The organism is Pseudomonas sp. BF-R-01, assembly GCF_019946615.1.
Lineage (GTDB): Bacteria > Pseudomonadota > Gammaproteobacteria > Pseudomonadales > Pseudomonadaceae > Aquipseudomonas > Aquipseudomonas migulae.
The window spans coordinates 1-56,785 of the sequence record NZ_JAGYFX010000026.1 but is presented as its reverse complement, the minus strand read 5'-3'; the positions used below and the strand labels follow the sequence as shown (position 1 = coordinate 56,785).

Genomic DNA, 56,785 nt, shown 5'->3' with positions numbered 1-56,785 from the left:
GATCGGCACCAGGATCGCATCGCCGGTTGCCACCAGCTTCAACTGATCCCCTGTTTGTGCGAACAGTTCGGCACGGGCAAACACCTGCTTCTTGCCAGACTTCACCACCTGGCCGCGCGCAATGAACACTTCACCGACGGCGGGTGCAAGGCAATTCACCGAAAAATGCGATGCCAGGACATTGCCAGCGACCGTTCCGGCCGCAAACCCACAGGCGGTATCGAGCAGCGCGCCAATCAGGCCGGCATGCAGAAAACCTGCGTATTGCGCCATATCCGCCTCGCGAAAAGCCATGGTCAGTTCCACCTCGCCCGGCTCGGTGCGAGTGACCTCGAAACCGGCCCAGCGGTTGAAGGCGGACGTTGAGTTGATCTTTTTGAGTGCATCAAGCATGGCGAATCCCTCCGGTTGAGGCATCAACATGCGCCGGGTTCTGGGGGATGTCATGGTGGATAAAGAAGGGTGATGGGCGGGTGGCTTGGTGGTGAATATTCTGGCCTTATCGCTAGCAGGCTAGCTCCCACATTGGATCTCCAGTGTTCATGAGACCACTGTGGGAGCTAGCCTGCTGGCGATAAACGAAAACACGGTCCCACTGGACGCCCACCGCCCGCCAAGTCAGCATGAGCACCTCGAATCGGGAACCGACCCATGCGACGACTACCTTCCCTTGCAGCCCTCAAAACCTTCGAATGCGCCGCTCGCCACGCCCACTTCGGCCGGGCCGCCGCAGAGCTGTGCGTCACCGACAGCGCCGTCAGCCATCAGATCCGCCAGCTCGAAGAGCAACTGGGCGTGTCGCTGTTCATCCGCGAAGGCCGGCAAATCCGTCCGACCATGGCCGCCGGGCGCCTGATGCAAAGCCTGCAGCAAGCCTTCGAACTGATTGGTGAAGCCTGCGATGAACTGCGCGATCCGTCGTCGCTGGCGGTGTTGCGCCTGGCGGTGACGGCCGAGCTGGCGCAAAAGTGGTTGATGCGTCGCCTCACGGATTTCTACGCGCGCTATCCGCACATCACCTTGCACCTCTACGAACAACCAATCGATGCCACCGCGCCGGGGGAAGACATCGATCTGGCCATCACCTACGGCACCGGCCCGGTGGACAGCAGCGCGTACTTCGTTCGGCCATTGCCGGCATTGCAGTTCTTCCCGGTGTGCAGCCCCGGCCTGTTCAACCAGGGCGCCCTGAAAACCCCGAAGGACCTGGCGCGCCACTGCCTGCTGCACGACGATCAGGACGGCAAGACCTGGACCGCCTGGCTCACCAGTCATGCCGGCGATCTACGCCCCGACCGACAGTTGTATTTCGCCCATGCCGGCCTCGCGCTGGAAGCCGCGGCCCAAGGACAGGGCGTGGCCATGGGCGATAACCTCACGGCGCAGGAAGACTTGCTCAGCGGTCGACTGGTCCGGCCGTTTACCTCAAGCATGACTGCGCTGGGCCAATACGCGCTGGTGTGTGAACGAGTGCGCCTGGAGCGTCCGGCTGTGGCGCAGATGCTTGAATGGTTCAACGATCAGCTGATCGATTGATGAGTTGAATTCAACTATTCCGAAATAATCATCGTTGGTGAGGAGGGCGCCGACGACCTTAGCCTGTGGTCATTCCAATCCCCGTCAACGAGGTTTGACCATGGCACGTTCGCTCGACACCACCCCAAAACAAGACGGCTTCCGCCTGCCCGGCGAATTCGAAACCAAGGCCGGTTGCTGGCTCGGCTGGCCGGAGCGCACCGATGTCTGGCGCAACGGGGCCAAGCCGGCGCAGAAAGTCTGGGTGCAGATCGTCACCGCCATCTCTCAAAGTGAACCGGTCACCGTGTGTGCCTCCGCCGCGCAATTCGCCACGGCGCGCCGTCAGTTGCCGCCGCAAGTTCGCGTGGTGGAAATGACCTGCAACGACACCTGGTTCCGGGACAGCGGTCCGTGCTTTGTGGTGAATGACGCCAGCGGCGAAGTACGCGGCGTCGACTTCGAATTCAACGCGTACGGCGGCCTCGATGGCGGCTTGTATTACCCGTGGGACAAGGACGACCAGATCGCCAGCAAGATCCTCGAAATCGAACGTTTCGACCGCTACCGCGCACCGCTGATCGCCGAACTCGGCGGCATCCAGAGTGACGGCCAGGGCAGCATCCTCACCACCGAACAATGCCTGCTCAACCGCAATCGCAACCAGCACCTGGGCAAGGAAGAAGTCACCCGGCGGCTGACGGACTACCTCGGCGCCGAGCAAGTCATCTGGCTGCCGCGCGGTTGCAAGTTCGACGAAACCGACGGTCACGTCGACGACCTCGCGTGCTTCGTGCGTCCCGGTGAAGTGGTGCTGCAATGGACCGACAACCGCGATGACCCGCAATGGGAAATCTATCAGGAAGCCTACGACGTCCTTCGCAGCACCCGTGACAGCCGTGGCCGCGAGTTGATCGTACACAAACTGCCACAACCCGACGTGCTGGAATGGACTGCAGAAGAAGCCGAAGGTCTGGACCAGCAAGACAGCACCCACGCCCGTCAGGCCGGCACCAAAATCTGCGCGTCGTATATCAACTACTACGCCGGCAACACCTCGATCGTGGTGCCGTTGTTTGGTGATCGTAACGATCAGGTGGCACTGGCGACACTGGCTGAGCTGTTCCCGCAGCACAAGATCGTCGGCATCGAAAACTCCAGGGAAATCCTGCTCGGCGGCGGTAACGTCGCGTGCATCACCATGCCTCAATACGCTGGTAAAGGAGTGTGATCATGGGCCTGCACAAACTGACTCAAGCGTTATTGCTGGTGCTTGCACCCTTGTGTGTGCAGGCTGCCGACAGCGCCAGACCGGTGGTGAACCTGTACATCTGGGGCGAATACCTGGCCCCGGATACCCTGACCAATTTCGAGAAAAAGACCGGCATCCATGTGATCGCCGATCATTTTGATTCCCTGGAAACCGTCGAGACCAAACTGCTCACCGGTCGCAGTGGTTATGACCTGGTGCTGACGGCGGGGCAGCATTTGTCCAGAGCGATCCAGAGCGGTGCCATTCAAACCTTGAACCTGCAACGGTTGCCCCACTTTGCCGGCGTCGGTGAAGAGTTCCGCCAGCACATGGCGGTGTTCGATCCGGGCAATCGTTACGCCGGGATTTATGCCTGGGGCACGACCGGTGTGGGTTATCAGGAAGAGGCCGTCAAAAAGCGCCTGCCGGAGGCGCCAACGGACAGTTGGGCAATGCTGTTCGATCCGGCGGTGGTCTCGAAATTTTCCGATTGCGGCGTGAGTTTGCTCAACGATCCCAACGAGGTGTTCGCCGCGGTGATGAAGTACATGGGGCTGGACATCAACCGCCAGAACCTCGATGACCTGAAGCTGGCCGAGCAGCAACTGACGAAGATCCGGCCGTACATCCGTTACTTCGACAATGACCTGAACATCAGCGACCTGGCCAATGGCAACACCTGCGTGGCGATGTCGTGGAATGGCAACGTGGCCATTGCGGCGGGCCAGGCAGAAGCCGCGAAAAAACCGTTCACGTTGACCTACCGGATACCGAAGGAGGGCACGTTGATCTGGTTCGACGCCATGGTCATTCCCAAGGATGCGCCGCATCCCGAGGCCGGGCTGGCGTTGATGGATTACCTCATGACGCCGCAAGTGATTGCGCCAATCACCGACACCATTCACTACGCCAATGCGATCACGGCGGCGGATGACTTGATCGCCCCGGCGATTCGTAATGATCCGGGGACGTATCCGTCGGCGCAGGTGCGGGCTTCGTTGTATAGCAAGAATGACAATGGCAAGGCGTTCAACCGGGCGTTGATTCGGGCGTTCAGTCGGTTGAAATCGGGGTTGTGACTGGATTTGAGTGATGTGTTGAATGGGCTGGCGCCATCGCGAGCAGGCTCGCTCCCACAGGGGATCTCCAGCGTTCACAAAATCCCTGTAGGAGCGAGGCCGGCTTGGCGGCAAAGAACGATAATGCGGACTATTTGGCTGGCACCCGCCACAAATACCAGGACGCTACCGTCCGGTAAGGGCTCCACTTCAAGCCGATCTCGACCATCTGTTTGCGCGTCGGCTGCACCTCCAGGCCCTTCAACCGCCGATAGCCCTCACGCACCCCAAAGTCATCCGCCGGCAGGATGTCCGGGCGCTCCAGGCTGTAGATCAGCAGCATCTCCACGGTCCAGCGCCCAACGCCGCGCAGGGTAATCAACTGCTCGATCAACGCCTCATCGTCCATGGCCAGCGCCGTTGCATAGTCCGGCACCACGCCGTCCAGCGCTGCTTGAGCGATGCCCTGAATGGTCGCGATTTTGCCGGCGGAAAAGCCGCAACTGCGCAGTTGATCAAACCCGCTCCCCAGAATCTGTTCGGGCCGCGGAAACGAGGCCGAAGGAAACAACGCCAGCAGCCGCCCGACAATCGCATCACCGGCCCTGGCGTGCAGTTGCTGATAGGCAATTGCCCGCACCAGCGACTCATACGGGTCGCGAGCCGCATGAGGCTGATGCAGGCAAGGGCCGATGGTCGCGATATGGCGCGCCCAATCGTCGTCAATGGACGCCAGAAAACGGGTCGCGGGCTGATAGGGATCGGGCATGAGGATCAAGTGTTTCCGCCGGATTTCAGCAGGGCGTTCACTTCCCCGTACGTGAAGGCCTTGAGCTGGCTGCTGTCGAGTTTGCCGGTCTCCAGAAACCCCTTGGCCAGTCCGGCCATGGCGCCGTACAGAAACTCGGCGATTGCGGAACCCGCGCTCAAACGCCGCACACCCAGCGCTTTCAACGTCTCTGGGGCGGGTAACCCCGGCAACGCGAGTACGTTCACCGGCAGCGTGGTGCCACGGCACAGCGCGGCAATCTCGTACTCCGCCGAAACACCTGCCGCGAACAGTCCGTCCGCCCCGGCCGCTTGATACAGCGCGGCGCGTTTGAGTGTTTCCGCTACGCGGTCTTCGGCCGGCACCAAGGCCTTGAGGTACACGTCGGTGCGGGCGTTGATGAACAACTTCACCTGACGACGCTCCGCAACCTGGCGTGCGATGGAAATCTTGTGCGCCAGCAGCTCGGGCGGCGAAGCACCGTCCTCGATGTTGATTCCGACAGCGCCAGCGGCGAGCACCGCCTCAACCACTTCGGCGACCCGTGCCACGTCATCGGAATAGCCGGCTTCGATGTCCACGGTCAACGGCAGCGAAATCACGCGGGCAATGGCCTCGACGCTCGATACCAGGCGTTCGAGCGGCAGGGTGTTGCCGTCTGCGTAACCGTGCGCCCAGGCGACGGCGGCGCTGCTGGTGGCTACGGCTTTGCAGCCCAGTTGTTCAACGATGCGGGCCCCGGCGGCATCGGCAACGTTGGTGAGAATCAGCAGGCCGTCCTGATGCAGCCTGTGGAATGAGTGGTCGAGCGTATCCATCGATTTCCTTCCTTATGAAAACACCGATTGATCAGAATGCGAGTTGATGGGTGATCTGCACCGCCGCTTTTTCCAGCCTGAGCAGAAACGCCTTGCGCGGTTGTCCTCCACCATAGCCCGTCAGCGAGCCATCTGCACCGATCACCCGGTGGCAGGGCAAGACAATCGAAAGGCGGTTGTGCCCGTTGGCCAGGCCCACGGCGCGACTGGCGCCGGGCTTGCCCAGCCGCGCGGCGATGGTGCCGTAGGTGCTGGTCTGTCCGTAAGGGATTTTCGCCAGTTCGGCCCAGACTTGCCGCGAGAATTCGCTACCGGGCAAGTGCAGGGGCACCTTGAATTCGGTCAGTTTGCCGGCGAAATAGTGCGCCAGCTCGTCTTCGATTTGCTGAAGGTGGGCGTTGTGACCGGGCGCCACCGCGTAGCCATAACGGTTCTGCAACGCCTCGACTTCGCGGGTCAGCGCCGGCCGATCCAGAAACTCCAGCAGCACCAGCCCACGCCGTTCGGCCATGGCGATCATCGGCCCCAGCGGGGTGGTCAGGCGTGTGAACAACAGTGGTTCGCTGTGGGCCGCGCGGCCGGGCGTGATGTGAAAGGATTTTTGAAACGCATCGCGAAATCCACTCAGCGATTCGTATCCCGAATCGAACGCCGCGCTGTCAATGGAATCGCCTTGTCTGATCCCGCCCAGCGCCATGCCGAGGCGCCGGGTACGCAACCATGCATGAAAGGTCATGCCGAAATGCTGTTTGAACCAGCGGCGCAGTTTCAGCGGCTCAATGCCCTCGGCCAGCAGTTGCACATCGGTCCAGCGCCGTTCGGGGTCGGCGTCCACCGACTTGAGCAGCCTTTGCACCCAGTCCGGGGCAATGGCGGCAGCGTCCAGCGGTTTGCATCGCAGGCAGGCTCGATAACCGGCGGACAGGCACTCATCCGCATGGGCAAAGAACTCGACATTCTCCGGTTTTGGCTTGCGCGCCGTGCAGCTGGGGCGGCAAAAGATCCCGGTGGTTTTGACCGCGGTAAAAAACACTCCCTCGTACGCGGTGTCGCGTTCGAGCATGGCGCGGACCATCTCGGCGTGGGGAGGGAGCAAAGTGTCTTGTAAGTTCATGGCATGAGCATAAGACGCGGCGCTCGGCACCTCCACCGGAAAATCGACAGGGAATTCCAGTGAGCAGTCGGGCTCTACGTGTTATCGATTTCGGATTTGTTCTTCTGACGGTCGGTTAGCACCTGGGTAACGATGATTCCCCATATGACCGCTAATAAAAGATTGAACGTGATGAGCCTGAACACTGCAAAAAAAGCTCCGTATATCGCCATGGTCAGGATAGCCATACGTATGAGTGTCCAGTGAATGGGCTCTGATCTGATCGATGACAGTCTGAAAATGACAGGGCCAAAAAGTAAGGCCGAATACACTAACAAGCCGCTTAATCCCCCGACCATCAACATATAAAATGGCCAGTTGTGCACGTAGGCCACTTGTTTGGCTTCCGAAACGTTGTCAGAGGTCTCCCAGCGCATTTCGTGTTTGACTCCCAATCCATTGCCCATTATCGGGTGAGGCACAAACATTTTCCAGGCGATTTTATATTCATCCATGCGTGCAGAGATATTGAAGTCTTTTGTTGTTTTATTGTCTGAAAATACTTCCGGTTGAATGGGGCGATAGTTGTCGGGTGCGGGCGGTGCTTCAAATGTGCTGGTGTCGTTCGGTGTTGTCTCTGTCGATATGTTTTGTTCGAGGGTGGAAAGTGCTGTTGTCGAAATAAGTGCATCGGGCGAGACAATAGTGTCAACAGGCGTGATGTTGAGTGCTGAGGTTGGCAGGGCGATCAATTGGCTCATTCGGCCAATCCAGATATCCTGAATGCCCGTAGAGTAAATGAATATCAAGCCCGCCGCGCCGAGCGCCGTGAGGGTTGTAATAAATTTCGGCAGCACCTCTTTGCGGTAAACGATGAGGTAAACCAGGAATATAAACATCGCCAGTAACGAGCTCAGTAACATGCTTCTGGTAAACGTGATAAGTATTGCGATCATGCAGGACAGGGCCATCAGCAAACCTGTCGTCGCTGCGGCCTTTGGCTGCGCCAATGAGGCCAGGGTTACACCGATGACGAGCCCGACAGGCAGGAGGGCGTCCGTGGCCTGTGCGATCGACATGGTTATTCTGTCGCGCATGGGGCCAATGGCATCGGCGTATTCACTTGCAACGGCTTCCGGGATTCTGAGCGCCTGGTCATCGACCGAAAGAAGCCAATAAGGCCGCCATAAGTCGTTGTGAAAATAATAAAAAATAATAAAACCCGCGAGCATGAATATTGACGTTGCGATTGAAATTCCAATCCAGCGAATCCGGTTGCCGTCCTTGCCTATCAATACCGCGACAGGTAAAAAATTCAACATGAAAAGAAAAGGAATAATTCCTCTGGTCCAGTCCCTGAGCGGGATGTTGTTGTTCAGCGCAACTGTCAGATTTATCGTTATTGCAGTCGAGACTGCCAGTATTGTAAGTCCCCAAAGTTTTAAGTGAGGGCGAGCGGCGGGGGAGCGCAGGCACTCAATAAAAGTGCCTGTCGTAATGACAACCAAAAGAACTGCAAATGAAAATTCTTGTAAGCCAACTGTGGCGGGGGCCGGAGGTAACGCAAGTGCCAGCGGGAATAGTGTCAGCATTCCTAGCCATGGCGAAAAAACCGCTATGATGATAGCGGAGGCCATGCCGGCAGTAGCCATAAAAAGAATAGTGTCGTTTTCTTGTGTCAGGCCAATAGCAGTCAGCGCTGCAATAATGATTGCAGCGCTATTTTTAATGCGGATCATAGTGTTCAATACCATGAGTCACTCTCCCTCAGGAGAGCGTCTTTAGGATGGCTTGAAGCGGTTGGATATGACCAAGTCGCTCCTGTCCATGATTCAACTTGCAACGAGCCAGTCGATGCGATTAATTCAGCCGGTCAGCACAATTGAATTGCACATTCATACGTGCTGTCAGCCCTGTGCTTATGAATCGGACATTGACCAACGACTGGGCAGGCGTCTCTGTTATCCGGCACGCTGAATAAATCATGAGGTGTCCTTTCAGGCATTCTTGGGAGCCCGGGAATCAGGGCGCGGGCAGAAGAAGATACCGACACACTCAGTTGCTGAATGTAGGAAAGTTCCTGAAATGGGTACTCCGCTTTCCCTGTATCAAGCGCCAGCATCTGAAGCTGCGGAGCAGGCATCAAAACCCTGGGCAGGTGGTAAGCGGAGGAGGAGCGAGGCGAGGGGGGAGACACTACTATCGCGGCCCGGCGACGCCCAGGATTAAGGGCGTCGCGGTTTTCAATGCCGTGGACTCGAAAAACGGTGACCTGACCGCTTTTTTACAAAGCCACCTCTTCCTTGATAGAGGACTGGCTTTTGCGGCGATCGGCAAGTATCTGGGCAAATATGAGTCCCCAGATAACGGAAATCAAAAGATTGAAGGTGATGAGCCGGAAGACAGCGAAGAAAGCACCATAGACAGTCATGGTCAGTACGGCCGCACGGATAATGGTCCAGTGCGTCGACTCAGACTTGACCCAGGACAACCTGAAAAACAGCGGCCCGATCAGGACGACCGAATAAACAAGGAAGCCAGCGATGCCGCCGACCATCAAAATATAAAAAACCCAGTTGTGCACATAAGCAACCCATTTGGTTTGCCGCTCATTCTCAACGGTCTCCCACTGCATTTCGTGCTTGATACCCAGGCCGTTGCCTAATACGGGATGGCTGACAAACATGTTCCAGGCAATTTTGTACTCTACCAGCCTGGACGAAACGTTAAAGTCCAGTTTTTCTTTCAAGACAGGGTCTTTACTGTAGAACTCCTTCAGGTTGCCAGTTTTTATTTCTGTCAGTTGGTTCATTCGCCCAATCCATATGTCTTGCATGCCAGTGGCGAAGATGAAGACCACGCCAGCTACGCCTAACGCTGCTCCAATTTTCACGACTTTAAGCCGCATTTCCTTGCGGAACATGAATATAAAAGCGGTAAACACAAATGCGATGAGCAGCGAACTCATCAACATGCTTCGGGTGAAGGTGATCAGTACGGCGAACAGGCAGGTCAAGGCCATCAAAAAACCGATTGCGACGACACTTTTGCGGCGAGCCAGGGTCGCCAGGACGACGCCCAACACGACCCCGACGGGCAACAAGGCATCCGTTGCCTGCGCCACCACCATTGTCACCCTGTCGCGCATCGGGCCAAGGGCGTCGGAATATTGCAGGGCAGCAGTTTCGGACATTCTGACGACCTTGTCGTCTACCATCACAAGCCAGTAGGGCAGCCAGATGTCGTAGTAAAAATAGTAAAAAATAATATAACCGGAGAACAGGAATATGAGTGTGGCAATGGACCCGCCGAGCCAACGTATCCTGCTCTCATCGTTGCCTACGAGTATCGCGACAGACAAAAAGTTATAAATGAAGAGAAACGGAATTGCGCCGCGCACCCAGTCGACCAACGGCACGCCGTTTTTTACCGCGACGAACAGGTTGACTGCCAATACAAACAATCCGATAAGTAATGCCAGGCCGAAATACTTGAGTGCCGCCTTGTTCGCGGATCGTGAAAGTTTTACCAGTACTCCCACAAAGATGACGCCCATTAGCAGGGCGAACGAAAGTTCGGTGATTCCGATGGTGGCAGGTGCCGGGGGCAGAGAGAACAGCAGGGGGAATAACGCGAGCATTCCCAGCCAGGGCGAAAACGCCGCCAGGATGATGAGTGAGCAAATACCGGCGACACCCAGATAAAAAACAAAACCGTGTTCTTGTATCAGACAAATAGCGGTAAGCGCTGCAAGTGCAATTGTTGCGCTATTTTTATTAAAAATCATGTTTATTACCTTGATTACTTCCGTGTTAGTAAGGGGGGGCACCTTGAGCGAGGGCCTCAGCAACTGACCTTTTCAGTTCGGCCTGGTTCCATCGACTCAAAGCGAGAGCCCGTCAAAACGATAATGCAGCTGGTTAACCTGGCATTGACAAAGTTCCGGAATTGCGCTGTTGGCGGCCAAGTTGCCGTTAAATCACCCGCCGACAGGCTAGACTCGGTGGGGGCTGGCGCTATGACCATAGGTCGGATCAATTCTGAAATATTTTGAAGTGAGCATTCTAGTCAGTGTGCTGATGTAACGCGAGGGGTGTCATGGCTATTCGGGACGGGAGGTCAGACTCGCAGTCCTTGTTCGGCTTTGGAAGTGCTCGGTTTGAAGCCGTGACGAAGGACGTTACCGGGAGCTTGAATGCCTGGATGCGCGATGGACCTGAAATGAATGAATCCGTTTTTCGAGTGTTCGCTGTCGGCCTGGAGCAGACAAATCAGCAGGCGTGAAACACTTCAACCACGGCGTGCCATCAGCAACACCGAAGCCGCCGCCGACAACAACCCCGCACAGCAGCGATTGAAAATCTGCTTGCCCCGAGGTTTCGCAAACCAGCGACGCATGTGCAGGCCCATGTAGGCGTAGGCGCCGATGGCGATCCATTCCAGGATCAGGAACAGCGCACCCAGCACTGCGAATTGCGGCGTCACGGCCTGGTTCGGGTCGACAAACTGCGGTAGGAATGCAGTGAAAATCAGGATCGCCTTCGGGTTGCCGGCTGCCACCAGGAACTCCTGTCGCGCCAATGTCAGCATCCCCGCCGGCGCGCCAGTCACAACGTTTTCAGCCCCCGGATCCGCGCGCCACAATTGCCAAGCGAGGTAGAACAGGTACGCCGCGCCGACAATCTTGATCCCGTAGAACAACAATTCCGACGTTTGCAACACCACCGCCAGACCCGCCGAGGCGAGGGCGATCATCCCGGCGAATGCCAGCAGTCGACCGATCCCGGCCACACACGCGGTGCGGTAACCGTAACGCGTCGAATTGCTGACCGACAGCAGGTTGTTCGGACCCGGTGCCATGTTCAGGGCGAAGCAGGCCGGGAGAAAAAGGGACAAGGTGGCGAGGTCCATGATCGGCTCCAGAAGCGAGAGCGATATTTTTATCACAGGTGCCGTGCGGCCCAACCCATACAGTGGCGAACGGCACGTCCCGTACAATCGCTTACTTCGCGAACTTCTTCGCCCCCGCCACACATAGAATCACCGCCACGGTCACCGCCAGCATGCCGATGCTGACCTGCTCGTGAAGCAAGGTCGCCGCCAGCGCCAGGCCAAAAAACGGCTGCAAGAGTTGAAGCTGTCCGACCGCGGCAATCCCGCCCTGAGCCAGCCCGCGATACCAGAAAACGAAGCCGATCAGCATGCTGAACAGCGACACGTAACCCAGGCTGAACCAGGCCGGTGTGCTGATCCCGGAGAACGATGCGGGGGCGAGCCACCAGGTCAACAGCGCCATCACCGGCAGCGACAGCACCAGCGCCCAGCAAATCACCTGCCAGCCGCCCAGTGTTCTGGACAGTTTCGCCCCTTCGGCATAACCCAGACCGCACGCGAGGATGGCCAGCAGCATCAGGATGTCGCCTTCAGGTGAGGCGGTCAGGCCTTGTGAGGCAGCAAATCCCACCACCAGCAGGCTGCCCAGCACCGAGAAAAACCAGAATACCGGCCGCGGCCGCTCACCACCGCGGATCACGCCGAACACGGCGGTCGCGAGCGGCAGCAAGCCGACGAAGACGATGGAGTGCGCCGACGTCACGTATTGCAACGCCAGCGCCGTCAACAGTGGAAAGCCGACCACCACGCCCATGGCCACGATGAACAGCGGCAGCAGTTGGCTCTTTGCAGGGCGCTTTTCCTTGAACAGCCACAGCATGCATAGCGCCAGTACGCCGGCGATGGTTGCACGGGCGACGGTCAGGAAAACCGGGTCGAATTCCAGCACTGCCACTCGCGTGGCCGGCAGCGAGCCGCTGAAGATCACTACGCCGATCAACCCGTTGATCCACCCGCTGGTGGTCTTTTCCCGGGGCTCGATATGCAGGTTCGATACGCGTTCCATTGAGGTCACACTCGATGATTGTTTTCGCGGCGGGTTGCCTTGAGCGCATCGTATGGCTGACTATAAAGACAATCAAAAAATTGTCATGGATACATCTCGAGATGCCGCGCTCCCGATACAAGTCGCTGGTTGATTCCTTTGCCACTGATATCCGTTGCGGACGTTTGCCGCCGGGCACTCGCTTGCCCACGCACCGCCAGTTGGCCGAGTCAGAAGGGCTGGCCCTGGTCACGGCCAGCCGGGTGTATGCAGAGCTTGAGGCGATGGGGCTGGTGAGTGGGGAAACCGGGCGGGGCACGTTCGTTCGGGAAACGTCGTTGCCGCCCGGCCATGGCGTTGATCAACCCGAAGTGGCCGCGGGCGTGATGGACCTGAATTTCAACTACCCCTCATTGCCCGGCCAGGCCGATCTGTTGCGCAACGCCTTGCGTCAGCTCGCGTTGTCCGGCGATCTGGAATCCCATCTGCGCTACCAGCCGCATGGCGGGCGCCTGCATGAGCGCGCGTCGGTCGCCAGCCATTTGCGCACGCGAGGGCTGAGCGTAGAGGCCGGGCAGGTATTGATCGTCAGCGGTGCCCAGCATGGTTTGGCGGTGACGATGATGGCGCTGCTGAAACCGGGCGATGTGATCGCGGCAGACGCGTTGACCTACTCGGGTTTCAAAGTGCTGGCGCAAGCGTTGCACCTTGAAATCGTGCCCATTCCCGTCACCGAGACCGGACCCGATCTCGATGCACTCGACACACTCTGTCGGCGTCGTTCGGTGCGGGCCGTCTACACCATGCCGACCCTGCACAACCCGCTGGGCTGGGTGATGGACGCGGCGTGGCGGAACCAGCTCGTATCGATAGCGCGCGCCCACGACCTGCTGATCATCGAGGACGCCGCCTACGCGTTTCTCGCTACTGACCCGCCACCACCAGTGTTCCAATTGGCGCCGGAAAGGACGGTCTACGTTTCAGGGTTTTCGAAGAACGTCGCCACCGGCTTGCGTGTCGGCTTCGTTGCTGCGCCGGCTGAAAAGGTCCCGGCACTGGAACGCGTGATCCGGGCGACCACCTGGAATACGCCTGGCGTGATGACCGCGATTGCCTGCGCATGGCTCGACGATGGAACCGTCAGCAAACTCGAGGCGCAAAAGCGCGCGGACGCACAGGCCCGGCAAGCCCTGGCTGCGGAGCTTCTGAAAGGGCTGCCGTGCATCACTCATCCTTCTTCCTACTTTTTGTGGCTGCCTCTGGCGGAGGACGCCAGGGCGGACCAGATCGCCGTGGAATTGATACAAGAGCACGTGGCTGTTTCCACCGCCGAACCCTTTTCCGTCGCTGCCAACGTGCCCCATGCGATCCGATTGGCGCTGGGGTCGGTGGACATGGATTCTCTTCGGGCAGCGTTGATCAAGGTGAAGCGGGTGGTGGGCGCTTATTCCTAGAACGGTTGGGCAGTTTTCTTCAATACGCGGACCAGCCCGCGTCTTACCGTGAGGCCTGGTTCAACTGAATTGAAGAAGGTATGCAATGAGTCTGATTATTTCGATGGCGGCGTTTGCCCTGGTGGCCTCGATTACGCCGGGGCCGGTCAACATTGTGGCGTTGAGTTCCGGCGCGCAGTTCGGTTTTCGCGCCAGTCAGCGCCACGTGGCCGGCGCAACGCTGGGTTTTGTGTTGCTGCTGGTGTTGATGGGGTTGGGGCTGCATGAAGTGTTGCAGGCATGGCCGGCGCTGACGCGGGTGGTGCAACTGGCCGGCGTGGCGTTTCTGTTGTTCATGGCGTGGAAACTGGCGGCGGACAACGGGCAACTCGACGCGAAGGAGTCGGGGCGGGCGCCGTCGATGGTGTACGGCGCGGTCATGCAGTGGCTCAACCCGAAAGCCTGGCTGGCCTGCGTGGCCGGCATGGGCGCGTTTGTCGCCGATGGCGAGGCGCGGCTGGTCTGGCAGTTTGCCGCGGTGTATCTGGTGATCTGTTACCTGTCCGTCGGTTGCTGGGCGTACGCCGGGACTTTTCTGCGCGGCTATCTGAACAACCCGGCGGGGATGCGCGTGTTCAACCGGATCATGGCGCTGTTGCTGGCGATGAGTGCGATTTACCTGTTGCTGCCCTGATCGATCATTCAGCCGCGATACTGCCCCGGTGTCGCCGCCAGATGCTGTTTGAACGCCCGCTGAAAATGCGCCTGATCGGCAAACCCGGCTTCCAGCGCCACGTCGGCGATCAGCTTGCCGCTGCGCAGTCGATCCTGGGCAAACTGGATGCGTCGGTTGACCAGAAACGCGTGGGGCGTCATGCCGTAATGCTGTTTGAAGGCGCGGATCAGGTAGGACGGCGACAGTTGCGCAGCGTCGCAAATGTCTTCGAGCTTGAGCATTTGCGTGCAGTTGTCGCGGATGTAGTCAGCCGCGCGCTCCAGTTTGAAATTGGGCTCGCGCAGCGGTTGATCGCCGGGGTTGAGGCGTTGCTGCACGTCGGTAAAAAACTCGACCGCCGCGCTGTGTTTGCTCAGCACGTCCTGCTCGCTGTCGACCAGTGTTTCGAACAACGCCTTCAGGCCGGCAAACAGGCTGGCGTCAGACGTATGAGTGATGGAAAACCGCCGAAACGCCAAGTCGCTGCCGAACCCGAGCTGATGCTGCAAGTCGGTGAGCCACGGCGTATCGACGTACAACATCAAGTACGACCACGGCTGGTCATTGATTGGATTACAGGCGTGGACGTCACCGGGATTCATCAGCACCACGGTGCCGGCGCTGACCTCAAACTCCGATTGTTCATGGATATAGGTACTGCGCCCGGCGGTAATCGCGCCGATGGAAAAGTGCTCATGGGCATGCCGGGTGTAACAGACCTCGCGCCCATCGGCGATGGAGCGGGCTTCAATGAAGGGCAGGGCATCGTCGCGCCAGAAGCGGGGGGCCTTGTCAGCGTCTTTGCCAGCGGTGGGCTTCATCGTCGGTGTCCTCGGCAGGTCAGCACCGGAGTGTATTAGCTCTCGCCGTCAAAGGCTCGTTGCAGTGCAGCGATATCGAGTTTTTTCATTTGCAGCATCGCCTCCATGGCGCGCTGTGATTTTGCCGTGTCGGGGTCTTTCATCATGTTCATCAGGGCGATTGGCACGATTTGCCACGACAGGCCGAATTTGTCCTTGAGCCAGCCGCATTGCTGGGCCTGAGGGACGCCCCCCGCGCTGAGGGCGCCCCAGAAGTGATCGACTTCCTCCTGGGTCTGGCAGTTGACCTGAAACGAGATTGCCTCGCTGAACTTGAACATTGGGCCACCGTTGAGGCCGGTGAAACTCTGTCCGTCGAGCTCGAAGCTGACCGTCATGACCGAGCCTTCAGGGCGGCCATGCAAATCGAAACCGGCGTGGCCATAGTAGGTCGTGGCGGTGATTTTTGAATGATCGAACACCGAGCAGTAAAACTTCGCGGCTTCCTCCGCCTGATCGTCGAACCACAGGCAGGGCGTGAGCTTCTGAACGCGTTGCATGGCGGTAATCCTCTCCACGGTTCACTCGTGCTGAACTTTCAGCGTAGTCAGCCGGGAGGGGCCCGGAAGTACCGCAGATCGACAAGTTACCGATCAGAAATCCCAGCGGGTGGTCAGTTGCACGTTGCGAGGCTCGCCGTAGAACCCGGTTCCAAAGTTACCGAGCCCGGTGTAATAGGTCTGGTCGAAGAGGTTCTTCACGTTCAGCGTGGTGCTCAGGTGATCGTTGAAGCGGTAACGCGCCATGACGTCCACCAGGGCATAGCTTTGCTGGGTGATTGTCGAAGACTGGCCGAAGTTGACCGGGTCGTTGGGGTTGGGCTGGAACACATTGCCGAAGAACTCGCTTTGCCAGTTCACGCCGCCGCCGACGGTGAGTTTTTCCAGTGCCCCTGACAGCCGGTAGGTACTGAACACCCGAACCACTTGTTCCGGCGCGGTGGTTTGCAGGATCGAGCCGTAGACGTAATCGCCCTTGGCGTCGCGGGTGTGGTTGTAGCTGTAGCCGGCCGACAGATTCCAGCCCTCCATCACTTCACCCGCCACTTCGACTTCAAAGCCCTTGGTCGTAGCGCCTTGCACCGGGCGGTACACCGATTCGGTGTCGACACCGCTGACGTACTCGGCAACGTTGTCTTGCTCGATGCGGAACACCGCGAAGCTGGCATTCAGGCGCCCGTCAAGGAATTCGGCCTTGAGCCCGGCCTCGTAGCTGTCGCCTTCCACCGGGTCGAGCAGTTTGCGCTCGGCATCCTTGCTCATCTGCGGCTGATAAATGCTGGTGTAGCTGGTGTACACCGACCAGGTATCGTCGAGGTCGTAGACCAGCCCGGCATATGGGGTGACCACGCCGGTCTGGCGATAGCTGTCGTGCACATCCTTGGTGGTCGGGTCGCTGTAGTCCAGCTCATCGCTGGCAGTGAAGCGGCTGACCCGGGCGCCGAGGATCACCGCCAGGTCGTCGGTTGGCTTGAGCCGGGTGGCCAGGTAGGCACCGGTCTGACGCTGGTCGATGTCGTTGTCGCCGACCCTGGCAATGTCCGGTTTCGCGAACTCGCCGCGCCAGTCGAAGATGCTGCCGTCGAGGGGCGGGTAGACCGAACCGTGCACCGGGATGTCCTGGCGGGTGTGCATCGACATGAAACCGGCGATCAGCTCATGCTCGCGACCCAGCAGGTTGAACGGGCCGGTGAAATTGACGTCGAGGTTGTCCTGCAACTGGTCGCCCTTGAACCGGCCCATGTACATGAACATGCCGTTGCCGGTGAGCGGGTCCGGATTGCCGCCGCTGGCCGAGGCGAGGAAGGTGTCGTGCTGGCGATGTTTGCGGTCGTAGCTGACCTTCAGCTTCCAGTCATTCACCAGTTGCTGTTCCACCGAGGCGAAGATCGTCTGGTTGGTGAAATCGCGCCGGCTCCAGTCGGTAGCCGGGTTGAACGAACGGGAAAAACGGGTGCGCGAACCGTCGCTGTTGTACATCGGGAAACCGGTCCAGCTGGCGCCACGGGAGCGGGTATTTTGCTGGTCGATACCGACGGTCACGAGAGTGCCCGGCGTCAGGTCGGCTTCGAGGATGCCGTAGGCGATGTCGCGGGTGTTGCGGTAGTTGTCCAGGTACGCGCTGCGGTCTTGATATGCCCCGACGAAACGCCCGCGCACGTTGCCGCTCTCCGTCAGTGGGCCAGCAATGTCGCCAGTGCTGCGATAGTTGTCCCAGGAGCCGACGGCGCCGGTGATCGAGGCCTTGAATGCTTTGGTCGGGCGCTTGCGGATCAGGTTGACGGTGGCCGATGGGTCCCCTGAACCGGTCATCAGCCCGGTGGCGCCCTTGATGATCTCGACGCGATCGAAGGTCGCCATGTCGGTGCTGGTGGTGCCGTAATCGTAAACGCCGTCGTAGTCGGTGTTGACACCGTCGTACTGGAAGTTGGTGATCGGCAGGCCACGGCTGGAAAACTCCCAACGCTCGCTGTCGTAGTTCTGCACACTGACGCCGGGTACGCGGCGCAGGGCGTCGGCGATGCTGGTGGAGCCCTGGTCGTCCAGTTGCTGGCGGGTGATGACCGACACCGACTGCGGGGTTTCACGCAAGGACAGCGACAGCCCGGTAGCTGAAGAGGTCGATCCGAGGGTGTAGGCGTGGCTGTCTTCGGTGATGGCGCCGAGCGCCTGGCCGGAAACGTTGGTGGTGCCCAGTTCCAGCGGCCCATCCGCTGCGGGGGCAACCTGCAGGACATAGCCGCGGTCGCCCTGCGGCTGGGCTTGCAAGCCACTGCCTTGCAACAGTCGCTGCAAGCCCTGTTGCACGGTGAATTCGCCTTCAAGCCCCGGGCTGTATTTATCACTCGCCAGATCGTTGCGGCCGGCGAGGAATATCCCCGCCTGTTCGGCGAAACGGTTGAGTGCGCTGACCAACGAGCCGGCAGCGACCGTGTAATAACGCTTCTGGCGGGTGGACTGTTCACTGGTGCCGGTTGTTCCGGCGTGGGCGAAGGTCGGGGCAAGACTCAGCAGCGCGACCGGAAGGGCCAGTGCCAACGGACGCAAGGCAAAACGAGTGCGAGCGAAGGAGTCGAGCAAAAGGGTGTTCCCTGGAATCAGATCGAGCGGCAATTGAAGTGCTTCACAGGGTTAACCGAACGAAAAACCAAAAAGGGAACTGTGGCGTTGAAATGTTTTTGGTTCACGCTTTTGGCGCGACGTTGACCCACCAGTCCATGGTTTTTTCGACGCGTATCGGTAGCGCCGCTTCCAGCAGGCGCAAGGCTTGATCGGTGTCCTTGAGCGGAAACGAGCCCATCACCGGCAAACCGGCGATGGCCGGGTCGCACGCCAGATGCCCCGGTCGGTAGCGGCTCAATTCTTCGATCAACTGCCCCAGCGGCAGGTTGTCCGCCAGCAACAGACCACGGCGCCAGGCTTCGCGGCCCGCCGCTGCTTCGGTGGAAGGCGGCGTGTGGTTTTGCGTGAACGCCAATTGTCGTCCGGCCTCGACCACCTGCACCTGGCCCGCCGTGGTTCGAACTTCGACCGCGCCTTCATAGACGTTCAGCAATGTCCGCTGTTGTTCCTGGCGCACGCTGAAACGAGTGCCGAGCGCGCGCATCCGGCCTTCGGTGGTTTGCACCAGAAAGGCTCGGCTGCTGTCCTTGGCGGTATCAATCAACACTTCCCCGGCATTCAACAGCAGCAAGCGTTGCGTGGTGTCGAAACGCACATTCAGCGCGCTGAGGGCGTTGAGCCAGATGCGGCTGCCGTCACTGAGGAGGCTTTCCCGGGTTTCGCCGGTGCCCGTAGAAAGATCGGCGGTCCATCGGCCCAGAGCGTCCGGCAGCGAAGATTCCCGCCAGGCGTTCCAGCCCAGTAGCCCGCCCGATGCGAGAATGAGCAGGCTCTTGACTGTCTGCCGACGGCTGATCGGCGAGCGCGCGGTATTACGCAGCACAAGACCGGCGGCCTGCGGGTGATCATCTTGCAGCGCGGCAAAGCGTTGGCCAACACGCTCGACATAACGCCAGGCCGCCTGATGATCGCCACTTTGCGCCAGCCAAGCTTGCCAGCGCTGACGTTCCTGATCGCCGACATGCTGATCGTTGAGTTGCACATACCATTGCGCCGCTTGTTCGAGGCTGGCATGGCTGATCGAGTTGGAAGTGGCGGCGGGCATGGCGCTACTCGATCAACAGGCCATCGAGTTCGGCCTCAAGCATCGCGCAGTGCATCAGCGCCTGTGCCAGGTACTTTTTCACCATGCGTTCGCACACACCGATTTCTTCGGCGATGGCGCGGTAGGGTAGGCCATGCAACTGGGCCAGGATGAACGCGTCGCGCACATTCTTTGGCAGGCGCAGCAGCATGGCGTCCACTTCATACAAGGTCTCGACGATGATTGCCTGTTGCTCCGGCGACGGTTGAACCGCCTGCGGGCGTGCAGCCAGCGTTTCCAGCCACGCCTGTTCCAGCTGTCGACGGCGCCAGTGATCGATGCACAAGCCACGGGCAATGGTCGCCAGGTAGGAGCGCTCGCGACTTTCGCAATCGAACACTTGAGGGCGCTTGAGCACGCGGATAAAGGTGTCATGGGCCAGGTCGGCAGCATCGAACGCATTGCTCAAGCGCCGGCGCAGCAGCTCATGCAGCCAGCGGTGATGCGTGACGTAGAGGTTCTGAACGCTGGAAGAATCGGCGACCATCATCGTGAACAGATATCCATGGGCGACAGGCGCCGTTGGTGCAAATAAGAATTGGTCGCGATTAAAACAAAAGGTTTGGCTGCGTGCAAATGATATTGGTTTGCTTTTAGGGTGTATGGACAGGCAGAAGGCCTTGGTGAAGTCAAATTGACTCTTGCCGTAGTCGTATTGACTGTTATGGCTTCAGGTCAAATTGACTGCCTTCGTCGCAGCGTGTTGATTTTTATAGCTTAAAAAACTGGCACGAAACCTGAAGTAACAAACGTACAACTGGTCTGATTCGGGAGTACGGAAATATGTTCGCTTACTTCAGCAATCCTCAGAATGTCTTGCACCTGTCTAGCAACATGTTGGGCGCGGGCCTGGCGCTGTTGCTGGCAGGCATCTACGGCGCTTATCTCTACGCCGGACACCTGCCGATCGTGGTGTTGGTCGCGATGCATGCCATGACCATCATCGGGCCTACCTTGATCAAGATTGGCTATGTCATGCGCCTGCTGGCCCAGCATCGGATGGGCAAAGGCTTGGTTGCCGCAGCGGTTTGAGGCATCAGACCGGCATTTTGTTTGTACCGAGGCTCTAGCCTCGTCCCAGACCACCCTGTTCGGCGATCCAGCGAGTGGCCAGGTCGATAAAGGCGCGCAACTTCGGTTGAGTCTGGGTTCTGCTGGGGAAATACAGGTACAGCGCCGAACTCAGTGGCACGAACGGTTGCAGCACCCGCTCCAGTCGGCCGTCCGCCAACTCATCGGCGATTTCCAGATCGCAGGCATACGCCAGGCCCGAACCGCTACGGGCGGCCGCCACCAGCAACCTTCGGTCATTGACGATCACGCCGCCCTCGACACCCACCGTAAAATCGCGCCCCTCGCGGCGAAACTCCCAGCGGTGTGCGCTTCCCGAGGTCGAAAAGCGAAAGCCGATGCATTGATGATGGGTCAGGTCCTCAGGGCTGGCCGGTTTGCCTGCCTTGGCGAAGTACTCCGGCGCACCCACCACCGACCATTGCAGATCCGGCGTGAGGCGCACCGCGACCATGTCTTTTTCGATGGACTCGCCCAGGCGGATCCCGGCATCGAAACCGCCAGCCATCAGGTCCACCGTCGCGTCATCGAGGGAGATGTCGAGGGTGACTTGCGGATAAGCCTCGCGAAACAGCGGAATCAGCGGCTCCATCAACAAGGCCCCCGACAGCCTCGGTGCAGTGAGGCGCAGCGTGCCCATGGGCTGATCGCGAAAGCCGCTGAGCACCGCCAGCGCTTCATCGATTTCACTGGCCGCAGGCCGCAACCGCGCAAACAGGCTGGCCCCGGCTTCAGTCAACGCCACCCGGCGCGTGGTGCGCTGGAACAGCAACACGCCCGTACGCCGCTCGAGCAATTTGATCGCGTGGCTGACAGCCGTGGGGGTGACCGCCAACCGCGTCGCGGCGAGGGTGAAACTCTTGTGCTCGGCCACCGCCAGAAACTCGGTCAAGCCATCGAAAGGATCGTGATTCATCGCGGTGCCATTATGAAAGAGCGTTTCATAGTGCTTGTAACACGAGGGCATTTTTCCGGGCAATCTTCCTGCGTACCTTGTGCCTACCCCCACTGCACACAAGGAACACGCTCATGACCACCTCCAATAACTTCAAACGTATCTGGCTCATCACAGGCGCTTCTCGCGGTATCGGCGCAAAAATCGCCGCCGCTGCGCTGGGCAACGGTGACGCGGTGGTTGCCACCGCCCGCGATGCCAACAGCATCACCCAGCGTTTTGGCGATCAACCCGGTTTGCTGGCCGTCACCCTCGACGTCACTGACGAAGCGCAAAGCGTTGCGGTCGCAAAAGCCGCCATCGAGCACTTCGGACGCATCGACGTGCTGGTCAACAACGCCGGTTTCGGTTTGCTCGGCGCAGTAGAAGAAGCCACTGCCGATGAAGTACGCCGCGTGTACGAAACCAATGTCTTCGGTTTGTTGAACGTCACTCGTGCCGTCCTGCCGCACATGCGCGCCGCTCGCAGCGGGCATGTGATCAACCTGTCATCGGTTGGGGGGTACAGATCCGGGGCGGGATTCGGTGTTTACTGCTCGACCAAATTCGCCGTCGAAGGCTTGAGTGAAGCGCTGCATGCCGAGCTGGAGCCGCTGGGCGTCAAGGTCACCATCGTTGAACCGGGCTATTTCCGCACGGAGTTTCTCGAAGGCAATTCGCTGGTCGAATCGCCGTCCTCGATTGCCGACTACGACGGCACTGCGGGCGAAGTACGCAAGATTGCCAAGGCCGTGACCCTGAATCAGCCTGGTGATCCGGACAAACTGGCCCAGGTCATGATCACTCTGGTGGAAGCGCAAAAAGCACCGCTGCGCCTGCCGCTGGGCAGTGACTGCGTCGCGGCGATCGAAGCCAAGAACGCCTATGTCGCCGGTGAGTTGCAGGCCTGGCGCGAAGTGTCGGTGTCCACCGATTTCTAAGCCCCGACGCAACCTGTAGGAGCCGGCTTGCTGGCGAAGCTGAAGTGGCCATACTGCCGCCTTCGCCAGCAAGCCGGCTCCTACAGGTTTGAGGTGGTTTTGAGAGTACCGGTGGTCGATGAACCGGTCTCGCCCGGCAATTTGCGCTTAGCTATAGGGATAACCCAAACAGCGCTACCTGTAGGAGCGAAGCTTGCTCGCGAAGGGGCCGTGTCATTTGACATGGAAGTCGTCTGATACACCGCCTTCGCGAGCAAGCTTCGCTCCTACATGGGCCGTGAGTCTGAGGAATTCGCCATGCTGACCCTCAACATCAATGGCAAGGATCAGGCACTGGATGTCCCTGCGGACATGCCGCTGCTTTGGGTCCTGCGCGATGTCGCGCACCTGACCGGCACCAAATTCGGTTGCGGCATGGCCCAGTGCGGCGCTTGCACCGTGCATGTCGACGGGGCGCCGCTGCGCTCCTGCATCACGCCCGCCACGGCAGTGGCCCATGGGCAAAAAATCCTCACCATTGAAGGCCTGTCCACCGACGGTTCGCACCCGGTACAACAAGCCTGGGCCGAACTCGATGTGGTCCAGTGCGGCTACTGCCAGTCCGGGCAGATCATGTCGGCGGCGGCGCTGCTGGCGAAGATCCCCAAGCCCACCGACAGCGACATCGACCAGGCGCTCTCCGGCAACATCTGCCGCTGCGGCACCTACCCGAGGATTCGTGCCGCGGTCAAACGCGCCGCCGACATCGGTTGACGGGAGTCATGCGCCATGAACAGCATCAATCCGTTATCGCGCCGAGGTTTTCTCAAGGGCAGCGCAGTGCTGGGCGGTGGGCTGGTGATCGCCTTTATCATCCCCGGCGCCCACCGTTTTGCCATGGGTGCCGAGAATCAGGGCAAGGTCTTTGCACCGAATGCATTTTTACGAATCGGTAACGACAACAGCGTCACCGTGCTGCTCGGCCATTCTGAAATGGGCCAGGGCATCTGGACCGGCCTGACCATGCTGATCGCCGAAGAGCTGGACGCCGACTGGTCGAAAATCCGCGTCGAACACGCCCCGGCGTCGGCCGCCGACTATGGTCTGCCCGGGTTTGGTGGGATGCAAATCACTGGCGGTTCGACCTCGACCTGGATGGAGTTCGATCGTTACCGTCAGGCGGGCGCGGCGGCGCGGTTGATGCTGATCGAAGCCGCCGCCAAGCGCTTCAATGTCGCGCCTTCGGAAATTCGCACCGAGTCGGGTGTGGTCATTGCCGGCGACCACCGCGCCACGTACGGCGAACTGGCCGATGACGCGGGCAAGCTGCTGGCACCGGACCCGGCGTCGATCAAGTTCAAGGAGGCGAAAGACTGGAAGGTCATCGGCAAACCGACCAAACGCCTGGACACACCGGAGAAAATCACCGGGCGAGCCAAATTCGGGATGGACGTGCAGTTCGACGGACTCATGACCGCGATGGTTGCCCGTGCGCCGGTGTTCGGTGGCAGCGTCAAATCCTTTGAAGGCGCGCAAGCGCTGGAGATCCCGGGCGTGCACAAAGTGGTGCAGGTGCCGACGGGCGTCGCGGTGATTGCCGATCATTACTGGGCGGCGAAACTGGGGCGCGATGCGCTGAAGGTCGATTGGGATCTGGGGCCGAACACCGGGCTCGACAGCCAACATCTGCTGGAGAGCTTTCGCAAACTCGCCGCCACGCCAGGCACGTCGGCCAGCAAGGCCGGGGATGCACAGGGCGCTTTGCGCAAGGCAGCGAAGGCGATTGACGTCGAGTACAGCGTGCCGTACCTGGCTCATGCACCGATGGAACCGCTCAATTGCACGGTGAAAATCACCCAGGACAAATGCGAAATCTGGACCGGTACGCAGTTCCAGACGCTGGATCAGATGATCGCGGGAAAAATCACCGGGCTCAAACCCGAGCAGGTCGAGATTCATACCGAGTTCTTGGGCGGCGGTTTCGGCCGGCGGGCCAACCCGACTTCGGACTTTGTCGCTGAGGCGGTGGAGGTCGCGAAGGCGGCGGGCGGTCCGGTGAAAACGGTCTGGTCGCGTGAGGACGACATTCGTGGCGGCTATTACCGCTCGGCGTTCCTGCATCAGGCGCGTATCGGCCTGGATGCCAGTGGAATGCCGATGGCGTGGAAGCACGTGATGGTCGGGCAGTCGATCATGGACGGCACAGCGTTTGCGGCCACCATGGTCAAGGACGGTATCGACAAAACGTCGGTCGAAGGCGTTGTCGACAGCCCTTACATCGAGGGCTTGGCCGATCATCAAGTGGAACTGCATTCGCCGAAAACCGGCATCACCGTGTTGTGGTTGCGTTCGGTCGGGCACACCCACACGGCGTTCGTGATGGAGTCGCTGATCGATGAGCTGGCCGAAGCGGCAGGCAAGGACCCGGTGGAGTACCGGCGAACCTTGCTCAAAGACCATGCGCGGCATCTTGGTGTGTTGAACCTGGCGGTCGAGAAGGCCAATTGGACAGCGCCATTGCCGGATGGGCATGCACTGGGTGTCGCGGTGCATGAGTCGTTCGGCAGCTACGTTGCGCAGGTTGCGGAGGTGTCCCAGGACAACCTGAAGATCCGCGTGCACCGGGTGGTGTGCGCGGTGGACTGCGGCATTGCGGTCAACCCGATGAGCATCGCGGCGCAAATGGAGTCGGCCATCACCTTCGGCCTCGGCTTTACCCTGCACAGCAAACTGACCTTCAAGAATGGGCAGGTGGTGCAGTCCAATTACCACGACTATCAGGTACTGCGCCTGAACGAAATGCCGCTGGTTGAAGTGCATATCGTGCCCAGCACCGACAAACCCGGCGGCATCGGTGAGGCTGGCGTGCCGCCCACGGCGCCAGCGGTGGCCAACGCAGTGTTTGCCCTGACCGGGCAACGGTTGCGCGAACTGCCCTTGCAACTGTCGGGGGTGTGAGATGAGGCGACATCTGATTCTGGGCGCAGTGGTGCTGATCCTCCTGACGATCTACGCCACGGACCTGTTCTCAGAGGATAGGGAAGCGTTGAAGGCTTTCGATACCGTGCAGAAGGTGTTTCAGAACCCGCGCTGCCAGAACTGCCATATCCCGGGTGATTCACCGTTGCAGTTCGATGCCGGAACGCCCCACGCGATGAACGTCGTACGCGGCATGGACGGCAAGGGCGCGGCCGGTTTGCCGTGCGCCACCTGCCACGCCGACAGCAATCCGCCGGCCAGTTACGGCCCGCATGCGCCGCCGGGTGCACCGCACTGGAGCCTGCCGCCTGCGGCGCACAAAATGGCCTGGATCGGGCTGCCGGCCGACAAATTGTGCGCAATGATCAAGGACCGCTCCAGTAATGGCGACCGGGATTTCGCCGCGCTGATCAAGCATGTCAGCGACGACAAACTGGTGCTGTGGGGCTGGAATCCGGGTGAAGGGCGAGCGCCGGTGCCGGTGCCGCACGATATCTTCGTCACTCAATTCAAGCGCTGGGCCGAGGCCGGAGGGCCTTGTCCGGTGGTGGGCAGTTGACCGACGGTCCGTTAACCGGGAGTCAAACCGGGTATGGACCACTCTAAAGAACATACCCGCCAATGGAGTGAGTCATGCTGAACCCAGGCAAACCGGTAAAACACGGCGCTAACGCAGACCCGTTGCTGTCGCCCCAGCAAGCGCGTCAATTGCTGCGTGATCAGGCCCGTAAAGCCGAGCAGGAAGTGATTGGTGTGCAGATGGCGAGCATGGATGAGTTGACGCTGCTGTCCAACCGTCACGGCTTCACGACACTGGCCCAACTGGGGCTGGACGCCTGTCAGCAACTGGAAAAGCCGGCCACGCTGCTGTTTTTCGATCTCGATAATTTCAAGCACATCAACTATTTGTACGGTCGCGCCGAAGGTGATGACGCGCTGAAAACCTTTGCCGACGTGCTGCGCATCGCCTTTCGCGAAAACGATGTGATTGGCCGGCTCGGCGACGACGAGTTTGTGGCCTTGTTGACCGGTTCAAGCGCCGTCGAGCTGAGTGCGATCAAGGCGCGACTCGAAGAAATCCTCGACGAGCGCAATGCCACGATGCGTCGCGGTTATGACATTCGTTTCAGCATTGGTCAGGTTGAGTACGACATTAATCTGCATCACTCGATCGATGAACTGCTGATTGAAGCGGAGAGGGCGTTGCATCGGTAGGCTGGAATTTCGGTGGTGTATGAGCGGGCCTCATCGCGAGCGGGCTCGCTCCCACAGTGGATCTTCGCAGAATACAAAACCTGCATCCGGCACAAATCCTTGTGGGAGCGAGACCGGCTTGCCGGCGATGAGGCCCTCAAAATCACCCATATCTTCACTTGGCAAACAGCTGCCCGATATCCTTGAACGCTTTGAACTCCAGCGCGTTACCGCAAGGATCGAACAAAAACATCGTCGCCTGTTCACCAACCAACCCCTGAAACCGAATGCCCGGTTCGATCACGAATCGTGTTTCAAGCGCCTTCAGCCGTTCAGCCAAACCCTCCCACTCATCCATCCCCAGCACCATGCCAAAATGCGGCACCGGTACGTTATGCCCGTCCACGGCGTTTGTATGCGCCGCTTCCTGTGAGGCGTTTTTGGGCGCCAGGTGAATCACCAACTGGTGGCCGAAGAAGTTGAAGTCGACCCAATGGTCGCTGGACCGGCCTTCCTCCAGGCCGAAGACGTCACGGTAAAAAGTCCGGGCTGCCGCGAGGTCATATACCGGGATTGCCAAGTGAAAAGGGGAGAGTTGCATCGCTGTGCCTCGCAGATTGACGGTGGTTGAGGTGGAGTTTAGCGCTGTTCTTTTCGATTGAAAGACGATAGTTTTTGCATCGAGCTCAAATTATTTCGATCAATCGAGACCGTCATGCTGCGTGAACTGAAAACCTTCATCGCTGTTACACGCTACGGCACATTCGCCGCCGCCGGCATGCACATCGGCCTGACGCAGTCGGCAGTCAGCGCGCAGATGCGCAATCTGGAACAGGCGTTGGGCATTCGTTTGTTCGATCGCACCGGGCGTCAGGCGATTCTCAATGCGGCAGGGCAACGGGCGTTGCCGATGGCCCGGGAGATGCTGGAAACCTTCAGTCGCATGGCGGTCAGCGATGACGTCAGCGAATACCGCGGCGAGTTGAAGATCGGCGCAGTGGCCACGGCCCAGACCGGGTTGCTGCCCCAGGCGTTATTGCGCTTACGCCAGCAAGCGCCGTTGCTGGAACCGAAACTGGTGCCGGGCGTTTCGCTCAATTTGCTGAGCCAGGTCGATACCGGGGAGGTTGATCTGGCCATCCTGATCAAGCCGCCGTTCGAGTTGCCCAAGGAGTTGTCGGCGCAGGTCATTCGCAAGGAACCGTTTGTGCTGATTGTGCCGCCGGAGCTTGAGGGTGATGACCCGTTGCAGATCCTCGCGAGCCATCCCCATGTGCGCTACGACCGCAATTCCTTCGGTGGACGCCTGGTGACGCGGTTCCTGCGTGAGCAGCAGATTGATGTGCAGGTGGCTTTGGAACTGGATGAACTGGAAGCCATCGTCAAAATGGTTGAATGCGGATTGGGTGTGTCGTTGCTTCCTGAGGCCGGGTTGTGGCTTGAGTATGGCGCGAAGGTGCGGATCATCCGGTTGGGCGAATTGACGTTCTACCGCGAGATTGTGCTGTTGCAGCGCTACAGCCAACGTTTGCAGCCAATCCAGCAGCTATTTGCCGACTGCTTGAGCCAATAGATGATCCCTGTAGGAGCTGGCTTGCCAGCGATGGCGATGTCCGTCTCACTATAAATGTTGGCTGTACGACCGCTATCGCTGGCAAGCCAGCTCCTACAAGGGATCGCGGTGGGGTCTGGAATTTCGGGCACAAAAAAACCCGCCTGTAGAGGCGGGTTTTTTCGTTACCGTCGAAGATTACTCTTCGAGGCTGCCCATGGCCGTGGTGTTGAAACCACCGTCCACGTACATGATTTCACCGCTGATGCCGGACGCCAGGTCCGAGCACAGGAAGGCGCCGGCGTTGCCGACTTCTTCGATGGTGACGTTGCGACGCAGCGGGGTTTGCGCTTCGTTGGCGGCCAGCATCTTGCGGAAGTTCTTGATGCCGGAAGCGGCGAGGGTGCGGATCGGGCCAGCCGATACGCAGTTGACGCGAGTGCCGTCCGGGCCCAGGGAGCCGGCCAGGTAACGTACGCCAGCTTCCAGCGAAGCCTTGGCCATGCCCATTACGTTGTAGTTAGGCATGGTGCGCTCGGCACCCAGGTACGACAGGGTCAGCAGGCTGCCATTGCGGCCTTTCATCATTTCGCGGCCAGCTTTGGCCAGGGCCACGAAGCTGTAGGCGCTGATGTCGTGAGCAATGCGGAAACCTTCACGGGTGGTGGCTTCGGTGAAGTCGCCGTCCAGTTGGTCGCCCGGGGCGAAGCCAACGGAGTGCACGATGCAATCCAGGCCATCCCACTTCTTGCCCAGCTCAACGAAAACCTTGGCGATTTCTTCATCGCTGGCCACGTCGCACGGGAAGCACAGGTCCGGGTTGGAACCCCAGCTTTGTGCGAACTCTTCGACACGACCCTTGAGTTTGTCGTTCTGATAAGTGAAGGCAAGCTCAGCGCCCTCGCGATGCATGGCGGCAGCGATGCCGGATGCGATGGACAGCTTGCTGGCGACACCGACGATCAGTACGCGCTTACCGGCGAGAAAACCCATGTGTTGCTCCTCTCTTTCAGGTTATTGCGCAGTGGCTGGTGCCAGAAAAGCGGCTTCCAGCAACTGCTGTGTATACGGATGTTGGGGGGCGGCAAAGATACTTTGCGCGTCTCCCTGTTCGACCACTTGGCCATGCTTGACCACCATCAGCTGGTGGCTCAGCGCTTTGACGACAGCCAGGTCATGGCTGATAAACAGATACGTCAGGTTGTACTTGGTTTGCAGTGAACGCAAAAGCTCCACCACTTGGCGCTGCACTGTCCGGTCGAGGGCCGAAGTCGGCTCGTCCAGCAGAATCAGCGCCGGTTTTAGCACTAATGCCCGGGCAATGGCGATTCTCTGCCGCTGCCCGCCGGAAAATTCGTGGGGGTAGCGGTGCCGGGTTTCCGGATCCAGACCTACCTCCCTGAGTGCCGCAATAATCGCTTGTTCCTGTTCCGCCTCGGTGCCCATCTTGTGAATCCGCAGGCCTTCGCCAACGATCTGGCTCACGCACATCCGCGGGCTCAGGCTGCCGAACGGGTCCTGAAACACCACCTGCATCTCCCGACGCAGCGGCCGAACCTGTTGTTGCGTCAGGCAGTCTAGCTGCTTGCCTTCAAAACGGATCGCACCTTTGCTGCCAATCAACCGCAAAATCGCCAAACCGAGTGTCGACTTGCCGGAACCGCTTTCTCCCACGATCCCCAGGGTCTGTCCCTGAGGCAGGCTGAAATTGATCCCGTCCACCGCTTTGATGTGATCGACGGTCTTTTTCAGCAAGCCTTTCTTGATCGGGAACCAGACTTTCAGGTCCTCGACGGCAAGCAATGGCGGGCCAATTACGTTGGTCGCCGGTTTGCCGCTGGGCTCCGCTGCCAGCAGTTCCCGAGTGTACGGATGCTGCGGCGCGCGGAACAACTCTTCGCACGATGCCTGTTCGACGATGCAACCGCGCTGCATGACACATACGCGATGCGCAATTCTTCGCACAAGGTTCAAATCGTGACTGATCAGTAACAATGCCATGCCCAGACGGGTCTGCAATTCCTTGAGCAATTCGAGGATTTTCAGCTGGACGGTCACGTCCAGCGCGGTGGTCGGTTCGTCTGCGATCAGCAGCTCCGGCTCGTTGGCCAGGGCCATGGCGATCATCACTCGCTGGCGCTGGCCGCCGGACAATTCGTGGGGCAGGGCTTTCAGGCGCTTCTCGGGCTCCGGAATGCCGACCATTTCCAGCAGTTCCAGCGTGCGTTTGGTCGCGACTTTGCCGATCAAACCTTTGTGGATGCTGAGAACTTCGTTGATCTGCTTCTCGATCGAGTGCAGCGGATTGAGCGAAGTCATCGGCTCCTGAAAGATCATCGCGATCCGGTTGCCACGGATGTGGCGGATGGTTTTCTCTTTCAGGCTCAGCAGGTCTTGCCCGGAGTACTCGATGGTGCCGGACGGATGCCGGGCGAGCGGGTAGGGCAGCAGGCGCAGGATCGAGTGCGCGGTCACCGATTTGCCGGAACCGCTTTCACCCACCAACGCCAGGGTCTCGCCGCGCTTGATGTCGAAGCTGACACCTTCGACCACCCGCTGGCAGCGCTCGCCAACGACGAATTCGACGGCCAGGTCGCGCACTTCGATCAGATTGTCCTGATTCATTTCACTTCCTCGGGTCGAAGGCATCGCGAGCGGACTCGCCGATGAACACCAGCAGACTCAACATCAACGCCAGCACTGCAAACGCGCTCATGCCCAGCCACGGCGCTTGCAGGTTGGATTTGCCCTGGGCCACCAGCTCACCGAGCGACGGCGCGCCCGGCGGCAAGCCGAAACCCAGGAAGTCCAGCGCCGTCAGCGTGCCGATGGCGCCGGTCAGGATGAACGGCATGAAGGTCATGGTCGAAACCATCGCGTTGGGCAAGATGTGGCGGAACATGATCGCACCATTCTGCATCCCCAGCGCCCGGGCCGCGCGCACGTATTCGAGGTTGCGTCCGCGCAGGAACTCGGCGCGAACCACGTCCACCAGGCTCATCCACGAAAACAGCAGCATGATCCCCAGCAGCCACCAGAAGTTCGGCTGGACGAAGCTGGCGAGAATGATCAGCAGATACAGCACCGGCAACCCGGACCAGATCTCCAGGAACCGTTGCCCGGCCAGGTCGACCCAGCCGCCATAGAAACCCTGCAAGGCACCGGCAATCACGCCGATGATCGAGCTGAGAATGGTCAATGTCAGCGCGAACAGCACCGAAATCCGGAAGCCGTAAATCACCCGCGCCAACACATCGCGGCCCTGATCGTCCGTGCCCAGCAGGTTGTCGGTCGACGGCGGCGCCGGTGCCGGGACTTTCAGGTCGTAGTTGATGCTTTGGTAGCTGTAGGGAATCGGCGCCCACAACACCCACGCATCCTTGGCCTTGAGCAGTTCGCGGATATACGGGCTCTTGTAGTTGGCTTCCAGCGGGAATTCGCCGCCGAACGTAGTCTCCGGGTAACGCTTGAGCGCCGGGAAGTACCAGCTGTTGTCGTAATGCACCACCAAGGGTTTGTCGTTGGCGATCAGCTCGGCACCGAGGCTCAGGCCGAACAGCACGAGAAACAGCCACAGCGACCACCAGCCGCGCTTGTTGGCCTTGAACAGTTCGAAACGCCGGCGATTGAGAGGGGACAGGTTCATCTCAATGCTCCCGGCTTTCGAAGTCGATACGCGGATCGACAAAGGTGTACGTCAGATCGCCGATCAGTTTCACCACCAATCCCAGCAGGGTGAAGATGAACAACGTGCCGAAGACCACCGGGTAATCACGGTTGATCGCGGCTTCGAAACTCATCAGCCCCAGTCCGTCGAGGGAGAAAATCACCTCCACCAGCAACGAACCGGTGAAGAAAATCCCGATGAACGCCGACGGGAAACCGGCAATCACCAGCAGCATGGCGTTGCGGAACACGTGGCCGTAGAGCACACGGTGATTGGTCAGGCCCTTGGCCTTGGCGGTGACCACGTACTGCTTGTTGATTTCATCGAGGAAGCTGTTTTTGGTCAGCAGGGTCATGGTCGCGAAGTTACCGATCACCAGCGCCGTCACCGGCAATGCCAGGTGCCAGAAGTAATCGAGAATCTTGCCGCCCATGCTCAGTTCATCGAAGTTGTTCGAGGTCAGTCCCCGAAGCGGGAACCAGTCGAAATAGCTGCCGCCGGCGAACACCACAATCAACAGAATGGCGAACAGGAACGCCGGGATCGCGTAACCGACGATGATCGCCGAACTGGTCCAGACGTCGAAGTGACTGCCATGTCGCGTGGCCTTGGCGATCCCCAGCGGGATCGACACCAGGTACATGATCAGCGTGCTCCACAGCCCGAGGGAGATCGACACCGGCATCTTTTCCTTGATCAGGTCGATGACCTTGGCGTCGCGAAAGAAACTGTCGCCGAAATCCAGGGTGGCGTAGTTCTTGACCATGATCCACAAACGTTCCGGCGCCGATTTGTCGAAGCCATACATGTGCTCGATTTCTTTCACCAGCGCGGGGTCCAGACCCTGGGCGCCACGATAGGCCGAGCCGGCCACCGACACCTCTGCACCACCGCCGGCAATGCGGCTGGTGGCGCCTTCGAAACCTTCGAGCTTGGCGATCATCTGCTCCACCGGCCCGCCGGGGGCGGCCTGGATGATCACGAAGTTGATCAGCAAAATGCCGAGCAGCGTCGGGATGATCAGCAGCAGTCGCCGAAAAATATACGCCAGCATCTATTACTCCGTGCCCGCAGGGTCGGCTTGCAGTTTGGTTTCGACTTCTATCGCCGGTGTCACGTTGGGCTTGATCCACCAGGTGGCCGTACCGATGTCGTACTTGGGTGAGATTTTCGGGTGGCCGATATGGTTCCAGTAAGCCACGCGCCAGGTCTTGATGTGCCAGTTGGGGATCACGTAATAACCCCATTGCAGCACGCGGTCCAGTGCACGGGCGTGAGCCACCAGGCTTTTGCGAGAATCGGCGTTGATCAGTTGCTCGACCAGTTGGTCCACCACCGGGTCTTTCAGGCCCATGGAGTTGCGGCTGCCGGGTTTGTCGGCGGCGGCAGACATCCAGAATTCGCGCTGTTCGTTACCCGGCGAGTTGGATTGCGGGAAGCTGCCGACAATCATGTCGAAGTCCCGCGAACGCACGCGATTGATGTACTGCGAGACGTCGACCCGGCGAATCACCAGGTCGATCCCCAGGTCGCTGAGATTGCGCTTGAACGGCAGCAGCACCCGTTCGAACTCGGTCTGGGCCAGCAGGAACTCGATGTTCACCGGTTTACCGTTGGCGTCGACCATCTTGTCGTCGACGATCCGCCAGCCGGCTTCCTGCAACAGCTGGTAAGCCTTGCGCTGCTGCGTGCGGATCATGCCGCTGGCGTCGGTCACCGGGTTCTGGAAGGCCTCGGTGAATACCTGTTCGGGGATCTTGCCGCGGAACGGGTCGAGAATGGCCAACTGATCGGCATCCGGCAAACCGGTGGCGGCCATTTCCGAGTTTTCAAAGAAACTGCGGGTACGCACGTAGGCGCCGTTGAACAGTTGCTTGTTGGTCCATTCAAAGTCCAGCAACAGCGTCAGCGCCTGGCGCACGCGCACGTCCTGGAACACCGGGCGGCGCAGGTTGAAGACAAAGCCCTGCATGCCGGTCGGGTTGCCGTTGGGGATCTGTTCCTTGTTCAACCGACCTTCGGCAACCGCCGGAATGTTGTAGGCGTTGGCCCAGTTCTTCGCGCTCATTTCCAGCCAGTAATCGAACTGTCCGGCCTTGAGTGCTTCCAGGGCCACGGTGTTGTCGCGGTAGTAATCGGTGGTCATCACGTCGAAGTTGTAGAAACCTCGGTTGGCCGGCAGGTCCTTGCCCCAGTAATCCTTGACCCGCTCGTAGCGAATCGAGCGCCCGGCCTTCACCTCGCTGACCTTGTACGGGCCGCTGCCCAACGGCATTTCCAGGTTGCCCTTGTTGAAATCCCGGGTCGCCCACCAGTGTTTGGGCAGTACCGGCAACTGGCCGAGGATCAACGGCAGTTCGCGGTTGTTGGTGTGCTTGAACTTGAACAGCACGGTCAGCGGGTCTTCGGCGACTGCTTCAGCGACGTCGCTGTAGTAACCGCGGTACATCGGTGCGCCGTCCTTGATCAGCGTTTCGAAGCTGAACACCACGTCTTCGGCACGGATCGGATGACCGTCGTGGAAGCGCGCTTCAGGGCGCAGGTAGAAACGCACCCAGCTGTTGTCCGGGGCTTTCTCGATCTTGCCGGCAACCAATCCATATTCGGTGAACGGTTCATCGAGTCCCTGTTTGGCCAGGGTGTCGTAGATCAGCTCGATGTCGCCGGCCGACACGCCTTTGCTGATGAACGGGTTGAGGCTGTCGAAGCCGCCGAAACCGGCCTGACGGAAGACCCCGCCCTTGGGCGCGTCCGGATTCACGTAGTCGAAATGTTTGAAGTCGGCCGGGTATTTTGGCGGCTCGTTGTACAAGGTCAGGGCGTGTTGCGGCGCGGCGCAGGCCAGCCCGGCGAACAACAGGCCGCTGGCCTGCAGGAGCAGGGCGCGTACGGGTTTCATCGATCTTTCTCCGAAGATTTCAGCCACCACGCGCTCAGGCCCAGCGTATAGGGCGGCGTGGTGACGAAGGCGAACCGGTTGCGGTAGGCCAGGCGGTGATAATTGAGGTACCAGTTGGGAATGATGTAGTGCTGCCATAACAACACGCGGTCCAGGGCTTTGCCGGCGGCAACCTGTTCATCGCGGGTCTGGGCGGCGAGCAGTTGCTCGAGTAAATGGTCAACCACCGGGTTGGCGATGCCCGCGTAATTTTTGCTGCCCTTGACCCCGACCTGGCTGGAATGGAAATACTGCCATTGCTCCAGACCGGGGCTGAGGGTCTGGTTCAGGGTCATCAGAATCATGTCGAAATCGAACTGGTCGAGACGCTGTTTGTACTGGGCGCGGTCCACCGTGCGCAGCCGTGCGTCGATGCCGATACTGGCGAGGTTCTCGACATAAGGCTGGAGGATGCGTTCCAGGTTCGGGTTGACCAGCAGGATCTCAAGCGAGAGCGGCTGGCCCTTGGCGTTTTCGACCCGTTGACCGTTGAGCTTCCAGCCGGCCTCGGCGAGCAGGCTCAGGGCCTGGCGCATGGTGTCCCGCGGAATGCCGCGCCCTTGGGTCTGCGGCAGGCTGAACGGCTCGGTGAGCAGTTTGGCGGGCAATTGCTCGCGGTACGGCTTGAGCATCAACCACTCATGACCGACCGGCAGACCGGTGGCCGAGAATTCGCTGTTGGGGTAGTAACTCATGGCGCGTTTGTAAGCACCGCTGAACAGCGTGCGATTGGTCCACTCGAAATCGAACATCAGCCCCAGCGCTTCGCGCACCTTCGCGTCGGAGAAGGCCGGACGCCGGGTGTTCATGAACAGGCCCTGGCTCTGGGTCGGGATCTGGTGCGGGATCTGCGCCTTGATGACATCGCCTCGTCGCACGGCCGGGAAGTTGTAACCGTTAACCCAGTTCTTCGCCTGATGCTCGATGTAGATGTCGAACTCGCCGGCCTTGAAGGCCTCGAACGCGACGTCGCTGTCGCGGTAGAACTCGACTTCCATGCGGTCGACGTTGTACTTGCCACGATTGACCGGCAGGTCCTTGCCCCAGTAATCCTTGACCCGTTCAAACACAATCTGGCGCCCGGGCGTGACCGAGGTCATGCGATAAGGGCCACTGCCCAGCGGCGGCTCGAAGGTGGTGGCCTTGAAGTCGCGACCTTTCCAGTAATGCTGCGGCAGCACCGGCAACTCGCCCAGGCGCAAGATCAGCAGTGGATTGCCAGCGCGCTTGAAGACGAAGCGGATGCGCTGTGGGTTGAGCACGTCGACCCGCAATACTTCCTGGAGATTGGTGCGGTATTGCGGATGGCCTTCCTTGAGCAGCAATCGATAAGAGAACGCGACGTCATACGCGGTGATCGGCGTGCCATCGTGAAAGCGGGCTTCGGGGCGCAGGTTGAACACCACCCAGCTGCGGTCTTCGCTGTATTCCACCGATTGGGCGATCAGGCCATAACTGGAGGTGGGTTCGTCGCCGGACGGCGCGTATTGGCCGGTGCCGACCATCAGCGGCTCGTTGAGCTCGTTGATGCCGTACTGCAGGAAATTCGCGGTGGAAACCGGGCTTGAGCCCTTGAAGGTGTACGGGTTGAGCGTATCGAAGGTGCCAAACGCCATCACCCGCAACGTACCGCCCTTGGGCGCTTGCGGGTTGACCCAGTCGAAATGGGTAAATCTGGCCGGGTACTTGAGCGTGCCGAACTGCGCATAACCATGGCTTTCGCTGATCGTCGCACTTGCGGAGGAGCTCAAGGCCAGGCTGATGAGGAGCAGGAGGAGGGGACGCTTCAAGTCAGAGATCCGATCCAGGCGGCTTGGGCTTTGTGGGCCGTACAGTAACAGCTTGTATGGACAGGAAAAAGACGGGGATTTAACGACCCCTTAATTGCCGGGGCAGATCCCTTGTGGAGGCTTGGAAACCTATTTGATCGCTCGTCGTACACAAACCCTGTAGGAGCCAGCTTGCTGGCGATGGTCGTTAACGATAACGCGTGAAATCTGGTTAAACACGGCGCACTTGAGCCCATCGCCAGCAAGCTGGCTCCTACAGGGTTTGTGTGAACCTGTTTTTGGTATTTGGGCAAAAAAAAGCCCCTGATTTCAGGGGTTTTTTTTAGTGCGGCGAAGCAACCGTCAACATCTGGCCCGGCTTCAGCGCCTGGCCGACACGCGGGTTCCATCGCTTGAGGTGCTGCATTTCAACGTTGAAACGCTTGGCCACGATGTACAGCGAGTCACCTTGCTGGACCTTGTATTGGGTTTGCGGTTTCTTGGTGTCCGTCTTGCCATTCGTCTTGGTGTTGGCGGCCACTACGGTGTTGACGCGTCCGGAGCTGCGCTTGGTCTTGTCTTGCATCACCAGCGTCTGGCCAACCTTGAGGTCCTTGCCGGTCAGCTTGTTCCAGCGTTGCAGGTCTTTTACGTCGACCTTGTTGGCCTTGGCGATGGTGCCGAGGTTGTCGCCACGTTTCACGCGGTAGGCGCGTTTGAGGCTGGCGATCTGGGTATCGTCTGCGCCTTCGAACACCGGTTTGAGCGACTTCTTGCTGATCAGCTCTTCGGGACGCATGGTCGACAGGCTGGCGGTCAGCAGTTGCGCCTTGGACGTCGGCACCAGCAAATGCTGAGGGCCGTCCAGAGTGGTGGTGCGCTGCTTGAAGGCCGGGTTGAGCTGGAACAACTCGTCTTCGTCGATATTGGCCACCGCTGCAACCTTGGACAGGTCCATGCGCTGGTTGATTTCGACGGCCTGGAAATACGGTTCGTTGGCGATCGGGTTGAGGTTCACGCCGTAGGCTTCGGGTGCCAGGACCACTTGCGACAGGGCCAGCAACTTCGGCACATAGGCCTGGGTTTCCGACGGCAGCGGCAGGTTCCAGTAATCGGTAGGCAGGCCAAGTCTTTCATTACGTTCGATGGCCCGGCTGACCGTACCTTCACCCGCGTTGTAAGCCGCGAGGGCCAGCAGCCAGTCGCCGTTGAACATGTCGTGCAGACGGGTCAGGTAATCCATCGCGGCGGTGGTCGACGCGGTAATGTCGCGACGGCCATCGTAGAAACGGGTCTGGCGCAGGTTGAAGTAACGCCCGGTGGAGGGAATGAATTGCCACAGGCCAACCGCGTCGGCCCGGGAATAGGCCATTGGGTTGTAGGCGCTTTCAATCACTGGCAGGAGTGCCAGTTCCAGCGGCATGTTGCGTTCTTCAAGGCGTTCGACGATGTAGTGAATGTAGAGACTGCCGCGTTCGCCGGCGTTTTCGAGGAAGGAAGGGTTGCTGGCGAACCACAGGCGCTGTTGCTCGATACGCGGGTTGACGCCCAGGCCTTCCTGCAACTGGAAGCCCTGGCGCATACGCTCCCAGACGTCCTGTGGAATTTGCGGGCTAGGCTTTTCGCTGAGCCAGATGGGCTTCTGTTTGGCTCGCGCTGCGATGTTCGGGGTATGTGCCGCGTCGGTCTGCGGCACATGGCTGGAACAGCCCGCCAGAGTGGCGGACACAGCCACCGCTATGGCTTGAGCCAAGCGGGTCAATGCGTCTGAATTGATGGCTTTACGAATAGATGACGACATTGGCTGGAAGTAAGTTCCGGGCAAAAATGTCGGGCGATTCTAGAAAGTGCACCCCTTGCGGTCAACCATTCAGATTTTTCGCACCAACGGCAAGCCCTCTCAGAACTTATCCTTCCAAGCGCGCAGAGCAGCAAAAACCGCACTCGGAGCCCGGTTATCGGTGCCATTCCGTTCGTCCACTTTTTCTTTAACAGATGTTTCGTCGACACGTAAAAACGGGTTGGTCTGCTTTTCCAGTGCGATCGACGAAGGCAGCGTGATGATGCCTGCTGCACGTTGTTCGGTGACTTTTGCCAGCCGTTCGGCCGTGTGCGGATTACCCGGTTCGACCGCTGCGGCGAAGCGCAGGTTGCTCAGGGTGTATTCATGCGTGCAATACACCTGCGTATCCTCGGGAAGGGATGCGAGGCGTGTCAGCGAGGTGTGCATTTGCTCGGGCGTGCCTTCGAACAACCGCCCGCAACCGGCGGCGAACAGGGTGTCGCCACAAAAAAGCAGGCCCTGATGATAAAAAGCGATGTGTCCCAGGGTGTGACCGGGTACTTCGATGACTTCAAAGTCGCAGCCGAGCACGTTGATACGGTCGTTGTCCTTGAGCGCAACATCCCGCGCCGGAATGGTTTCACTGGCCGGGCCGTAGACCTTCGCGTCCGTCGCTTTTTTCAACTGTTCGACGCCGCCGACATGGTCGTGATGGTGGTGAGTGATCAAAATATCACTCAGTGCCCAACCCGGATTCGCCGCGAGCCAGGCCTGGACCGGCGCGGCATCGCCGGGATCGACCACCGCACAGCGTCGCGTGTCGGGGTCTTGCAACAACCAGATGTAGTTGTCGGTGAAGGCGGGCAGGGCACTGATCTGTATCATCGTCGGATTCGCCAAGCGGAAAACAATGGCGCATCTTAGAACTTCCTGGCGCGTTGGAGAATGCAATGACTGATAAAGCGTTCGCTCAGGCTGATCCTGACTGGCTGGCCCTGATCAGCGCGGCCCGTGAATGGCTGTCCGGCCCCATCGGGCAGTTTCTGCTGGACGAAGAACGACGCATGCTCGAAGACGAGCTGGGACGCTTCTTCGGTGGCTATCTGGTGCATTACGGTCCTTCGGCCGAGACACCGCCGTCGGCGCCGCAGGTCCAGCGCAATGTGCGGCTGGGTGCGCCATTGCCGGGTGTCGAGATTGTGTGTGAAGAGCAGGCCTGGCCGTTGAGCGAGCACGCTGCCGATGTAGTGGTGTTGCAGCACGGCCTGGATTTCTGCCTGTCGCCCCATGGTTTGCTGCGCGAAGCGGCGAGTAGCGTGCGTCCTGGCGGGCATTTGCTGATCATCGGGATCAACCCCTGGAGCAGCTGGGGCTTGCGCCACGTGTTCGCCCATGACGCCTTGCGCAAGGCGCGGTGCATTTCGCCGTCGCGGGTCGCCGACTGGCTGAACCTGCTGGGCTTCGCGCTGGAGAAACGCCGCTTCGGGTGCTATCGTCCGCCGCTTGCGTCCCCCGCCTGGCAAGCCCGTTTGGCCGGTTGGGAACGCAAGGCCGGTGATTGGCAACTGTCGGGTGGCGGCTTCTATTTATTGGTCGCGCGCAAGATCGTGGTCGGCCTGCGGCCGGTTCGTCAGGAACGTCGCGAGCCGATGGGCAAGTTGATTCCATTGCCGATGGCCAAGGTCAACCGCCGCAACATCGAGCCGTAACACTTTTTATATTCCCGGCCGGGCGCGTCCCGGCCTCGGGCATCGTCGATCAACGATCGGCGGGCCACCGCATTTTCTGGATAGATTGGCATGAGCGATAGCGTAGAACTCTTCACCGACGGCGCCTGCAAGGGCAATCCTGGCCCAGGCGGCTGGGGCGCATTGCTGGTGTGCAAGGGCGTTGAAAAAGAACTCTGGGGTGGCGAAGCCAACACCACCAACAATCGCATGGAGCTGATGGGCGCGATTCGCGGGCTGGAAGAACTGAAGCGTTCCTGCGACGTGCTGCTGGTGACGGACTCGCAGTATGTGATGAAAGGCATCAACGAATGGATGGACAACTGGAAGAAGCGCGGCTGGAAAACGGCAGCGAAAGAACCGGTAAAAAACGCTGACCTGTGGAAATTGCTGGACGAGCAGGTCAACCGCCACAACGTCACCTGGAAGTGGGTGCGCGGGCACATCGGGCATCACGGCAACGAGCGGGCCGACCAGTTGGCTAACCGTGGCGTGGATGAAGTGCGCGGTTACAAACAAGCCTGACCCACCCCGACCTTTGTAGGAGCCAGCTTGCTGGCGATAGGTCCCGAGACTTGTATTGATCTCGGGGGCGCTATCGCCGGCAAGCCGGCTCCTACAAGATCGGTGTTCACAGCATCAAAATGGCGTTGGCCAGTTGTTGGTCTGAATACTGATCGCTCAGCCCGCCACGAATCCTCTCGAATGCCGCTTCAATCCGCGCCCCGCGAATCTCCCCGTCACTCGCCACAAACGCTGCCGCATCATCCTTGGCCGCCAGCACAATCTTGTCGTCCTTGAATGATCCGCTCGTGCCCTTGGACGAACTCAAGGTCAGGCTCAACGTGATATCGGTGCTGATTACAAAACTGGTGGCCTGGGCGGTGGTTGCGATCAGGCAGCCGCCCAGGACCAGCAGGCGTAGCGATTGTGTGGTGGTCATGACGAGCTCAAATCCATCGGAAACAAGCCGCGCACGCTATCAAGCCGTTCTTTGCCAGACTTTATGAACATTGCTAATGATTGTTAAAAACTGCATGAGCTTCAGTCATTTGCCTGTGCGCACGCCTGATCCCGTGGGCGTGTTAACATCGCCGTTTTTGCACGATTGACCCGTTGAGAGCTGAGCACTGATGGCCACCAGATCCGTTGTACTCGATACCGAAACCACCGGCATGCCGGTGACCGACGGCCACCGGATTATCGAAATCGGTTGTGTCGAGTTGATCGGTCGGCGCCTGACCGGCCGGCATTTTCACGTTTACCTGCAACCGGACCGCGAAAGTGACGAAGGCGCCATCGGCGTTCACGGCATCACCAACGAATTCCTGGTGGGCAAGCCGCGCTTCACTGAAGTGGCTGATGAGTTTTTCGAATTCATCAAGGGCGCGCAGCTGATCATCCATAACGCGGCGTTCGACGTTGGCTTCATCAACAACGAATTCGCCCTGATGGGCCAGCACGATCGTGCGGACATCACGCAACACTGCTCGATCCTCGACACCCTGATGATGGCCCGGGAACGTCACCCGGGGCAGCGCAACAGCCTCGACGCCTTGTGCAAACGTTATGGCGTCGACAACTCCGGTCGTGAACTCCACGGCGCCTTGCTCGACTCCGAGATTCTCGCCGACGTTTACCTGACCATGACCGGCGGCCAGACCAGCCTGTCGCTGGCCGGCAATGCGTCCGACGGCAACGGGTCTGGTGAGGGGGCGGACAACTCAGCCACGGAGATCCGCCGTTTGCCGGCCGATCGCCAGCCAACCCGTATCATCCGCGCCAGTGAAGATGATTTGGCGCAACACATGGCTCGTCTGGAAGTCATCGCAAAATCCGCTGGTGCGCCATCGCTGTGGCAGCAACTGCTTGAGGCTGAAGCTCAGGCTTGAATCTCGCGGATAGACATCGAATCTGTAGGAGCCAGCTTGCTGGCGATTGCGGCGGGGCAGTCGACACGTTCATTGCCTGAACGGACGCGATCGCCGGCAAGCCGGCTCCTACAGGGTTATGCGATCCACTCGTGACCCATTTCGGGGCATTGCACTCGCCACAAGCGCCTCAACCCTCTACCCTGAGGTTATTGGCAGGCTACGGACTGCCGCCTCAGGACACTGAGCCCCATGTATAAAGATTTGAGATTCCCGGTCTTGATCGTCCATCGCGACATCAAGGCCGACACGGTTGCCGGTGATCGGGTGCGTGGCATCGCCCGGGAGCTGGAGCAGGAAGGTTTCAGCATTGTCTCGGCAGTGGATTACACCGAAGGGCGGTTGGTCGCGTCGACCCATCATGGCCTCTCGTGCATGTTGATCGCCGCTGAAGACCCCAGCGCCAACTCCCATCTGTTGCAGAACATGGCCGAACTGATCGGTCTGGCGCGGGTGCGTGCGCCGGATTTGCCGATTTTCGCGCTGGGCGAGCAGGTGACGCTGGAAAACGCCCCGGCCGATGCGATGGACGAGCTCAATCAGCTGCGCGGTATTCTCTATTTGTTCGAAGACACCGTGCCGTTTCTGGCACGGCAGGTCGCACGAGCCGCACGCAAATACCTGGATGGCCTGCTGCCACCGTTCTTCAAGGCGTTGGTGCAACACACCGCCGACTCCAATTATTCCTGGCACACGCCCGGCCATGGTGGCGGCGTGGCCTATCACAAGAGCCCGGTGGGGCAGGCGTTTCACCAGTTTTTCGGGGAAAACACCCTGCGTTCGGACTTGTCGGTGTCGGTGCCGGAGCTCGGTTCGCTGCTCGACCACACCGGCCCTCTGGCCGAGGCGGAAGCGCGAGCGGCGCGCAACTTTGGCGCCGATCACACCTTTTTCGTGATCAATGGCACCTCGACGGCCAACAAGATCGTCTGGCATTCGATGGTCGCCCGCGATGACCTGGTGCTGGTGGACCGCAACTGCCACAAGTCGGTATTGCACTCGATCATCATGACCGGCGCGATTCCGTTGTACCTGTGCCCGGAACGCAACGAGCTGGGAATCATCGGCCCGATTCCGCTGAGTGAATTCAGTCGCGAATCGATTCAGGCCAAGATCGACGCCAGCCCGTTGACCAAGGGCCGTGCGCCCAAGGTCAAACTGGCGGTGGTGACCAATTCGACCTACGACGGCCTCTGTTACAACGCCGAACTGATCAAGCAAAGCCTGGGCAACAGCGTCGAGGTGCTGCATTTCGATGAGGCCTGGTATGCCTATGCGGCGTTTCACGAGTTTTTTGCCGGACGTTACGGCATGGGCACTGCGCGCAGTGCGGACAGCCCGCTGGTGTTCACCACCCATTCCACCCACAAACTGTTGGCGGCGTTCAGTCAGGCCTCGATGATTCACGTCCAGGACGGCGGTGCGCGGCAACTGGATCGCGACCGCTTCAACGAAGCGTTCATGATGCACATCTCCACGTCGCCGCAGTACAGCATCATCGCCTCTCTGGATGTGGCGTCGGCGATGATGGAAGGCCCGGCGGGTCGTTCGCTGTTGCAGGAAATGTTCGACGAAGCCCTGAGTTTCCGTCGGGCACTGGCGAATTTGCGTCAGCACATTGCCGCTGATGATTGGTGGTTCTCCATCTGGCAGCCGCCGTCGGTGGAAGGCATCGAGCGCGTGGTGACGGAAGACTGGCTGCTGCAACCCGATGCCGACTGGCACGGCTTTGGCGGCGTGACCGATGACTACGTGCTGCTCGATCCGGTCAAGGTCACGCTGGTGATGCCGGGCCTTACCGCCGGCGGTGCGTTGAGCGAGCGCGGGATTCCGGCGGCGGTGGTCAGCAAATTCCTCTGGGAGCGTGGGCTGGTGGTCGAGAAGACCGGGCTCTATTCGTTTCTGGTGCTGTTCTCCATGGGCATCACCAAGGGTAAATGGAGCACGCTGCTGACCGAGTTGCTGGAGTTCAAGCGCAGTTATGACGCCAACGTCAGCCTCGTGACCTGCCTGCCCTGCGTGGCGCAGCAGGAAGGCGCGCGTTACAAGGGTATGGGGCTGCGCGATTTGTGCGATCAACTGCACGCCTGTTACCGCAGCAATGCCACGGCCAAACATCTCAAGCGCATGTACACCGTGTTGCCGGAAATCGCCATGAAGCCGGCTGACGCTTATGATCATCTGGTGCGTGGCGAGGTGGAAGCCGTGTCCATCGATGCACTGGACGGCCGCATCGCCGCGGTGATGCTGGTGCCGTATCCGCCGGGGATCCCGTTGATCATGCCCGGCGAACGTTTCACCGAGTCGACCCGCTCGATCATCGATTACCTGGCGTTTGCCCGCACGTTCGATAGCAGTTTCCCGGGGTTTGTCGTCGATGTGCACGGCTTGCAACACGAAGACGAGGGCAATGGGCGGCAATACACCGTCGATTGCATCAAGGAGTGAGGACCTTTCCCAGTATGCAACCGGTCATGAATCCGAAATACCCAGGGCTGTCGGTTCGCGTTGCCGACGACGGCTTTGCGGCTTACATCTGGGGCAGTGATTTCAGTTTTGAAGTCACGGCCTATGTCGCCGCCGAAATCGGCAAACCGATGGAGCAATGGGCTGTCACGCCAATCACCCCTTACCGCAAGTGCTATGGCATCGATCCCGAGGAATTCAGCAGTTTCCGCGACGCCGCCGACAGCGCGATTTTCATGGCCTATCTCGATGATGAGCCAGTGGGCCACCTGGTGGTCAGCACCAACTGGAACGGCTTTGCCCATATTGACGAGTTGGCGGTCCACGCGCCCGCCCGCCGGCATGGCGTGGCCAAGGCGCTGCTGGATGTCGCGCAGTTCTGGAGCCGCAAGAAAAAACTGCCGGGCATCATGCTCGAAACCCAGAACAACAATCTGGGCGCGTGTCGGCTGTATGAGCGCTGCGGTTATGTGATGGGGGGTGTCGATCATCTGCGCTATCGCGGCATCGACCCGAACACCGCCGAAATCGCATTGTTCTGGTATCGATTATTCGACAATCCGCTGGAAAGCCCGATCAGCTCGCCAACATCGCCACGGCTTGTTCCGTGACGATGTCCAGCAGTGCCTGAAGGGCGGGGGAAGGCTCGCCGTTCTTCAGGGTCAGGGCGTAGACGCTGATCGGCACGGCGGGCGCCAGCGGGCAGGCATCCAGGCCGGCGGATTTGGCCCCGAGCGCGGTGAACGGGTCGACAATCGCCAGGCCTTCACCGGCTTCGACCATGCTGCGCATCATCTGGTGAGTCTGAACCCGAGTGTGAATCACCGGGGCAGGGCGCAGGGCGTGCAGTTTGTTGTCGAGCGCCGGGCTCAGAGGATCATGACCTTCCAGGCCAACCATCGACTGCCCCGCCAGGTCTTGCAGCGAAATGTACTTCTGCTTCGGTTGCAGCCAGCCATGGGGGGCCAGTAGCTGGAGTTTGCCCTGGGCAATCACCTGGCAATGAATATCGGCGTGGTCGGGATCATGCAGGCTCAGGCCCAGATCGCTTTCGCGCAGCAGCAGGCTTCTGACGATGTCGCGGGTGGGTTGGCTCAGGAGGCTGCAAGGCACGTCGGGGAGGCGTCGGCGCAACGCCGCGATGCTCTGTGGCAACAACTGTTGTGCCAAGGGCGGCGTGCAAATGATGCGAAGGGGTGGGGCCTGATATTGCTTGAGGCTGCTGGCCAGTCGCAGGACCGGCTCGAGCGCATCGTAGACGTGGGCGATTTCGACCTGTAGCTCCCGCGCCTCGCGCGTGGCTTGCAAGCGTCCACGCACGCTGGAAAACAGCATGAAACCCAACTGACTCTCAGCGTCACGCAGAATGCCTTCGACCTCGGCCACTGGCAGCTGCAGCCATTCGGCGGCGGTGCCAAGGTGACCGGTCTGCAGGAGCGCCTGGATCACTTCGATATGACGTAAACGCATGCGTGAAGTCCATGTTCAGCAGGTGAGGGAGTCAGTGGCTGAATCCTAACCCAAGTCCGCGCATAAGACTTCTGCTCATAACGCGAGGTTATGAGGCGACGCTGGCTTCGGGTTCACGAATGAGGGTGACGCCCGATTGCACCAGCAGAAACTCGTTCTCATCAAGCTTGTTGACGCGATCGCCAATGGCCAGCTTGTAAGTGGTGACAGCGGTGAGGCCATCTGCCGAAGGGGTGGATTCCTGGAACTCATGCACGGAATAGACACGGCCTTCCGCGTCTCTTGCATGGAACTGACTGACGAGTACTGCTGCCATCTGCTTAGAACCTCTGGAGATAAATCACTCAATTTGCGGTTCTGTAGACCGTGGTTGGGCGAGGTAAGTTTTCCTACAGGAAAAAAATAGTCAGGGGCGGCGTTTTTCAGTCGCCCACTGCTTGAATCGTCATCTATAACTACAAGCTCTTTCCTTCGGACAGTCGAGAATCTTCCATGAGCAATGTCTACACGATCGCCGTTCTGGTCGGCAGCTTGAGAAAGGAATCGATCAACCGCAAGGTGGCGTTGGCCCTGGCCGATCTGGCACCTGCAAATCTCAAGCTCAACATCGTCGAAATTGGCGACTTGCCGCTCTACAACGAAGACATCGATGGCGAATCACCGCCGGCAGCCTACAGCACTTTCCGGCAACAAGTGAGTTCATCCGACGCGTTGCTGTTCGTCACCCCGGAATACAACCGTTCGGTTCCTGCACCGTTGAAGAACGCAATCGACGTCGGTTCGCGTCCGTATGGCAAGAGCGCCTGGGGTGGCAAGCCGGGTGCGGTGATCAGCTGTTCACCGGGGGCTATCGGCGGGTTTGGCGCCAACCATCATTTGCGCCAGTCCATGGTGTTTCTCAATGTGCCTTGCATGCAACAACCGGAAGCCTACTTGAGCGGTGCCGGTTCGGCCTTCGATGAAGCGGGCAGATTGTCCGAGACGGTGAAGCCGTTTTTGCAGAATTTCATCAATGCTTACGGGCAGTGGGTCGAGCAGCATAAGAAAGTCTGAAAACCACTTTGATAGCTGCTGCCGAATGCAGGCTCGGCAGCGGCGGCATCAAACAATCGTTTCCAGACTTTGCTTTACTGGATATTCGAAATTCCATATATTCACGCCTCGTTTGTCCGGAGGCGTTTCCCTGTATGTCCGACTCTTACAGTCCCGTCGATGTTTTCAAGGCCCTGGCCGATGACACGCGCAGCCGTATCGCGCTGTTGATCGCCCGCGAAGGCGAGTTGTGCGTGTGCGAGTTGACCGCCGGGCTGGACTTGAGTCAGCCGAAAATTTCCCGTCACCTGGCGCTCTTGCGCAGCAATGGTCTGTTGGCGGACCGCCGTCAGGGGCAATGGGTGTTCTATCGCCTGCACCCGGACCTGGCGCCTTGGGTCGTCACTCTGCTGCACGGCGCGCTGGCTGAACATCAAGGCTGGCTGGCTGCCGATGTCGCACGCCTTCAAGCCATGACCGATCGCCCTGTACGTTGCTGTTAATCCCTGATTTCCGTTGAAGGCTGCTTTGCATGCTCATTGCGTCGTTGATTTTCCTGCTGACCATCACCCTGGTGATCTGGCAGCCCAAAGGCCTCGGTGTCGGTTGGAGTGCGGTGTTCGGCGCCGTGCTGGCGCTGATTTTCGGTGTGGTGCACCTCAGTGATATTCCGCTGGTGTGGCAGATCATCTGGAACGCCACCGGCACTTTTGTCGCGCTGATCATCATCAGCCTGTTGCTGGATGAGGCGGGGTTCTTTGCCTGGGCGGCACTGCATGTCGCGCGGTGGGGGCGGGGCAGTGGGCGCAAGTTGTTTGCCTACATGGTGCTGCTCGGCGCGCTGGTCTCGGCCTTGTTTGCCAACGACGGGGCGGCGCTGATCCTCACGCCTATCGTGATTTCCATGCTGCTGGCGTTGCGCTTTTCCCCGGCGGCGACCCTGGCGTTCGTGATGGGCGCCGGGTTTATTGCCGACACTGCCAGCCTGCCGCTGGTGGTGTCGAACCTGGTGAACATCGTTTCTGCCGACTTCTTCCACATCGGCTTCAATCGCTACGCGGCGGTGATGGTTCCGGTCAACCTGGTGAGCGTTGCGGCGACACTGGCGGTGTTGATGTGGTTTTTCCGGCGCGACATTCCCAAGGATTACAACCCTGAGCAACTGGAGCATCCGTCCAGTGCGATCCATGACACGGCGACGTTTTATGCCGGTTGGGCGGTGTTGCTGATCCTGTTGATCGGGTGTTTTGCGCTGGAACCGCTGGGTATTCCCATCAGTGCCATTTCGGCGGTGTGCGCGGCGTTGCTGCTGGCCATTGCTGCCCGAGGCCACAAGATTTCCACGCGCAAGGTGCTGAAAGAAGCGCCGTGGCAGATCGTGATTTTCTCGCTGGGCATGTACCTGGTGGTCTACGGCCTGCGCAACGCCGGGCTCACCGGATACTTGGCGGGTTGGCTGGACGGTTTTGCCGGTTACGGCGTCTGGGGCGCGGCCATGGGCACGGGGGTGCTGACGGCGCTGTTGTCGTCGATCATGAATAATCTGCCGACGGTGCTGATTGGTCTGCTGTCGATTGACGCGAGTCAGGCGAGCGGAGTGGTGAAGGAGGCGATGATCTACGCCAACGTGATCGGCAGTGACCTGGGGCCGAAGATTACGCCGATTGGCAGCCTGGCGACGTTGTTGTGGCTGCATGTGCTGGAGCGCAAGAGCATTCGGATCGGCTGGGGGTATTACTTCAAGGTCGGGATTGTGTTGACGGTGCCGGTGTTGTTGGTGACGTTGGCGGCGTTGGCTGTGCGGTTGTCCGTTTAAACCGCATCGACCCTATCGCCGGCAAGCCGGCTCCTACAGGACTTGTGAACAACTGTAGGAGCCGGCTTGCCGGCGATGACGTCCTCCCGGATACCGCAAATCTCAACCCCCACCCGGCACATTCGGCCAAAGGTCCGCCACCAGAAACAACCGCTCCGCTTCCTCCCACTCCCCATTCGCATTCTCGATCAACCGCACCAACAACTGCGCCGGCGCCAGCGGTTCCAGATCGCTCAGCCACGCTTGCAGCTGTTGCGTGCTCCAGGTCTGCTCGGCCGGGTAGTGCGCCGGCGCCAGCCAGGCATGGCGGGGCAGGGGTTGCCAGCGACCGAACGGGCGCTGCGTGACAAAATCATTCCAGTCCTTTTGATGCAGCCAGCTACCGCGCAAATGCTGTGGGTGCGCACCGTTTGGGGCTTCGGATTGCCCTGGCCACGGATAAAGCAGATAGCCGCCCAGCCACAAATGCGCACTGAACTGCTGGATGTCCAGCGCCGCCAGGACCTCGCGGCTCTCCGGTCGCGCGGAAATCGGCAGCTGATGCTGGCTCAGGTGCGCCAGTTTGCGGTCCAGCCGATCATGGCAGCCCGGCCCCAGCCAGTGCGCGGTGTTATGCCCCGCGCCATTTTGCGGGCCGAGGTAAAGCTTGATCGCCAGTTCCAGGTGATGCACGCCGTCGCGATCGCGCAGCAGCATGTCCAGTTCGCCCAGCGTGTGGCCTTCGCGACGGATTGGCATGTTCGCGGCAATCAGATCGATGCCCGGTGCATGGCGCACGGCGTATTGCCACAGCCGTTCGTAATACAGACCCAGGCGCCGGGTCCGGGCCTGGGCCAGCCAGTGCAGCAAGTCGTAGCTGTCGTGATCCAGTTGCCGTAGCCAGAGTTCCAGCCGTTCCGGTGCCTGCACCCAGTCACTGCCGGCCAGTGGATGGCGTTGCGGCCACGGCGTGACCTCCAGCATCGGCGGCGCGAGGATGACCCAGGCCAGGTCGCGGACCTCGGGGTGGCGCAACTGGTGGGGTAACTGCAGCAAATCGGGAAATAGGATCATCTTGCGAGCATAGCCCTAAACCTGAGTGCGCCCTTGTGGCTGAAAGGATTTTGTCTATCCCGCGCTTTCGCCCATAATCGTGGTTTTCGCCGTCGCAAACCGTAGGGGCACCATGGAGCAATTTCGTAATATCGGCATCATCGGTCGCCTGGGCAGTTCGCAGGTGCTGGATACCGTCCGCCGACTGAAACGGTTTCTGCTCGATCGTCACCTGCACGTGATCCTCGAAGACACCATCGCTGAAGTCCTGCCGGGTCATGGCCTGCAAACTTCATCGCGCAAGATGCTCGGTGAAGTCTGTGACATGGTGATTGTGGTCGGCGGTGACGGCAGCCTGCTTGGCGCCGCACGCGCACTGGCCCGACACAATATTCCGGTGCTCGGCATCAACCGTGGCAGCCTCGGTTTCCTGACCGATATTCGCCCCGATGAACTGGAAGTCAAAGTCGCCGAAGTACTCGACGGCCACTATCTGGTGGAAAACCGCTTCCTGCTGCAAGCCGAAGTCCGCCGCCACGCCGAGGCCATTGGCCAGGGCGATGCGCTGAACGACGTGGTGCTGCACCCCGGCAAATCGACGCGCATGATCGAGTTCGAGCTGTACATCGACGGCCAGTTTGTCTGCAGCCAGAAGGCCGACGGCCTGATCGTCGCCACGCCGACCGGCTCGACCGCGTACGCGCTGTCGGCGGGCGGCCCGATCATGCACCCCAAACTTGACGCTATTGTGATTGTGCCGATGTACCCCCATACCTTGTCGGGCAGACCGATTGTGGTCGATGGCAACAGTGAGCTGAAAATCGTCGTGTCCAAGGATATGCAGATCTACCCGCAAGTCTCCTGTGACGGGCAGAACCACTTCACCTGCGCGCCGGGTGACACCATCACCGTGAGCAAGAAAGCGCAGAAGCTGCGGCTGATTCATCCGCTTGACCACAACTACTACGAAGTCTGCCGGACCAAACTCGGCTGGGGCAGCAAGTTGGGGGGTGGAGGCGACTGATGCTCGATCCCGCGCGAAGTTATGACCTTATCGGTGACGTGCACGGTTGCGCCCTGACCCTTGAGCACTTGCTCGACCTGCTCGGTTATCACAAACAGGCCGGCGTCTGGCGGCATCCGTCGCGCATGGCGGTGTTCGTCGGTGACATCATCGACCGCGGCCCGCGGATTCGCGAGGCGCTGCACATCGTCCACGACATGGTCGAGGCCGGCCAGGCGTTGTGCATCATGGGCAACCATGAATTCAACGCACTCGGCTGGAGCACGCCAGCGCCGCCGGGCAGCGGCAAGCAATTCGTCCGTGAACACACGCCACGTCATGCGCGCCTGCTGGGTGAAACCCTGACCCAGTTTGAAGACCATCCCGCGGACTGGCATGACTTCCAGCAATGGTTCTACGAACTGCCGCTGTTTGTGGATGCCGGACGTTTCCGCGTGGTCCACGCCTGCTGGGATGCGGGCCTGATCGAGCCGCTACGCGCTCTGTTTCACGACGGCTGCGTCGATGAGCATTTCCTCCAGGCCTCGGCCGTGCCGGGCAGTTTTGCCTGCACCGTGTTCGACCGTTTGCTGCGCGGCACCGACATGCGCTTGCCTGACGGGTTGACCATGACCAGCGGCGATGGCCTGACGCGCTCGTTCTTCCGCACCAAATTCTGGGAAGACGACCCGCAAACCTACGGAGACATCGTGTTCCAGCCTGACGCTTTACCGGAACCCGTGGCCCGGACGCCGCTGTCGTCCACCGAGAAAAACACCTTGCTGCGTTATGGCGTTGACGAGCCCTTGTTGTTCGTCGGCCACTACTGGCGCAGCGGCAAACCGGCGCCGATCCGCCCGAACCTGGCCTGCCTGGATTACAGCGCGGTGCTTTACGGCAAGCTGGTCGCCTATCGACTGGATCAGGAAACCCGGCTCGATCCGCACAAATTCGTCTGGGTCGACGTCGAACGGCCGGAGGCACTTCGATGAGCGCCGTGGCCGTTTTACGCCTGCCGCTGGCGGTGGATCTGAGCGGGTTCGTCAAACTGCTGCAACGCATGCAGGTGCCGCATCGGGTCAGCGAAGAGCAGGGCGAGCAGGTGTTGTGGGTGCCCGCCAATATCAGTGAAGACGTGCGTGCGTTGTACGAGCGTTTTCCGACGGGTGATCCCGATCAGCAACTGGACATCCCGGTGGCGATAACCGCGAAGCGTCCTGGTTTCGTCGAGCAATTGCGCCACGCCAAAGCGACGGCGGCGGTGCTGCTGCTGAGCCTGATCGTCGGTGCGGTGACGCTGCTGGGCGAAAACCTCGACACGATGCGCTGGTTGACCTTCCTCGATTTCCGGGTGGTCGGCGAATACATCCATTTCACGCCATTGGCCGACAGCCTGGCAGCGGGGCAGTGGTGGCGTCTGGTGACGCCGATGCTGATCCACTTCGGCATCCTCCACCTGGCCATGAACGGCATGTGGTATTGGGAACTGGGGCGACGCATTGAGTCGCGTCAAGGCGGCATCAACCTGATTGGCCTGACCCTGCTGTTCGCCCTGGTGTCGAACTACGCGCAGTTTTATTTCAGCGGCCCGACCTTGTTTGGCGGGTTGTCCGGCGTGCTGTATGGCCTGCTCGGGCATTGCTGGATCTTTCAGATCCTGTCGCCGAACCGCGCTTATCGCCTGCCTCGCGGGGTGCTGGTGATGATGCTGGTGTGGCTGCTGCTGTGCCTGTCCGGGCTGGTCTCGATGATCGGCTTCGGTGAAATTGCTAACGCCGCCCACGTCGGCGGGTTACTCATCGGATGCTTCACCGGTTTGTTGGGTGGTTTGTACAACCGCCGTAAACTGGCCGCCTAAAAAAGTTATGTAAGTTCGGAGACCTTGATGTCCTCTTTTAACGAAATGATCAAAAACATCACCCCCGATATCTACCAGAGCCTGAAACTGGCGGTGGAAATCGGCAAATGGTCCGACGGTGGCAAACTCACTGCCGAGCAACGCGAACTGTCGCTGCAAGCGATGATCGCCTGGGAAATCCAGAACCTGCCCGAAGACCAGCGCACCGGTTACATGGGCGTGCAGGAATGTGGCTCGAAGTCGATTGAAGTGCCGAATATCCTGTTCAAGTCGGATGCCATCCATTGATCGAGATTGGCCGCGGTGCAATCAGTAAAATGTCGGCCCGCCTGGACGGGTCCGACGTGCAGTACGCGTTTCGTCTGGACGATGTCGAAGTGCCGGTCAACCCGTTGATCGGCACCACGGTACGTCTGGAATACCTGGGGGCGATCCACTGCTGCCATTGCGGACGCAAGACCAAAACCAGTTTCAGCCAGGGTTACTGCTACCCGTGCATGACCAAACTGGCGCAGTGCGATATCTGCATCATGAGCCCGGAGCGCTGCCACTACGACGCCGGCACCTGCCGTGAGCCGGAGTGGGGCGAGAAGTTCTGCATGACCGATCACATCGTGTACCTGTCGAACTCGTCCGGGGTCAAAGTCGGGATTACCCGCGCGACCCAACTGCCGACACGCTGGATTGACCAGGGTGCTCGTCAGGCGTTGCCGATCATGCGTGTTGCGACCCGTCAGCAGTCAGGCTTCGTCGAAGACCTGTTCCGCAGTCAGGTGGCGGACAAGACCAACTGGCGTGCTTTACTCAAGGGCGAAGCGGTTTCGGTGGATCTTGTCGAAGTACGCGATCAGCTGTTTGAAAGCTGCGCCGAAGGCCTGCAAACCTTGCAGGAACGATTTGGTCTGCAGGCGATCCAGACTATTAGCGATGCCGAACCGCTGGAAATCCGTTATCCGGTGGAGCAATACCCGGCCAAAATCGTCAGCTTCAACCTGGACAAGAACCCGATTGCCGAAGGCACGCTGCTGGGGATCAAGGGCCAGTACCTGATCTTCGACACCGGCGTGATCAATATTCGTAAATACACGGCTTATCAGCTCGCCGTGCATCAGTAAGGACTCCAGCATGCGCACCGAACAACCGAAGATGATCTATTTGAAAGACTATCAGGCGCCTGAGTACCTGATCGACGAGACGCACCTGACCTTCGAGTTGTTCGAGGACCACAGCCTGGTCCATGCGCAACTGGTGATGCGCCGCAATCCTGAGCGTGGCCCGGGCCTGCCGCCGCTGGTGCTGGACGGTCAGCAACTCGATCTGCTGTCGGTGACCCTGGCCGACCGCGAACTGACGGCTGCCGACTATCAGTTGACCGAGAACCATCTGACGCTGCATCCGACCAGCACCAGCTTCACGGTCGACACCAGCGTACGCATTCACCCGGAAACCAACACCGCGCTGGAAGGCCTGTACAAGTCCGGCACGATGTTCTGCACCCAGTGCGAGGCCGAAGGCTTCCGCAAGATCACCTATTACCTCGACCGCCCGGACGTGATGAGCACGTTCACCACCACGGTCGTCGCGGAACAGCACAGCTACCCGGTGCTGCTGTCCAACGGCAACCCGATTGCCAGCGGTCCGGGTGAAGACGGCCGCCATTGGGCGACCTGGGAAGACCCGTTCAAGAAACCGGCGTACCTGTTCGCATTGGTGGCCGGTGATTTGTGGTGCGTCGAAGACACCTTCACCACCATGACCGAGCGCAACGTGGCGCTGCGCATCTACGTCGAGCCGGAAAACATCGACAAGTGCCAGCACGCCATGAACAGCCTGAAGAAATCCATGCGCTGGGACGAAGAGGTCTACGGTCGTGAATACGACCTGGACATCTTCATGATCGTTGCGGTCAACGACTTCAACATGGGCGCCATGGAGAACAAGGGCCTCAACATCTTCAACTCCAGCGCCGTGCTGGCCCGCGCTGAAACCGCGACCGACGCCGCGCACCAGCGTGTCGAAGCGATCGTCGCCCACGAATACTTCCACAACTGGTCGGGCAACCGCGTGACCTGCCGCGACTGGTTCCAGTTGTCGCTGAAGGAAGGCTTCACCGTGTTCCGCGATTCCGGTTTCTCCGCCGACATGAACTCGGCCACCGTGAAGCGCATCCAGGACGTGGCTTACCTGCGCACTCATCAGTTCGCCGAAGACGCAGGTCCCATGGCCCACGCCGTGCGCCCGGACAGCTTCATCGAGATTTCCAACTTCTACACCCTGACCGTGTACGAAAAGGGCTCGGAAGTGGTCGGCATGATCCACACCTTGCTCGGCGCCGACGGTTTCCGTAAAGGCAGCGACCTGTATTTCGAGCGCCATGACGGCCAGGCCGTGACCTGCGATGACTTCATCAAGGCCATGGAAGATGCCAACGGTGTCGACCTGACCCAGTTCAAACGCTGGTACAGCCAGGCTGGCACGCCGCGTCTGGCGGTGAGCGAGTCCTACGACGCTGCAGCGAAAACCTACAGCCTGACGTTCCGTCAAAGCTGCCCGGCGACCCCGGACAAGGTTGAAAAACTGCCGTTCGTGATCCCGGTTGAATTGGGCCTGCTGGACGCCAAAGGCGCGCCTGTTGCCTTGCGCCTGTCCGGCGAAGCCAGCGCCCAGGGCACCTCGCGTGTCATTTCGGTGACCGAAGCCGAACAGACCTTCACCTTCGTCGATATCGCTGAGCAACCGCTGCCTTCGTTGCTGCGTGGCTTCTCGGCACCGGTGAAACTGAGCTTCCCGTACAACCGCGACCAACTGATGTTCCTGATGCAGCACGACAGCGACGGTTTCAACCGCTGGGATGCCGGTCAGCAGTTGTCGGTGCAAGTGCTGCAAGAGCTGATCGCCCAGCAGCAGAAGGGCGAGAAACTGGTGCTGGATCAGCGATTGATTTCGGCCTTGCGTACCGTGCTGTCGGACGAGACGCTGGATCAGGCGATGGTCGCCGAAATGCTCTCGCTGCCGGGTGAGGCGTATCTGACCGAGATCAGCGAAGTGGCTGACGTCGATGCCATCCACATCGCTCGCGAGTTTGCCCGCAAGGCGTTGGCAGACGGTTTGTTCGAGGCGTTGTGGTCGCGTTACCAGGCCAACCGCGCTCTGTCGAAACAAACCCCGTACATTGCCGAAGCCGAGCACTTTGCCCGACGCGCCTTGCAGAACATTGCGCTGTCGTACCTGATGCTCAGTGGTCAATCGCAAGTAATGGCGGCGACGCTTGAGCAGTTCGAGACCAGCGACAACATGACCGAGCGCCTGACGGCATTGGCGGTGTTGGTGAATTCGCCGTTCGAAGAAGAAAAAACCCTGGCGCTGGCCGGTTTTGCCGAGCACTTCAAGGACAATCCGCTGGTCATGGATCAATGGTTCAGCGTTCAGGCAGGCAGTACGTTGCCGGGCGGACTGGAGCGTGTGCGTCAGTTGATGCAGCATCCGGCGTTCAACATCAAGAACCCGAACAAGGTGCGGGCGCTGGTCGGTGCGTTTGCCGGGCAGAACCTGATCAACTTCCATGCGGCGGATGGTTCGGGGTATCGCTTCCTGGCGGATCTGGTCATCGAACTGAACGGGTTCAACCCGCAGATTGCCTCTCGCCAACTGGCGCCGCTGACGCGCTGGCGCAAATACGACGATGCTCGTCAGGCGTTGATGAAAGGGGAGCTGGAGCGGATTCGTGCTTCGGGTCAACTGTCCAGTGATGTGTTTGAAGTGGTCAGCAAAAGCCTGGCCTGAGTCTGGCTTTGGATCCTGTAGGAGCGAGGCTTGCCCGCGAAGGTTGTGTGTCGGGCGCGTTTTTTGATGGTGTGCATATCCATTGCTGCGGTAACGGCGGCTGGCGGTTTCGCCCTTACGGCGAGTCCCTTTTCCAAACGCCGAAAAGGAACCAAAAGGCTTTGCCCCTGACGTACGGTGGCTCGCTAATGCTCGCCATGCCCTCGCTCCGGTCCTGCTCCGTGGGCCCGCCGCCATCGGCCATCCATGGCCGGGGGCGGCTA

General features: G+C 59.8%; 53 protein-coding genes (1 of these 53 cut by a window edge). 26 read left to right on the top strand and 27 right to left on the bottom strand.

Annotation, left to right across the window (positions count from 1 at the left end; all coding sequences use genetic code 11):
* Positions 1–393, bottom strand: partial view of a PaaI family thioesterase gene (locus KGB27_RS12525; RefSeq protein WP_008038201.1) — the 5' portion only. 9 nt of this gene lie to the left of the window's left edge; the window shows 393 of its 402 coding nt (coding positions 1–393); its start codon is at positions 391–393; its stop codon lies beyond the left edge, outside the window.
* A gap of 258 nt (positions 394–651) precedes the next feature.
* On the opposite strand from KGB27_RS12525, the gene KGB27_RS12520 reads away from it, so the two are divergent.
* The 3 genes from KGB27_RS12520 to KGB27_RS12510 all read left to right on the top strand — a co-directional run bounded on the left by KGB27_RS12520 (position 652) and on the right by KGB27_RS12510 (position 3,846).
* A complete protein-coding gene (locus KGB27_RS12520) occupies positions 652–1,536 on the top strand; it encodes a LysR substrate-binding domain-containing protein (RefSeq protein ID WP_223554691.1) in 885 nt (294 codons plus the stop codon).
* Between the two features lie 100 nt (positions 1,537–1,636).
* Complete coding sequence (gene aguA, locus KGB27_RS12515; RefSeq protein WP_223434616.1) at positions 1,637–2,746, top strand: agmatine deiminase; 1,110 nt, start codon at positions 1,637–1,639, stop codon at positions 2,744–2,746.
* 2 nt (positions 2,747–2,748) lie between these two features.
* Positions 2,749–3,846, top strand: a complete 1,098-nt coding sequence (locus tag KGB27_RS12510) for an extracellular solute-binding protein (protein WP_223554689.1) — start codon at positions 2,749–2,751, stop codon at positions 3,844–3,846.
* A 130-nt stretch (positions 3,847–3,976) separates the two neighbouring features.
* Here KGB27_RS12510 and KGB27_RS12505 read toward each other — a convergent pair whose 3' ends face one another.
* From KGB27_RS12505 to KGB27_RS12475, 7 genes are all read right to left on the bottom strand, one after another.
* Positions 3,977–4,594, bottom strand: coding sequence for a DNA-3-methyladenine glycosylase family protein (locus KGB27_RS12505; protein WP_223554687.1), 618 nt, complete (start codon positions 4,592–4,594; stop codon positions 3,977–3,979).
* Positions 4,595–4,599: 5 nt separating this feature from the next.
* A complete protein-coding gene (locus tag KGB27_RS12500) occupies positions 4,600–5,412 on the bottom strand; it encodes an isocitrate lyase/phosphoenolpyruvate mutase family protein (RefSeq protein WP_223554685.1) in 813 nt (270 codons plus the stop codon).
* Between the two features lie 31 nt (positions 5,413–5,443).
* Positions 5,444–6,526 (bottom strand): bifunctional transcriptional activator/DNA repair enzyme AdaA, encoded by a 1,083-nt coding sequence (locus KGB27_RS12495; RefSeq protein WP_192227382.1) that lies wholly within the window; start codon positions 6,524–6,526, stop codon positions 5,444–5,446.
* A 74-nt stretch (positions 6,527–6,600) separates the two neighbouring features.
* Positions 6,601–8,259, bottom strand: a complete 1,659-nt coding sequence (locus tag KGB27_RS12490) for an O-antigen ligase family protein (protein ID WP_223554682.1) — start codon at positions 8,257–8,259, stop codon at positions 6,601–6,603.
* A 530-nt stretch (positions 8,260–8,789) separates the two neighbouring features.
* Entirely contained in the window at positions 8,790–10,292 is a 1,503-nt protein-coding gene (locus tag KGB27_RS12485) for an O-antigen ligase family protein (protein ID WP_223554680.1), read from the bottom strand.
* A gap of 503 nt (positions 10,293–10,795) precedes the next feature.
* Complete coding sequence (locus tag KGB27_RS12480; RefSeq protein ID WP_192227379.1) at positions 10,796–11,416, bottom strand: LysE family translocator; 621 nt, start codon at positions 11,414–11,416, stop codon at positions 10,796–10,798.
* 91 nt (positions 11,417–11,507) lie between these two features.
* Positions 11,508–12,404: a DMT family transporter gene (locus KGB27_RS12475; protein ID WP_008038222.1), complete on the bottom strand. Its 897-nt coding sequence runs from the start codon at positions 12,402–12,404 to the stop codon at positions 11,508–11,510.
* Positions 12,405–12,505: 101 nt separating this feature from the next.
* Here KGB27_RS12475 and KGB27_RS12470 point away from each other — a divergent pair, with 101 nt between their 5' ends.
* Positions 12,506–13,837, top strand: a complete 1,332-nt coding sequence (locus KGB27_RS12470) for a PLP-dependent aminotransferase family protein (RefSeq protein ID WP_223554678.1) — start codon at positions 12,506–12,508, stop codon at positions 13,835–13,837.
* A gap of 85 nt (positions 13,838–13,922) precedes the next feature.
* Positions 13,923–14,510: a LysE family translocator gene (locus KGB27_RS12465; protein WP_192227376.1), complete on the top strand. Its 588-nt coding sequence runs from the start codon at positions 13,923–13,925 to the stop codon at positions 14,508–14,510.
* Between the two features lie 8 nt (positions 14,511–14,518).
* Here KGB27_RS12465 and KGB27_RS12460 read toward each other — a convergent pair whose 3' ends face one another.
* The 5 genes from KGB27_RS12460 to KGB27_RS12440 all read right to left on the bottom strand — a co-directional run bounded on the left by KGB27_RS12460 (position 14,519) and on the right by KGB27_RS12440 (position 20,087).
* A complete protein-coding gene (locus KGB27_RS12460) occupies positions 14,519–15,352 on the bottom strand; it encodes an AraC family transcriptional regulator (RefSeq protein ID WP_207285666.1) in 834 nt (277 codons plus the stop codon).
* A gap of 35 nt (positions 15,353–15,387) precedes the next feature.
* Positions 15,388–15,891 carry a VOC family protein gene (locus KGB27_RS12455; RefSeq protein WP_008038228.1) on the bottom strand — a complete coding sequence of 168 codons (504 nt, stop codon included), beginning with the start codon at positions 15,889–15,891 and terminating at the stop codon, positions 15,388–15,390.
* A gap of 93 nt (positions 15,892–15,984) precedes the next feature.
* Entirely contained in the window at positions 15,985–18,471 is a 2,487-nt protein-coding gene (locus KGB27_RS12450) for a TonB-dependent siderophore receptor (protein ID WP_223554676.1), read from the bottom strand.
* A 103-nt stretch (positions 18,472–18,574) separates the two neighbouring features.
* A complete protein-coding gene (locus KGB27_RS12445) occupies positions 18,575–19,558 on the bottom strand; it encodes a FecR domain-containing protein (protein WP_223554674.1) in 984 nt (327 codons plus the stop codon).
* 4 nt (positions 19,559–19,562) lie between these two features.
* Complete coding sequence (locus KGB27_RS12440) at positions 19,563–20,087, bottom strand: sigma-70 family RNA polymerase sigma factor (RefSeq protein ID WP_008038238.1); 525 nt, start codon at positions 20,085–20,087, stop codon at positions 19,563–19,565.
* Positions 20,088–20,380: 293 nt separating this feature from the next.
* Here KGB27_RS12440 and KGB27_RS12435 point away from each other — a divergent pair, with 293 nt between their 5' ends.
* Positions 20,381–20,629: a hypothetical protein gene (locus tag KGB27_RS12435; protein ID WP_008038240.1), complete on the top strand. Its 249-nt coding sequence runs from the start codon at positions 20,381–20,383 to the stop codon at positions 20,627–20,629.
* Positions 20,630–20,663: 34 nt separating this feature from the next.
* Here KGB27_RS12435 and KGB27_RS12430 read toward each other — a convergent pair whose 3' ends face one another.
* Complete coding sequence (locus tag KGB27_RS12430) at positions 20,664–21,584, bottom strand: LysR family transcriptional regulator (protein ID WP_223554672.1); 921 nt, start codon at positions 21,582–21,584, stop codon at positions 20,664–20,666.
* A gap of 113 nt (positions 21,585–21,697) precedes the next feature.
* On the opposite strand from KGB27_RS12430, the gene KGB27_RS12425 reads away from it, so the two are divergent.
* The 5 genes from KGB27_RS12425 to KGB27_RS12405 all read left to right on the top strand — a co-directional run bounded on the left by KGB27_RS12425 (position 21,698) and on the right by KGB27_RS12405 (position 26,716).
* Positions 21,698–22,543: an oxidoreductase gene (locus KGB27_RS12425; protein ID WP_223554670.1), complete on the top strand. Its 846-nt coding sequence runs from the start codon at positions 21,698–21,700 to the stop codon at positions 22,541–22,543.
* Positions 22,544–22,840: 297 nt separating this feature from the next.
* Positions 22,841–23,296 (top strand): (2Fe-2S)-binding protein, encoded by a 456-nt coding sequence (locus KGB27_RS12420; protein ID WP_008038243.1) that lies wholly within the window; start codon positions 22,841–22,843, stop codon positions 23,294–23,296.
* Between the two features lie 15 nt (positions 23,297–23,311).
* Complete coding sequence (locus tag KGB27_RS12415) at positions 23,312–25,480, top strand: xanthine dehydrogenase family protein molybdopterin-binding subunit (RefSeq protein WP_223554668.1); 2,169 nt, start codon at positions 23,312–23,314, stop codon at positions 25,478–25,480.
* 1 nt (position 25,481) lies between these two features.
* The gene (locus tag KGB27_RS12410; RefSeq protein ID WP_223414497.1) at positions 25,482–26,060 is read left to right on the top strand and encodes a hypothetical protein; all 579 of its coding nucleotides are present in this window, start codon (positions 25,482–25,484) and stop codon (positions 26,058–26,060) included.
* Positions 26,061–26,134: 74 nt separating this feature from the next.
* On the top strand, positions 26,135–26,716 hold the full coding sequence (locus tag KGB27_RS12405) for a GGDEF domain-containing protein (RefSeq protein ID WP_223554666.1): 582 nt from the start codon (positions 26,135–26,137) through the stop codon (positions 26,714–26,716).
* Between the two features lie 154 nt (positions 26,717–26,870).
* Here KGB27_RS12405 and KGB27_RS12400 read toward each other — a convergent pair whose 3' ends face one another.
* On the bottom strand, positions 26,871–27,296 hold the full coding sequence (locus KGB27_RS12400; protein WP_223554665.1) for a VOC family protein: 426 nt from the start codon (positions 27,294–27,296) through the stop codon (positions 26,871–26,873).
* Between the two features lie 114 nt (positions 27,297–27,410).
* Here KGB27_RS12400 and KGB27_RS12395 point away from each other — a divergent pair, with 114 nt between their 5' ends.
* Positions 27,411–28,268: a LysR family transcriptional regulator gene (locus KGB27_RS12395; RefSeq protein ID WP_223554663.1), complete on the top strand. Its 858-nt coding sequence runs from the start codon at positions 27,411–27,413 to the stop codon at positions 28,266–28,268.
* A gap of 177 nt (positions 28,269–28,445) precedes the next feature.
* Here the strand turns inward: KGB27_RS12395 and fabI are convergent, their stop codons facing one another.
* The 8 genes from fabI to gloB all read right to left on the bottom strand — a co-directional run bounded on the left by fabI (position 28,446) and on the right by gloB (position 39,289).
* Positions 28,446–29,240, bottom strand: a complete 795-nt coding sequence (gene fabI, locus KGB27_RS12390) for an enoyl-ACP reductase FabI (RefSeq protein WP_008028639.1) — start codon at positions 29,238–29,240, stop codon at positions 28,446–28,448.
* Positions 29,241–29,261: 21 nt separating this feature from the next.
* Positions 29,262–30,872, bottom strand: a complete 1,611-nt coding sequence (locus tag KGB27_RS12385; RefSeq protein WP_008038249.1) for an ABC transporter ATP-binding protein — start codon at positions 30,870–30,872, stop codon at positions 29,262–29,264.
* A gap of 1 nt (position 30,873) precedes the next feature.
* The gene (locus KGB27_RS12380; RefSeq protein ID WP_008028637.1) at positions 30,874–31,893 is read right to left on the bottom strand and encodes an ABC transporter permease; all 1,020 of its coding nucleotides are present in this window, start codon (positions 31,891–31,893) and stop codon (positions 30,874–30,876) included.
* 1 nt (position 31,894) lies between these two features.
* Positions 31,895–32,968, bottom strand: coding sequence for a microcin C ABC transporter permease YejB (locus KGB27_RS12375; RefSeq protein ID WP_008028636.1), 1,074 nt, complete (start codon positions 32,966–32,968; stop codon positions 31,895–31,897).
* 3 nt (positions 32,969–32,971) lie between these two features.
* Positions 32,972–34,813, bottom strand: a complete 1,842-nt coding sequence (locus KGB27_RS12370; protein WP_192227362.1) for an extracellular solute-binding protein — start codon at positions 34,811–34,813, stop codon at positions 32,972–32,974.
* Entirely contained in the window at positions 34,810–36,624 is a 1,815-nt protein-coding gene (locus KGB27_RS12365) for an extracellular solute-binding protein (protein WP_411736645.1), read from the bottom strand. The genes KGB27_RS12370 and KGB27_RS12365 overlap by 4 nt, the downstream gene beginning before the upstream one ends.
* A 340-nt stretch (positions 36,625–36,964) precedes the next feature.
* Positions 36,965–38,422 (bottom strand): transglycosylase SLT domain-containing protein, encoded by a 1,458-nt coding sequence (locus tag KGB27_RS12360; RefSeq protein WP_008038257.1) that lies wholly within the window; start codon positions 38,420–38,422, stop codon positions 36,965–36,967.
* 99 nt (positions 38,423–38,521) lie between these two features.
* Complete coding sequence (gene gloB, locus KGB27_RS12355) at positions 38,522–39,289, bottom strand: hydroxyacylglutathione hydrolase (RefSeq protein ID WP_223554703.1); 768 nt, start codon at positions 39,287–39,289, stop codon at positions 38,522–38,524.
* A 65-nt stretch (positions 39,290–39,354) separates the two neighbouring features.
* Between gloB and KGB27_RS12350 the strand changes: the two genes are divergently transcribed.
* Positions 39,355–40,113 (top strand): methyltransferase domain-containing protein, encoded by a 759-nt coding sequence (locus KGB27_RS12350; protein WP_008038260.1) that lies wholly within the window; start codon positions 39,355–39,357, stop codon positions 40,111–40,113.
* A gap of 90 nt (positions 40,114–40,203) precedes the next feature.
* On the top strand, positions 40,204–40,656 hold the full coding sequence (gene rnhA, locus KGB27_RS12345; RefSeq protein ID WP_008028618.1) for a ribonuclease HI: 453 nt from the start codon (positions 40,204–40,206) through the stop codon (positions 40,654–40,656).
* A 106-nt stretch (positions 40,657–40,762) separates the two neighbouring features.
* On the opposite strand, the gene KGB27_RS12340 is transcribed toward rnhA, so the two are convergent.
* A complete protein-coding gene (locus KGB27_RS12340; protein WP_008038263.1) occupies positions 40,763–41,074 on the bottom strand; it encodes a DUF2388 domain-containing protein in 312 nt (103 codons plus the stop codon).
* Positions 41,075–41,264: 190 nt separating this feature from the next.
* Here KGB27_RS12340 and dnaQ point away from each other — a divergent pair, with 190 nt between their 5' ends.
* The 3 genes from dnaQ (at position 41,265) to KGB27_RS12325 (ending at position 45,139) form a co-directional block, all read left to right on the top strand.
* A complete protein-coding gene (dnaQ, locus tag KGB27_RS12335; protein WP_008038265.1) occupies positions 41,265–42,023 on the top strand; it encodes a DNA polymerase III subunit epsilon in 759 nt (252 codons plus the stop codon).
* 231 nt (positions 42,024–42,254) lie between these two features.
* Positions 42,255–44,510: an Orn/Lys/Arg decarboxylase N-terminal domain-containing protein gene (locus KGB27_RS12330; RefSeq protein WP_223554660.1), complete on the top strand. Its 2,256-nt coding sequence runs from the start codon at positions 42,255–42,257 to the stop codon at positions 44,508–44,510.
* A 14-nt stretch (positions 44,511–44,524) separates the two neighbouring features.
* The gene (locus KGB27_RS12325; protein ID WP_223480824.1) at positions 44,525–45,139 is read left to right on the top strand and encodes a GNAT family N-acetyltransferase; all 615 of its coding nucleotides are present in this window, start codon (positions 44,525–44,527) and stop codon (positions 45,137–45,139) included.
* On the opposite strand, the gene KGB27_RS12320 is transcribed toward KGB27_RS12325, so the two are convergent.
* Positions 45,105–45,998 carry a LysR family transcriptional regulator gene (locus tag KGB27_RS12320; RefSeq protein ID WP_008038270.1) on the bottom strand — a complete coding sequence of 298 codons (894 nt, stop codon included), beginning with the start codon at positions 45,996–45,998 and terminating at the stop codon, positions 45,105–45,107. The genes KGB27_RS12325 and KGB27_RS12320 overlap by 35 nt on opposite strands.
* An 88-nt stretch (positions 45,999–46,086) precedes the next feature.
* Positions 46,087–46,314 carry a hypothetical protein gene (locus tag KGB27_RS12315; RefSeq protein ID WP_008028606.1) on the bottom strand — a complete coding sequence of 76 codons (228 nt, stop codon included), beginning with the start codon at positions 46,312–46,314 and terminating at the stop codon, positions 46,087–46,089.
* A gap of 176 nt (positions 46,315–46,490) precedes the next feature.
* Between KGB27_RS12315 and KGB27_RS12310 the strand changes: the two genes are divergently transcribed.
* The 3 genes from KGB27_RS12310 (at position 46,491) to KGB27_RS12300 (ending at position 48,846) form a co-directional block, all read left to right on the top strand.
* Complete coding sequence (locus KGB27_RS12310) at positions 46,491–47,051, top strand: NADPH-dependent FMN reductase (RefSeq protein WP_223554657.1); 561 nt, start codon at positions 46,491–46,493, stop codon at positions 47,049–47,051.
* A 134-nt stretch (positions 47,052–47,185) separates the two neighbouring features.
* Positions 47,186–47,533, top strand: a complete 348-nt coding sequence (locus KGB27_RS12305) for a metalloregulator ArsR/SmtB family transcription factor (protein ID WP_008028603.1) — start codon at positions 47,186–47,188, stop codon at positions 47,531–47,533.
* A 29-nt stretch (positions 47,534–47,562) separates the two neighbouring features.
* On the top strand, positions 47,563–48,846 hold the full coding sequence (locus tag KGB27_RS12300) for an arsenic transporter (protein ID WP_207286639.1): 1,284 nt from the start codon (positions 47,563–47,565) through the stop codon (positions 48,844–48,846).
* A gap of 102 nt (positions 48,847–48,948) precedes the next feature.
* Here the strand turns inward: KGB27_RS12300 and KGB27_RS12295 are convergent, their stop codons facing one another.
* Complete coding sequence (locus KGB27_RS12295; RefSeq protein WP_223554654.1) at positions 48,949–49,899, bottom strand: DUF1853 family protein; 951 nt, start codon at positions 49,897–49,899, stop codon at positions 48,949–48,951.
* A 112-nt stretch (positions 49,900–50,011) separates the two neighbouring features.
* Between KGB27_RS12295 and KGB27_RS12290 the strand changes: the two genes are divergently transcribed.
* Genes KGB27_RS12290 through pepN form a run of 6 tightly spaced genes read left to right on the top strand, consistent with a single transcriptional unit; the run spans position 50,012 to position 56,522 of the window.
* Complete coding sequence (locus KGB27_RS12290; protein ID WP_007988608.1) at positions 50,012–50,902, top strand: NAD(+) kinase; 891 nt, start codon at positions 50,012–50,014, stop codon at positions 50,900–50,902.
* Positions 50,899–51,873: a metallophosphoesterase gene (locus KGB27_RS12285; protein WP_223554701.1), complete on the top strand. Its 975-nt coding sequence runs from the start codon at positions 50,899–50,901 to the stop codon at positions 51,871–51,873. Before KGB27_RS12290 ends, KGB27_RS12285 begins: the two co-directional genes overlap by 4 nt.
* Positions 51,870–52,739 carry a rhomboid family intramembrane serine protease gene (locus KGB27_RS12280; RefSeq protein WP_008038279.1) on the top strand — a complete coding sequence of 290 codons (870 nt, stop codon included), beginning with the start codon at positions 51,870–51,872 and terminating at the stop codon, positions 52,737–52,739. Before KGB27_RS12285 ends, KGB27_RS12280 begins: the two co-directional genes overlap by 4 nt.
* Before the next feature lie 27 nt (positions 52,740–52,766).
* Positions 52,767–53,027: a YeaC family protein gene (locus tag KGB27_RS12275; protein WP_008028592.1), complete on the top strand. Its 261-nt coding sequence runs from the start codon at positions 52,767–52,769 to the stop codon at positions 53,025–53,027.
* Positions 53,024–53,854 (top strand): DUF2797 domain-containing protein, encoded by an 831-nt coding sequence (locus KGB27_RS12270; RefSeq protein WP_223554652.1) that lies wholly within the window; start codon positions 53,024–53,026, stop codon positions 53,852–53,854. The genes KGB27_RS12275 and KGB27_RS12270 overlap by 4 nt, the downstream gene beginning before the upstream one ends.
* Before the next feature lie 10 nt (positions 53,855–53,864).
* Complete coding sequence (gene pepN, locus KGB27_RS12265) at positions 53,865–56,522, top strand: aminopeptidase N (RefSeq protein WP_223554651.1); 2,658 nt, start codon at positions 53,865–53,867, stop codon at positions 56,520–56,522.
* Positions 56,523–56,785: the final 263 nt, after the last annotated feature.

Bases quoted from the DNA above. Each gene is read 5' to 3' on its own strand.
- KGB27_RS12520 (WP_223554691.1), top strand. From the start codon at position 652: ATGCGACGACTACCTTCCCTTGCAGCCCTCAAAACCTTCGAATGCGCC.
- aguA (WP_223434616.1), top strand. From the start codon at position 1,637: ATGGCACGTTCGCTCGACACCACCCCAAAACAAGACGGCTTCCGCCTG.
- KGB27_RS12510 (WP_223554689.1), top strand. From the start codon at position 2,749: ATGGGCCTGCACAAACTGACTCAAGCGTTATTGCTGGTGCTTGCACCC.
- KGB27_RS12505 (WP_223554687.1), bottom strand. From the start codon at position 4,594: ATGCCCGATCCCTATCAGCCCGCGACCCGTTTTCTGGCGTCCATTGAC.
- KGB27_RS12500 (WP_223554685.1), bottom strand. From the start codon at position 5,412: ATGGATACGCTCGACCACTCATTCCACAGGCTGCATCAGGACGGCCTG.
- KGB27_RS12495 (WP_192227382.1), bottom strand. From the start codon at position 6,526: ATGAACTTACAAGACACTTTGCTCCCTCCCCACGCCGAGATGGTCCGC.
- KGB27_RS12490 (WP_223554682.1), bottom strand. From the start codon at position 8,259: ATGGTATTGAACACTATGATCCGCATTAAAAATAGCGCTGCAATCATT.
- KGB27_RS12485 (WP_223554680.1), bottom strand. From the start codon at position 10,292: ATGATTTTTAATAAAAATAGCGCAACAATTGCACTTGCAGCGCTTACC.
- KGB27_RS12480 (WP_192227379.1), bottom strand. From the start codon at position 11,416: ATGGACCTCGCCACCTTGTCCCTTTTTCTCCCGGCCTGCTTCGCCCTG.
- KGB27_RS12475 (WP_008038222.1), bottom strand. From the start codon at position 12,404: ATGGAACGCGTATCGAACCTGCATATCGAGCCCCGGGAAAAGACCACC.
- KGB27_RS12470 (WP_223554678.1), top strand. From the start codon at position 12,506: ATGCCGCGCTCCCGATACAAGTCGCTGGTTGATTCCTTTGCCACTGAT.
- KGB27_RS12465 (WP_192227376.1), top strand. From the start codon at position 13,923: ATGAGTCTGATTATTTCGATGGCGGCGTTTGCCCTGGTGGCCTCGATT.
- KGB27_RS12460 (WP_207285666.1), bottom strand. From the start codon at position 15,352: ATGAAGCCCACCGCTGGCAAAGACGCTGACAAGGCCCCCCGCTTCTGG.
- KGB27_RS12455 (WP_008038228.1), bottom strand. From the start codon at position 15,891: ATGCAACGCGTTCAGAAGCTCACGCCCTGCCTGTGGTTCGACGATCAG.
- KGB27_RS12445 (WP_223554674.1), bottom strand. From the start codon at position 19,558: ATGCCCGCCGCCACTTCCAACTCGATCAGCCATGCCAGCCTCGAACAA.
- KGB27_RS12440 (WP_008038238.1), bottom strand. From the start codon at position 20,087: ATGATGGTCGCCGATTCTTCCAGCGTTCAGAACCTCTACGTCACGCAT.
- KGB27_RS12435 (WP_008038240.1), top strand. From the start codon at position 20,381: ATGTTCGCTTACTTCAGCAATCCTCAGAATGTCTTGCACCTGTCTAGC.
- KGB27_RS12430 (WP_223554672.1), bottom strand. From the start codon at position 21,584: ATGAATCACGATCCTTTCGATGGCTTGACCGAGTTTCTGGCGGTGGCC.
- KGB27_RS12425 (WP_223554670.1), top strand. From the start codon at position 21,698: ATGACCACCTCCAATAACTTCAAACGTATCTGGCTCATCACAGGCGCT.
- KGB27_RS12420 (WP_008038243.1), top strand. From the start codon at position 22,841: ATGCTGACCCTCAACATCAATGGCAAGGATCAGGCACTGGATGTCCCT.
- KGB27_RS12415 (WP_223554668.1), top strand. From the start codon at position 23,312: ATGAACAGCATCAATCCGTTATCGCGCCGAGGTTTTCTCAAGGGCAGC.
- KGB27_RS12410 (WP_223414497.1), top strand. From the start codon at position 25,482: ATGAGGCGACATCTGATTCTGGGCGCAGTGGTGCTGATCCTCCTGACG.
- KGB27_RS12405 (WP_223554666.1), top strand. From the start codon at position 26,135: ATGCTGAACCCAGGCAAACCGGTAAAACACGGCGCTAACGCAGACCCG.
- KGB27_RS12400 (WP_223554665.1), bottom strand. From the start codon at position 27,296: ATGCAACTCTCCCCTTTTCACTTGGCAATCCCGGTATATGACCTCGCG.
- KGB27_RS12395 (WP_223554663.1), top strand. From the start codon at position 27,411: ATGCTGCGTGAACTGAAAACCTTCATCGCTGTTACACGCTACGGCACA.
- fabI (WP_008028639.1), bottom strand. From the start codon at position 29,240: ATGGGTTTTCTCGCCGGTAAGCGCGTACTGATCGTCGGTGTCGCCAGC.
- KGB27_RS12385 (WP_008038249.1), bottom strand. From the start codon at position 30,872: ATGAATCAGGACAATCTGATCGAAGTGCGCGACCTGGCCGTCGAATTC.
- KGB27_RS12380 (WP_008028637.1), bottom strand. From the start codon at position 31,893: ATGAACCTGTCCCCTCTCAATCGCCGGCGTTTCGAACTGTTCAAGGCC.
- KGB27_RS12375 (WP_008028636.1), bottom strand. From the start codon at position 32,968: ATGCTGGCGTATATTTTTCGGCGACTGCTGCTGATCATCCCGACGCTG.
- KGB27_RS12370 (WP_192227362.1), bottom strand. From the start codon at position 34,813: ATGAAACCCGTACGCGCCCTGCTCCTGCAGGCCAGCGGCCTGTTGTTC.
- KGB27_RS12360 (WP_008038257.1), bottom strand. From the start codon at position 38,422: ATGTCGTCATCTATTCGTAAAGCCATCAATTCAGACGCATTGACCCGC.
- gloB (WP_223554703.1), bottom strand. From the start codon at position 39,289: ATGATACAGATCAGTGCCCTGCCCGCCTTCACCGACAACTACATCTGG.
- KGB27_RS12350 (WP_008038260.1), top strand. From the start codon at position 39,355: ATGACTGATAAAGCGTTCGCTCAGGCTGATCCTGACTGGCTGGCCCTG.
- rnhA (WP_008028618.1), top strand. From the start codon at position 40,204: ATGAGCGATAGCGTAGAACTCTTCACCGACGGCGCCTGCAAGGGCAAT.
- KGB27_RS12340 (WP_008038263.1), bottom strand. From the start codon at position 41,074: ATGACCACCACACAATCGCTACGCCTGCTGGTCCTGGGCGGCTGCCTG.
- dnaQ (WP_008038265.1), top strand. From the start codon at position 41,265: ATGGCCACCAGATCCGTTGTACTCGATACCGAAACCACCGGCATGCCG.
- KGB27_RS12330 (WP_223554660.1), top strand. From the start codon at position 42,255: ATGTATAAAGATTTGAGATTCCCGGTCTTGATCGTCCATCGCGACATC.
- KGB27_RS12325 (WP_223480824.1), top strand. From the start codon at position 44,525: ATGCAACCGGTCATGAATCCGAAATACCCAGGGCTGTCGGTTCGCGTT.
- KGB27_RS12320 (WP_008038270.1), bottom strand. From the start codon at position 45,998: ATGCGTTTACGTCATATCGAAGTGATCCAGGCGCTCCTGCAGACCGGT.
- KGB27_RS12315 (WP_008028606.1), bottom strand. From the start codon at position 46,314: ATGGCAGCAGTACTCGTCAGTCAGTTCCATGCAAGAGACGCGGAAGGC.
- KGB27_RS12310 (WP_223554657.1), top strand. From the start codon at position 46,491: ATGAGCAATGTCTACACGATCGCCGTTCTGGTCGGCAGCTTGAGAAAG.
- KGB27_RS12305 (WP_008028603.1), top strand. From the start codon at position 47,186: ATGTCCGACTCTTACAGTCCCGTCGATGTTTTCAAGGCCCTGGCCGAT.
- KGB27_RS12300 (WP_207286639.1), top strand. From the start codon at position 47,563: ATGCTCATTGCGTCGTTGATTTTCCTGCTGACCATCACCCTGGTGATC.
- KGB27_RS12295 (WP_223554654.1), bottom strand. From the start codon at position 49,899: ATGATCCTATTTCCCGATTTGCTGCAGTTACCCCACCAGTTGCGCCAC.
- KGB27_RS12290 (WP_007988608.1), top strand. From the start codon at position 50,012: ATGGAGCAATTTCGTAATATCGGCATCATCGGTCGCCTGGGCAGTTCG.
- KGB27_RS12280 (WP_008038279.1), top strand. From the start codon at position 51,870: ATGAGCGCCGTGGCCGTTTTACGCCTGCCGCTGGCGGTGGATCTGAGC.
- KGB27_RS12275 (WP_008028592.1), top strand. From the start codon at position 52,767: ATGTCCTCTTTTAACGAAATGATCAAAAACATCACCCCCGATATCTAC.
- pepN (WP_223554651.1), top strand. From the start codon at position 53,865: ATGCGCACCGAACAACCGAAGATGATCTATTTGAAAGACTATCAGGCG.